Origin of the sequence: Pseudoalteromonas sp. BZB3 (assembly GCF_040104455.1) — a bacterium.
Lineage (GTDB): Bacteria > Pseudomonadota > Gammaproteobacteria > Enterobacterales > Alteromonadaceae > Pseudoalteromonas.
Genome location: NZ_JBECOS010000003.1, coordinates 57,672 through 115,342, shown reverse-complemented (window position 1 = coordinate 115,342; position 57,671 = coordinate 57,672). Strand labels below are relative to the sequence as shown.

Sequence of the window (57,671 nt, the reverse complement as noted above, 5' to 3'; positions counted from 1 at the left end):
TTTAAGTAGTTCTGCACGGGCAGGAATAGGGTCTATCTCGTGTTGCCATAGCACAGATTCAGGCCCTCGATAGCCGTGACGCATGTCATAATCATGCAGATTGTTAATGAGTGCTTGTTGTGCGGCAAGCTGAATTTCAGATTCAACACTCGTATAAACTCTAAAGCCATTGTTATAGGCTTTGTCAGCACCATAGCGCTCTACCATATATGCACGGACCATTTCAGAAATATAAGGTGCATAAAGCTCTATTTCTGCACCGTGTCGCTTTGCAGTAATAGGGGCTTGTGTTGCCTCATTATATTCACTGCGAGTGATGTACTTTTCTGTCAGCATTCGACCTAAAACCACATTCCTGCGAGATTTGGCACGAGTCGGGTTACTGATAGGGTTTAGCGCTGAAGGTGCCTTTGGTAATCCAGCGATCATGGCCATCTGCGCTAATGTGAGCTCGTGTAACTCTTTACCATAATAAACCTGTGCTGCGGCACCAATGCCAAACGAACGGTGGCCTAATTCAATCTTATTTAAATACAGTTCTAAGATTTCATCTTTTGACAATAATTGTTCTATGTGTAGCGCAATGAAAATTTCTTTTACCTTACGAATATAAGCTTTTTCGCGGGTTAAAAAGAAATTTCTTGCCAACTGCATGGTGATTGTACTGGCACCTTGTTTCTTTTGCCCTGTACTGATCAATACAATAGCCGAACGGACGATCCCGATAGGATCTATACCAAAATGCTCATAAAAACGATTATCTTCTGTTGCTAAAAATGCATTGAGTAAAGGTTTAGGAACGTCGTCAATCTTAACGGGAATACGGCGCTTTTCACCAAATTGGTTGATTAATTTTCCATCTTTGGTAAAAACTTGCATAGGTGTTTGAAGTTGAACTTCTTTAAGTATCTCAACACTAGGGATATCTGATTTTACGTAGTAATATAGTGCTAGTAACGTGAGTACGCCTAAAAACCCGCAGACGATAATAAACTGTAAAAATCTTTTTAATAAAGTCACGTAATATTCCCTAGTTAGACTCCCAATTGTGGGTAGAGGCTGCTAGTATAGCTTGAACAAAATTCGATTAGTATTTTTTGTTCATAAATAATAACCTGTTTAAATTAAAATAAAGGATAAAAACACAGGGTATGTTAAGTAAATTGTTCAAAGCACACGCCCCACTCATGGTTGGCATAGATATAGGCTCTCACTGTGTTAAAGCTGTTTTGCTTTCGCAAACTCACAGCGGTTATCGCGTTGAAGCTGTTGCTATTGAACCTGTCCCTAAAGGTGCAATTACTGAACGAGCCGTACAAGATATTGAGGCGGTCGGTCGTGCAATCAGTAAACTAAAAAAACGCTTTCCAAAACATGCCCCTTTCGCAGCAGTTGCTGTATCAGGTCAAACGGTTATAACCAAAGTGATCTTTATGGATGTTTCATTAACCGATGCTGAACTAGAGTCGCAAATCGCCATTGAAGCCGACAGCTTAATTCCATACCCATTAGACGAAGTTAGTCTAGATTTTGAGAAAATATCAGTCAATGAAGCCGATCCGTCGAAAGTGAATGTACTGCTTTCTGCAGCTAGAACAGAGAGTGTACTAGCAAGAGTGAGTGCATTAGAAGAGGCAGGCTACAAAGCTAAAGTGGTTGACGTTGAGAGTTATGCCTTGAGTCGTTCACTTGATACTTTATATGGTCAGCTTCCTTCCGATGCATTTGATAAAATCGTTGCGATTGTTGATATCGGTGCGGTGATTTCATTGATGAGCGTGGTTCAATCAGGTAAGACTATTTATACCCGAGATCAGGTCTTTGGTGGTGAGCAATATACCAATAGCATTGTTGCTTACTACAACAAAACGTTCGATGAAGCCGAGTTGGCAAAAACAACCGGAGACTTACCGCCAAATTATACTTTTGAAGTACTAGCGCCATTCCAAACTGCTTTATTGCAACAGATCCGCCGAGCAGTACAAATGTTTATGACCACCAGTGGTAAAGACCATGTCGATTATCTAGTGCTATCAGGTGGAACAGCTTTGGTTGAAGGTCTCGATAGACTACTGGTCGATGAATTGGGGATCCACACGATTATTGCCGATCCGTTTTCAGATATGGAAATTGCACCTAAAGTAGACCGAAACGTACTGTTAAGGCACAAACCTCAGTTTACCCTTGCCACAGGTCTAGCGCTTAGGAGTTTCACCACATGCCACATATAAACCTCCTACCTTGGCGCGAGCAACAAAGACAAGCTTCACAACAAAAGTTCCTAATTTTGATTGGCAGTATTGTGGGTGTTTCTTTATTTGTGATGTATTTGATCGGTAGCTTTTACGATAGCCTTCGCACAGGGCAAGAAATAAAAAATAACTACCTACAGTCTGAAATCCGAAAATTAGATACACGGATCCGAGAAATCAATGATCTAAATAAGCAAAAGGGTAATTTACAACGTCGTATTCGCCTAATTGAAGAGTTACAAGGTAATCGTAATCTTGGCACACAAATTATAGATGAAGTGGCGCGTGTTGTTCCATCGGGTGTTTACCTCACCAGTCTCCAGCGTGATGGCAACATGATAAAAGTGGTAGGTCGTAGTGAATCAAATAATCGTTTGTCGCAAATGCTAAGGCAGGTTGAGTCTTCTTATCTATTAGAAAAGCCTACGATTCAGGGGATTATTGCAGGTGAACAAACTAATCGCTTGTTGAGCGATTTCACCATGCACTTTTACGTTAAGTCCTATCAAGAACTTGAAGATGCCAAAGAGAAAAAGTGAGGGAATGGTTAGATGAACTTTGATCTTAAAGCGTTACAAGATATCGATTGGAATGAGATTGAGCTAGATAATATTGGTGAATGGCCAAAGCCTGTCAAAGCCATGTGCGTCGTTCTGGTTACTGTGATCATGTTGTTTATTGGCTATTCAATCTTAGTATCTTCAGCAATTGATGAGTATGACTTTGCAGTAAATAAAGAGCAAGAGCTGAGAAATTCGTATCGCTTCAAGTATGCAAGGGCGAACAATTTAGATTTATACAAGCAGCAAATGCAAGATATGGAAGCGCAATTTTCTCAACTCTTACAACGACTCCCTACATCTAACGAAACACCTGGATTATTAGATGACTTGACCTATGTGGGCACTTCAAGTGGTCTAACATTTTTAAAGATTGGTTGGATGCCAGAGATAAAGAAAGAGTTTTATACAGAATTACCGATTAATCTTGAGGTGGTCGGCACTTACCATGAGTTTGGTGAGTTTGTTGGCAAGGTTGCACAATTACCACGAATTGTCAGTTTGCATGATTTTAGAATAGAACGAGCTAATGACCGTGACTTAGTATTTAGTGTTATTGCAAGAACGTATCGCTATGAACAAGGAGCTAAATAAATGCACCTTAAAAGTGTAGCTATCAGTTTAAGCCTAATTTTTTTGGCTGCTTGCAATGATGATACGGCGCAGCAGAAAGAGTTTATTGATCAAGTGCAAGCCAGTGCAACACCGAAAGTTGAGCCGATCCCTAATATGAAAGAATTTGAATACTTTCCATATAGTGCCGGTTCACTGCGTAGTCCATTTGATGCGCCTCAACCTGAAGTGATTGAAAACAGGTTAGTTCAGGTCAAAAACTGTTTACAGCCAGATCAAAATCGTGCTCGAGATCCTCTAGAAAAGTATCCTATTGATAATCTTGTGATGAAAGGCACAATAGCCTTATCTGGCGTTACTTGGGCGTTGATCCGAGCTGCTGATCAGGGACTTTTCCGAGTTAAGCAGGGGGAATATATGGGCCTGTATCATGGTGAAGTAGTTGGTATTTATGATGACCATGTAGAATTATTAGAGCTGATCCCCGATGGAACAGGTTGTTGGAAAGAACGATTAACGAAAGTTGAGATTATTGAATCTACTCAACTTTCAGCAAGCGAATAACAATAAAGGTACACTACTATGACTCGCATGGTTGCGAATTTGCTTAAAACTACCATTTTCTCAAGCCTTTTACTTGTGTTATCTGGCTCAGTTAATGCCTTACCCATGTTATATGATGTGCGCTATAACCCGATTTCTAATTCAGAGACAGAATTGCAGTTGGTGTTTGATGAGCAATTAAATTTGGAGCCCAAAGTCTCAGTGCTGAATGATCCTGCACGTTTAGAGTTGTTCTTCTCGGGCGCTGAGTTTGAAGAGAGCTTGCAGCAACTGAAAGTGAATAAAGCGGGAATTAAACAGATCAAAAGTACCATGGTCAAAGATGGCTTTATTGTTACAATCGAAATGGACCAACTGAAACTTTATAAAATTAAAGTTAAAAACAATTTGGTATATCTGCAAATTTCTGAAAATCCAATTTATGACGATTCAGAGTCTTCAAAGTCTTCAGAGCAAAGAACAGGTCAGCTCACTCAACACATAAACCGCATTCAATCAATTGACTTCCGCCGTGGTGAAAAAGGCGAAGCAAAAGTATTAGTGTTTCTAGAGACTTCACAAGCTGCAATTGATGTGCAGGAACGCGGTGGAAAAATCATTGCAGACTTCCATCATATTGATATTTTGGATGAATTACTTTATGAATTAGATGTAGTTGACTTTGGTACTGTGGTCAGCAAAATCGAGACCTTTTCAGAAGGTAACAAAAGCCGTTTGGTGATTGAGCCAAACAGCGCATTTGCGTTTAAATATGAGCAACTCGACAATATCTTCACACTGACTATAGAAAAAGATAATAAGACTAAAAAGTTTGGTGAAGAGAAAGTATATCAAGGTGAGCCAATTACCTTAAACTTCCAAGATATTCCAATTCGATCGGTATTACAGATCATTGCCGATACCAACAATTTTAATTTGGTCACCAGTGACTCCGTATCAGGCAATATCACTTTGCGTTTAGAAGGCACGCCGTGGGATCAAGCGCTAGATGTTGTACTGCGAGTTAAAGGTTTAGATAAGCGCACCGAAGGCTCAATTTTAATGGTTGCACCTGCAGAAGAGCTAGCTGCAAGGGAAGCGAAAGAATTGCAAGCAATGCGTCAGGTAGAAGAGCTAGAGCCATTATATAGCGAGTATATGCAATTAAACTATGCTAAAGCGGAAGAGTTTGCAGATTTACTAAAAACAGAAATTAACAGCATTATCAGTAATCGCGGTAATGTCTCAGTGGATATTAGAACCAATACTTTGATCATCAAAGATACTGCGAAAAGTATTGAAAATGTGCGTCGTATGGTCGAAACACTGGATGTACCGGTTAAGCAAGTTCGCATTGAATCTCGTATGGTAACAGTAAGCGATAACGTTTCAGATGACCTAGGTATTCGTTGGGGCTTTAGTGATCAGCAAGGATCAGATGCAATCTCTGGTAAATTGTCGAGTGCTGATCAATTATCAGGTGGTGTTATTCCTGCCTTTACAGATCGTTTAAATGTCAATTTACCGGTCACTAACCCAGCTGGCAGCATTGGGGTTCATCTTGCTAAATTAGCGGATGGTACGCTAATTGACTTAGAGCTCTCGGCGTTAGAGCAAGAAAACAAAGGCGAAATTATTGCTACACCAAGCATTACGACTGCTAACCAGAAAAAAGCACGTATTGAGCAAGGTACAGAAATCCCTTATGTTGAATCGGCTGGCGCGAGCGGTGCGACCTCTGTTACGTTCAAAAAGGCGGTGTTAAGCATGGAAGTCACGCCACAGATCACACCTGACAACAAAATTATCTTGGACCTCGTTATCACACAAGATACGCGTGGTGATAATGTACAAACGCCGACCGGGCCAGCTGTTGCTATCAATACCCAGCAAATAGAAACACAGGTATTGGTCGAAAATGGTCAAACCATCGTACTGGGTGGTATCTATCAGCAAGAAATCACCAGTGCTGTGACTAAAGTGCCGCTTTTAGGTGATGTACCTTACCTAGGTGCTTTATTTAGGAACACGCGTCACATTAATGAAAAGAGAGAGTTGCTGATATTCGTGACCCCGAAAATCATGTTAGACGGCCAGTAACAGCGCATTAATGATTATATTCTGCGTGGTTTACGGTAAATTAAATGATTTGACTTGAAATTGCGCACGAATTACTGAGATAATCCCCTCCTTAATTTTTGGGGCCAGGTCGTGAGGCGGGGTTTATTTTCAAATTTTAGAGTTCGTTAGTACTAAATAGATATGGCTGAGAAACGTAATATATTTCTAGTAGGCCCAATGGGGGCTGGTAAAAGCACAATTGGTCGTCATTTGGCAGACCAATTACACCTTGAATTCTTCGACTCAGATCAAGAAATCGAACGTCGTACTGGCGCAGACATTGCGTGGGTGTTTGATCTTGAAGGTGAAGAAGGTTTTCGTCGTCGTGAAGAAGGCGTAATTTCTGACCTAACTGAGATGCAAGGTATTGTATTAGCTACTGGCGGTGGTTCAGTTATGAGCAAAGAAGTTCGTAACAAACTGTCAGCGCGTGGCATTGTTGTTTACCTAGAAACACCAATTGAAAAACAAGTTGCTCGCACTCAAAGAGATAAGCGTCGTCCACTTCTACAAACTGAAGAAGCACCGCGTGATGTACTAGAGCGCTTAGCTGAAGAGCGTGAGCCTTTATACCAAGAAGTTGCTGATTTTGTTGTTCGCACTGATGAGCAGAGCGCAAAAGTAGTAGCAAATCAAATTATTGAGAAGTTAGATTTCTAAATTATAAAAGGAGTAGCCAATGCTTGAACTTAATGTAGATTTAAACGAGCGTAGCTACCCCATTTATATTGGTGAAAACCTTCTTACCGACAGTGGGCGATTGTTATCATATATAGGTAAATGTCGCCCAGTGATCATCAGCAACGAAACGGTTGCCCCTCTGTACTTAGACTCACTGTTAACTCAACTCAACGAGTTAGAGCCTCTGCATTTTATTCTCCCTGATGGTGAGCAATTTAAAACCCTTGAGTGGTTTGAAAAAGTTTCAGCATTTTTACTTGAACATAATTGTGGTCGAGATACCTGTTTAATCGCGCTTGGCGGTGGGGTAATTGGGGACTTAACAGGCTTTGTGGCGGCGTGCTATCAACGCGGTGTACCATTCATTCAAATTCCAACGACTTTGCTATCACAAGTTGATTCTTCTGTAGGCGGTAAAACAGCAGTAAACCACCCGCTAGGTAAAAACATGATCGGGGCTTTTTATCAGCCCAAAGCAGTTTTCATCGATATCAATAGCTTGAAAACTCTACCCAGTAGAGAGTTTGCAGCGGGCATGGCTGAAGTTATCAAGTACGGTTTAATTTACGACCTAGCACTTCTGAACTTTTTAGAAGAGCAACATGAAGAACTCAGCAATCTACAAAACGATGTGTTACAAAAAGTGATTTACCGTTGCTGTGAAATCAAAGCTGAAATTGTTTCTCAAGACGAGAAAGAAGCAGGCTTGAGGGCACTTCTTAATTTGGGTCACACATTTGGCCATGCCATCGAAGCACAAATGGGCTATGGCAACTGGTTACATGGTGAAGCGGTTGCTGCGGGTATGATGTTAGCAATGACGCTTGCGCACATGCGAGGCTCTGTTAGTGAGTCTGACGTTTCTCGAGTTGAAGCGCTGATTGCAAGTTACAACCTACCAGTAAGTGCTCCAGAAACCATGACTAGTGAGCAGTTTATTGGTCATATGCGTAAAGATAAAAAGAACCAACAAGGCAAGATCAGATTCATTGTTCCTACACAACTAGGGCAATGTGCACTCGTTGATGATGTGTCTGATGAAGCCGTGAGTCAGCTAATAGGGCGCTAATGCAATCGCAAATATTGCCGAGTCGAGCTGCCTTGGTTGATAGAATTGCGATGCAATTCGAATATGGGCAAAATCTCATTGCTTTGGTTGGTCCTTCAGGGTTAGGAAAAAGCTATTTAGCAGAGACCATAATCACTGAAAAGTATCCTGAATTTAATAAAGCCTATATTCAAGTAACAGCACAGATGAAAGATACTGAGTTGATGACTCAGTTGCTACAAAATAGCTTTAGAGCGCCGTTGGTCGATCAAACGCAAACGCTTTCAGACAACTTTTTTCAACTTTATCAAACACAACCTTGTGGCCCATGCTTTTGGGTTTTAGATGGTGCAAGGCATCTATCAGATGAAATCATTGAACAACTGAGAATATTGTCAGCAAAAAGTCCTGTTGAGCTGTTTATTTTGGTAACAGCACAAGCGCCTAGAATGTTGCCAAGTGCACTTGATATTCACTTAGAACGTTTGTCACTGTCTGAGTCTAAACAACTGATGGCGATGTTCTTCAAAGACTTACCAATGGAAGAAGATCCTATTTTTCAGGCGTACTTGCAAGAGTCACATGGCAACCCCGCGTTACTGCTGAATTGGCAGGCATCGCAACAGAGCCAGTTGAGAACACAGCTACCTAAAAAGCGCTATCGTTGGCATTTAATTGCTTTGACAGTGCTCTTGGCTTTGTTGCTTGTCGCATTTATGTATCAAAAGCAAATTCAGTTCTATTTTAGTGACCAAGTGGATGATGCTGAGCCTCTCGCAACTGTGCTACCTGCAGAGCAGGTGTTAAATATAGATAGCACCGAAACAAAAACGGATAAGTCATTGCAGCAACAAGGCACTATAGCAGCTCAGCCTTCGATACAAACTAACGAAGCTATGGATGAAGTGCCGAAAGAAACTTTAGAAGAAGCATCTAAAGGTTCAACTTCAGATACCGTCTCTGCTGTTTTAACTGCACTTGAAACTCCAAGGGCAAGTAAAGATGCTGAGGTTGTTAGACCACAAAATAACTCACAGTCAGTTAAAAGTGGAGAAGCTGATACGGTTGCTGAAACATTAAATTCAGCAAGTAATGATATTGAACAAGATGTAGCAACCACTGAATCGACAAATTTGCCTCTTAAATCAGGGCCTGTAAAAGAATCGTTGGAAACAAAAAATCACGAATTAGATTTATCACCAACAGAATGGTTATTGACGCAAAATGACAGCGTATGGGCTATTCAGTTACTTGCAGTGAAAGACAAAGCGATAGCAAATAGCTTTGTCTTAACAAATGAGTTAAAAGACGTGTATGTCTATCAAACGGTGAGAAACAGTACGTCTTGGTGGGTTGTTATTCAAGCGCCGTTTGCAAATATTGATGAAGCAAGAAGTGCGCGTCAGCAGTTGCCTGAAAATGTACTGGCAGGGCAGCCTTTTTTTAAAAAATTCGAGCGTATCAAGCAGGAAATTCAGCTTGTTACTCGGTAATTAGCGTGAATTAGTGTAGAATCGCCCAACTTTAAATGCATCACAACAAAAATGGTTTTTATGTCGCTATCTGTGGTTAAATATGACGTTACTTTATTTACAGTGTCGCATCGCTGTGAATGTTTTAAGCTGTCGATTTTTACTAGTGGCGCTGTGTATGCAAAGAATAAAAAGAATGTAAGGGTCTAAAGTGGCAAACGGCTCATCTGTCATTAATCGTCGTTCTCCATTGAAGTGGGCGGGCGGAAAAAAGCGGATAATAGAAGAAATTAAAGCGAATTTACCTTTAAAGGGTAAACAGCGTTTAATTGAACCTTTTGTCGGTGGTGGCTCTGTATTTTTAAATATTGATTTTGAAGAATATTTGCTACTTGATGTAAATAAAGACCTAATTAACCTATTTAATATTCTTAAAGACTCACCAAAAGAATTTATTCGTGAAGCCGAGTATTTGTTCATTGGTGATCATAACGAAGAAGCCCGTTATTATCAGCTCAGAGAAGAGTTTAACGATACCTTAGATCCATACAAGCGTTCATTATTGTTCATTTATCTTAATCGCCATGGTTACAACGGCCTATGTCGTTACAATCAAAAAGGTGGCTTTAATGTACCTTTTGGTCGTTACAAACACCCTTATTACCCGCGAGAAGAGCTACTGCAATTTGCTAATGTGGCTAAGCGCGCGACATTTTTATGTAATGATTTTGAGCATGCTTTTAGCAAAGCGAATAAACACGACGTCGTCTATTGCGATCCACCTTATTCTCCGATAAATCTCACTTCAAGCTTTACGGCTTATGCCGGCAATAAATTCACGGACGAAGATCAAACTCGTTTAGTTGAATGTGCCATTGCAGCTAAACAGCGGGGGGTATCGACACTTATCTCAAACCATTATGTTGATTTTACGAAACAGCTTTACCGAAGTGCTGATAAAATAAGTACCTTACAAGTTCAACGTAATATAAGCTGTAAAGGTAGTGTGCGCAGTAAGATAGAAGAAGTCATGGCGTTGTATAAAGCGTAAAACTTAGAACAACGTTCAACCGCGAGAATTATTTTCAAGGACTCGGGCTACCGGCTGAATTGAAATTTCCACTCTGAGAAAATCACCTTCGCTCATCTATAAAAAATATTAAATATTTAGTTGGTGATAATACCTACCAGCCAAACAAGTAAAAGCACTAAAAGAAATACAAATACAATTGAAATCAGTATGAATGAGATAAAGAGGTGCTTGTTTGAAAAGTCTTGATAACGCTTGGCTTTGCTCTGGACACCAAACATAGCTGCTAAAACACTTTGGATCATGCTTAGCAGCTGCACTTTAATTAAAAGTGTGAAGTGAAACTTTCAGTGTTACTTTCGGTTTCATCAGACCCTAAAAGTAACTCAAGTAAATCTAAATAATGAAACTGTGCACTGCTACTCTCGCCAGTTAACCAAGCGTACCAGCTTGTATGTGCTTCAAGTTTGCATTGTTCAAGCAAATTGATATTAACTTGAATTGTATTTGTACTACATGAACATGTGCTACTGGCAACTTCTTCACTGTAATCAACAGAGTAAACTCCTGCTGATAATGTAACAACAGCTGTCACCGCAAGCATCCGTGTTTTAAGCCGACTAAACATGTGTAACTCCACCAAACAGTTATCTCAATATAATACACCGCCACTGTTCAGAAAACAAACATAGATAACGTAAAAATTTGTGCGTTAATCGCCATAAAGGGAAGTAATGTGATTGGAGTTTTTAGTCTATTTTCCATGTAGGAAGGAGTAGAATAAAACTTGGGTACAAGGCATGAATTGCGGTAAAGTAACGCTGACAACTGATGTATCATTTAAAGAGAGTTTACCGTGCAAAAACAACCTCAATACCTTATTGCTCCTTCTATTTTATCTGCTGATTTCGCAAGACTCGGCGAAGACGTTGAGCGTGTCATAAAATCAGGCGCTGATGTTGTACATTTTGATGTGATGGACAATCATTATGTACCAAACCTGACATTTGGTCCTATGGTATGTAAGGCATTACGTGATTATGGTATTGAGGCGCCGATTGATGTGCATTTAATGGTAAAACCGGTTGATGCACTCATTCCAGAGTTTGCTAAAGCAGGTGCGAGTATCATCACTTTTCATCCAGAAGCCAGCGAGCACATTGATAGAACCATTTCATTAATCAAAGAGCACGGCTGTCAGGCGGGTTTAGTATTTAACCCTGCAACACCATTACATTATCTAGATTATGTGATGGATAAATTGGATGTCATTTTATTGATGTCGGTTAACCCTGGTTTTGGTGGACAAAGCTTTATTCCTCAGACTTTAGATAAATTAAAGCAAGTCCGTGAGCGAATTGACGCATCGGGTCGAGATATCCGCTTAGAAATCGACGGCGGTGTGAAGGTCGATAACATTGCAGAAATAGCAGCAGCAGGCGCTGATATGTTTGTGGCGGGCTCAGCTATTTTTAATCAACCTGATTATGCGCAAGTCATTACGCAAATGCGTGAAGAGCTAGCGAAGGTTTCACGATGAAATATCAAGGTGTGCTATTTGATTTAGATGGCACTTTAGTCGACAGCGCCCAAGATATGTATATGGCGCTGAATTTAACCTTGACTGAATTAGCGTTTCCAATAGTAAGTTATGCGCAAGTAACGACTTGGGTTGGTAATGGTATTGAAATGCTCGTGAAGCGAGCATTGAGTGGTGAAATGGTAGTCAATCCTGAGCTACCTACACATCTAGTCGCCGATGCGGTCGCGAGATTTAAAAATCATTACCAGCAACTTTCGGGTGACTATGTTGCGCTTTATCAACATGTTGAAACCGGCTTAGCGGCAACAGCGCACTTACCAAAAGCCATTGTGACTAATAAAGATCGTGTTTTTACCGAGCAACTTTTAGAAAAGTTAAACCTAACGTCACATTTTAAAGTATTAGTGTGTGGTGATGATGGTGAGAAAAAACCGTCACCTTCGCCACTTTTAAAAGCCTGTGAGGCACTTAATATTTCGCCAGAAAAGGCAATCATGATTGGAGACTCAAAGAGCGATATTGTCGCGGCTAAAAGCGCAGAAATTGATGTACTCGCGTTGACTTATGGTTACAATCAAGGATTCGACTTAAAAGAGCTTGAACCTGAGTACCTATGCGACGGGTTCTTAGATATAATCCCAATCATTAATCAGCAATAAATCAGTAAATTTAATAAAGGAACAACATGACTAAACCAGTAGTGTTAAGTGGCATTCAGCCAACCGGTGGTATGACGATAGGCAATTATGTAGGCGCCATAAACCAGTGGCTTAAGTTACAACAAGATCATGATTGTTTCTTTATGCTAGTTGATTTACACGCGATCACAGTTCGCCAAGATCCTAAAATGCTACGCGAGCGCGTGTTAGATGGCGTTGCATTGTACGCTGCTTGTGGTATTGACCCTGAGAAATCAGCATTATTTGTTCAGTCTCAAGTGCCTGAACATGCACAGTTGTCATGGGTACTTAACTGTTACGCGCAAATGGGCGAACTAAACCGCATGACGCAGTTTAAAGATAAGTCTTCAAAGCATTCGAACAATGTGAATGTGGGTCTATTCTCATACCCAGTTTTACAAGCTGCAGATATCCTATTGTATCAAGCAGACCAAGTACCAGTCGGTGAAGATCAAAAGCAACACCTTGAGTTAACCCGTGATATCGCAACACGCTTTAATAATTTATACGGTGATGTTTTCAAAGTACCAGAACCTTATATCCCAGAACTTGGCGCGCGCGTGATGAGCTTGCAAGATCCACTGAAGAAAATGTCTAAGTCGGATGAAAACCCAAATGCGTACATCATGCTGTTAGACGAGCCAAAGAAAATCGAGAAGAAGTTAAAAAAAGCCGTCACTGATTCAGATGAGCAAGCACGTATTTATTTCGACCGCGATGAAAAGCCGGGTGTATCAAATCTTCTTACTTTATTGTCAGTGGCGACAAAACGCTCAGTAGAAGATTTAGTACCAGAATATGCTGACAAAATGTATGGTCATTTGAAGAAAGATACCGCTGCGGCAGTGGTGAATATGATCGAACCAATTCAAGCGCGTTTCAAAGAAATTCGTGAAGATCAAACGCTGTTAGATAACATCATGCGTAATGGTGCAGAAAAAGCGGGCGCACGCGCTGAGCAGACGCTTAAAGCGGTTTATGATGCAGTTGGCTTCATACCTCGTCCATAATTTGGTTTTATAATTTAGGCCAGGCTTTATCGCCTGGCTTTTTTATGGAAATTTCTATGTTATTAATGATCGATAATTACGACTCGTTTACCTATAACCTAGTGCAGTATTTCCAACGCTTAGATCAAGACGTTGTTGTAAAACGGAACGATGAGTTAAGTATTGCTGATATACGAGCGCTTAACCCTGAGCATATTGTGATCTCTCCTGGACCTTGTAGTCCTAATGAGGCGGGCATTTCTTTGTCTGTTGTTGAGCAATTAAAAGGGCAATTTCCAATACTGGGGATTTGCCTTGGTCACCAGACGATTGCACAAGCTCTGGGCGCACAAGTGATAAGAGCCAGAGAAGTGATGCATGGGAAAACGTCGCAAATTCGCCATATAAATAAAGGCGTGTTTCAAGGTTTACCAGATCCACTCACCGTATGTCGCTATCATTCTTTGATTGTTGCCAAAGAGTGTCTGCCTGAAGACCTTGAGATTACAGCATGGACAGAGAATGGCATGCAACAAGTGGATGAAATTATGGGCTTATGCCATACTGAAATGGCTTTAGAAGGTGTGCAATTTCATCCTGAAGCGATACTCACAGAACAAGGGTTAGCTTTATTAAATAATTTTATTCGCCGCTTTTCTAAGTAAAAGCAACGCTTTAATAGGAACATTAGAACGTTCAATGACTGACTTATCTCGGCAACTCAGGACTTCAATCGCACTCAATGAACGTGCGCATGATCTGTTTATTAGTCATAACTTTGCGCAGCAACAGTTAGGGTATATTCACACCCTAGATCTAAATTATGGTGAGAAAATACCACAACGTACTATGCTTGAGGTTGAGATTGCTGCGGCAGCAAAACGTAAAGAGAGCAGTACCAGTCACCATAAGTATATTGCGAAAGCCAGTAATCATCTGCACCAAATTATTGAGTCATCAATTCAAAAGCAAATAGATGATATCGATAATATCTATCATGAGATTGTTGGCATTCAGGATGCGGTACCGACTATTTTAGATATATTGGGCGTTAAGTCAGCGTCGGTTGGACGCCTTGAACCTTTGGTTAATGAATTAACCTGGTTAGGCAGAGATCTGGTCTCCTTAGTAAATTTACCGCAGTATCGTAAGCAAAGCTCAAAAGGTGTCACAGTCAAAGTTGACACGCCAGCACTTGCACTACGTTATCTTGGGCTTGAGAATTTACAAATGGTCATTCCGACTTTTGCAATGCGTCACTGGATGCCTCACGATACATCGCCATTTCCTTTATTAAAGCGCAAACTCCGTGATCATAGTATGACAACGGGAATTGCAGCAAAGCATTTAGCTGAATTGAACGGTGTAAAAGAGCAGCATGCTTTTACGCTAGGTATGTTATTAGATGTGGGTAAAGTCGCTTTAACGCGCTTGTATCTAAGAACGTTTGAAAAGGTCTGGCAGGAAAAGGTGCGCATCGCGCGTGATAAAAACCATAAAGACCTTCACTCTGCACTTTTAGAGCTATCACCTGATCCACTCTTTTTAAGAGGCCTTTTGCTCAATCACTCAGCAAATCTCTCGGCTAAATTGATAGAAAAAATGGCGTTTAGATATTTGCCATTTATGGCGCCGATGGAAGAGTTCGCTGCTAATTATTTACCTCAGTCGCATAGTCAGTCAGCCGATTATTTACCTCTTAGTCAGGTACTGCGAAAGGCACATGGCTACAGTCTGTATATGATCCTCAAAGACAATCAGTTTATCGAAAAGGATGAAGCAGCTCATTGGTTTGCTCACCTGGGGTTATCAAAAGAGGAACTCACTACGCTAGCAAAATGTAACTTTAATAGTTTACAGCTAACAATTTTGTAAAATTTAAGATTTTTTTTGCGACTATTCATTCAAGCCACTAATTAACTCGATTAGTGGCTTTTCCTTTTCTTAACAGTCAAATCTATCGAGTGCACCTAAATAGTTATTCACTCACTATGAAAAACTATCCCAAACCCTTGAATATCAAGGGCTCTATGAAAGTTTTAAATGAGACTTTAAGGTTTTTTTCTGAAATAATGGGTGAATGAAATTTGTGCCATACGGCTATTTTTAGCCGTGAACTAGCTACACTCAATACTAGTTTTAGCGCACCTAACTCAACTTTATGGGGATAGAAAATGACTATTAATCGTGAATTATTCGATCAGGTAATGGTACCTAATTATGCACCTTCAGCAGTTATTCCAGTTCGAGGTGAAGGTTCTCGCGTTTGGGATCAAGAAGGCCGCGAGTTTATCGACTTTGCAGGTGGTATCGCTGTTAACTGTTTAGGTCACTGTCACCCAGCATTAGTTAATGCGCTGAAAGAGCAAGGTGAAAAAATCTGGCACCTATCAAATGTAATGACAAACGAGCCTGCATTGCGTTTAGCGAAAAAATTAACAGACGCAACATTTGCAGAAAAAGTTTACTTTGCAAATTCAGGTGCAGAAGCGAACGAAGCAGCACTTAAACTGGCACGTCGTTTTGCACTTGATAAGTTCGGCGCTGACAAATCACAAATCATTTCGTTCAACAAAGGCTTCCACGGCCGTACTTTCTTCACTGTAACTGTGGGCGGCCAAGCTGCGTATTCTGATGGTTTCGGTCCTAAGCCAGGTGATGTAGTTCACTGTGACTATAACGACCTAGCTGCATTTGAAGCGCTAATCTCTGACAACACATGTGCTGTGATGATGGAGCCACTGCAAGGTGAAGGTGGTATCGTATCTCCAGAAGCTGACTTTGTTAAAGGTGTTCGCGAGTTATGTACTAAGCACAATGCGCTGCTTATTTTTGATGAAGTACAAACAGGTGTTGGTCGTACTGGTGACCTATACGCTTACCAAGGTTTAGATGTTATTCCTGACATTTTAACAACTGCGAAAGCGCTAGGCGGTGGTTTCCCAATCGGTGCGATGATCACAACGACTGAAATCGCAAAGCACTTAAAAATTGGTACACACGGTTCAACCTACGGTGGTAACCCGCTAGCTTGTGCTGTTGCAGAAGCGGCGTTCAATACAGTAAATGATGAAGCTGTTTTAAACGGTGTTAAAGAGAAAGAAGCACTATTCCGTGAACTGCTTACTGCGATTAATGACAAGTACAACGTATTCAGCGAAATTCGTGGTAAAGGTCTATTATTAGGTGGTGTTGTAAACGAAACATACAAAGGCCGCGCGAAAGAGTTTTTAGTTGCAGGCGTAAAAGAAGGTGTGATGTCACTTGTAGCTGGTGCAGACGTTGTTCGTTTCACGCCTTCACTGGTTATTCCTGAAGCGGATATCCGTGAAGGTATGGCGCGTTTCGAAAAAGCAGTTGCTGCAGTTGTAGCTGCAAACGCTTAATTCCTTGAGTGGCCAAGCTTGCTTGGCCTTGTCTACCGTCAAGTTAACTTTTTAGGAGTAAGCGGACTCATGATGATCCTTCGCCCAATCCAGCAAAGCGACTATCCAGCGCTTTTAAAAATTGCCCATGAATCAGGTCATGGCTTTACTTCATTACCTAATAATGAAGAACTATTACAAAGCAAAATCGAACGCTCTGAAGCGTCTTTCAAGAAAGAAACGGATGTCCCTTTTGATGAAGGCTATTTGTTCGTTTTAGAAGACACTGAAACTGGCGAAGTAGTGGGTACCAGCGCGATTGAAGCAGCAGTTGGTTTAGATGATGCGTTTTATCATTACCACCTTAGTAAGGTGATCCATTCATCACGCACCTTAAATGTTTATAAAGCGGTTGATATTCTGACTCTGTGTAACGACTACACGGGAGCCACTGAGTTATGCACCTTGTTCTTGAAAGAGGGACATCGCAGAGGTCTTAATGGCAAGTTGCTATCAAAGTCGCGTTTTATGTTTATTAAACAACATCAGCAGCGCTTTGCAGATACGGTTATCGCTGAAATGCGTGGTGTATCAGATGAAAATGGTCAAAGCCCATTCTGGCAATGGCTTGAAGAGCACTTCTTCTCAATGGATTTCCCAACGGCAGATTACCTAACAGGTATCGGTCAGAAAGTGTTCATTGCTGAGCTTATGCCAAAATACCCAATTTATGTGAATTTGTTGAGTGAAGAAGCGCAAGAAGTGATTGGCCAAGTACACGATAATACGCGCCCAGCGATTGAGCTACTTAAGAGTGAAGGCTTCACTTTTAACGGCTATGTTGATATTTTCGACGCAGGTCCGACAGTTGAAGCAAAAGTAGATAATATTCGTACAGTACGTTCATCAAGCTTCAAAACAGTGTCAATTGGTGATAATCCAGGTGGTTCCCCTGTGATGATTGCAAATGATAAACTTCAAGGGTATCGTGCAACCGTTGCTGAGCTTCAGATTGATGACAATACTGATAATGTCGTTATCTCAGCAGAGTTGGCAAACGCATTGAATTTAGTGGATGGTGACAAAGTCAGCATCGCAACTATATAAATATAGAGATTTATTATGACAACACATGCCGCACAATTTATTAATGGTGAATGGTTAGCAGGTCAAGGTGAGGCATTCTCATCACTGAACCCAGCAAACAACGAAGTTATTTGGCAAGCAAACTCAGCAACGGCTGAGCAAGTTGATACTGCAGTTAAGTCAGCGCGTGAAGCTTTTTATAGCTGGAGCGACATGGCATTTGAAGCACGTTTAGAGGTTGTTAAACGTTTTGCTGAGCAGTTAAAAGAAAACAGTGAAGAGCTGGCAATTGCGATTGCGAAAGAAACAGGTAAGCCACTGTGGGAAACGCGTACTGAAGCGGGTGCTATGGTTGGTAAAATTGCCATTTCAGAAAAAGCTTACCATGAGCGTACAGGTGTTGTTGAAAACGCAATGCCAGTTGGCCGCGCGGTTATTCGCCACAAAGCACATGGTGTCGTAGCTGTATTTGGCCCATATAACTTCCCTGGTCACTTACCAAACGGCCACATCGTGCCTGCTTTGTTAGCGGGTAATACGGTTATCTTTAAGCCGTCAGAACTAACCCCTTATGTTGCTGAGCTTACACTTAAGCTTTGGGAAAAAGCAGGCCTTCCAGCAGGCGTTATCAACCTAGTACAAGGTGAAGTAGAAACAGGTAAAGCACTTGCTTCTCACCGTGGTATCGATGGCTTATTCTTCACCGGTTCTTCTCGTACAGGTCATATCCTTCATGAGCAGTTTGCTGGTCAGCCAGGTAAAATTCTTGCGCTAGAAATGGGTGGTAATAACCCATTAATCGTAAAAGATGCGTCTGATACGAAAGCGGTCGTTCACGACATCATTCAATCTGCATTTATCTCAAGCGGTCAACGTTGTACGTGTGCCCGTAAGTTATTCTTACCTGCAGGCGAGCAGGGTGATGCGATCCTTGAGCACCTAGTACGTGCAACAAAAGCAATCAAAGTGGGTAACTTTGATGATGAAGAACAGCCATTCATGGGTTCTATGATTTCAAATCAAGCGGCGGCAGGTATGGTTGCAGCACAGCAGCAACTGATTGACTTAGGCGCTGAGACTATCATCGAACTTACACATAAAGAAGGCACAGGCTTTGTAACACCAGGTATCCTTGAGTGTTCAAATGTCACTGACTTCCCAGATGATGAGCACTTCGGTCCATTATTAAAAGTATTCCGTTACACAGACTTTGATGCAGCAATCGAAAAAGCAAACGATACAAGCTTTGGTCTTTCTGCTGGTCTATTAAGTGACAATGCTGAAGATTACGACCACTTCTTACGTCGTATTCGTGCAGGTATTGTAAACTTTAACCGTCCTATCACCGGTGCATCAAGTGCAGCACCATTCGGTGGTATTGGCGCATCAGGTAACCACAGAGCAAGTGCATATTATGCAGCAGATTACTGTGCTTACCCAGTAGCGTCTGTTGAGTTAGAAAAGGTGACATTGCCAGGTGCATTAAGCCCAGGTTTATCAATCGACTAATTCACAGTTTCTATCTATTTAGGTAGAATAAAAGTATTAAAAAAGCAGCTTAGGCTGCTTTTTTTTCATCCGTTAGCTGTAAAAGTAGCAATGCATGTGAGTTTCTGCTTAAATCAATAGGAGATGCTTTGAGAGTTTCAGGTGGACAAACTATGGTATTAGATAAACAGGGCTATGATGAGTTAGTAATGTACTTAACCCACAATTTAACCTTGTTTGAAAAGCCTGGTGAGATTGAGCCAGGTGCACCAAGGGTGATGGAGTTAATTGAAGATGTCATCGCTGAGTACGTAATTAAAATCTGTGAGCAAAACACAGAGTTATCAACTGAGCAACGCAGCTTAATTGTGCGTGAAGTTGATGGTATCGTCTATGACTTGCAAGAAGTGCTGTCTAGTGTAACAGAGCAACGAGTGACCAAAGAGCAACGCGAGTTTATTGAAGAGTTTGCAGGTTTGGTTAAAAACCTATTCGACGCCGCAATCTAAAATAATTGCAGTCTCAAACAGTTTATAGCATTTTATAACACCGCCGCTTTCAGGCGGTGTTTGTATTTATAGAGGTAAAAAATGGAAGCGAATATTAAGTGGGTTGATGGCGATACTTTTATTGGCCGCTCACAGTCTGGCCATAATGTGGTATTTGATACAGGCGCTGATGGTGCTGCGCCAAGCCCAATGGAAATGGTCTTAATGTCGACGGGTTGTTGTTCATCTGTGGATGTGGTGAGCATTCTAAAAAAAGCAAAACAACAGGTTGAGAATGTTGAAGTTAAGCTAACAGCAGAGCGTGCAGAAAGTGCGCCTAGAGTATTTACCAAAATGAATCTACACTTTGTAGTTACCGGTAAAAATGTTTCTGAAAAGCACCTTGCACGCGCGGTTCAGCTGTCTGCTGAGAAGTACTGTTCTGTGGCCTTAATGCTTGATAAAACAGTAGAAATAACTCACAGTCATGAGGTTGTTGAAAGCGTTGCAAAATAACGCTTTTTCAGTGCGGATTTTTCGTATAAAATCCGCCCTCTTTGAGTTCTGCGTTGCAGATTTATTGTTTAAAGGTTGAGTATAGTGAACAAGCCCTTTGATAAAATTAAGCTCCATGGCTTTAATAACTTAACGAAAAGTTTAAGCTTTAGTATCTATGACATTTGTTACGCTAAAACGGAGCAACAGCGTAAAGAATATTTAGAATACATTGATGAGCAATATAGCGCTGATCGTCTAACGGATATTCTTAAAGAAGTTGTCGATATCATTGGTGCAAATGTGCTGAACATTGCTCGCCAAGACTATGATCCGCAAGGTGCAAGTGTAACGATTCTTGTGTCTGAAGAGCCTGTAGAGCAGCAGACATTTGATAGTAACGAGACACCAGGACCACTTCCTGAGTCAGTGGTTGCACATTTAGATAAGAGTCACATCTGTGTTCACACTTATCCTGAAGCGCACCCTAACGATGGTATTTGCACATTCCGTGCAGATATCGAAGTATCAACCTGTGGTGTGATCTCTCCGCTCAAAGCGTTGAATTTCTTAATTCACTCTTTAGAGTCGGATGTGGTGACAATCGATTACCGTGTACGTGGCTTTACTCGTGATATCACAGGGGTAAAACACTACATTGATCATGCAATTCATTCAATCCAGAATTACATGACAGAAGATACCAAAGAAGCGTATCACATGGTGGATGTAAATGTTTTCCAAGAAAACTTATTCCACACTAAGATGATGTTAAAAGAGACAGATCTAAATACTTATCTATTCGGCTTAAGTACCGATGATTTAAGTGCAGAAGAAGAAAAAGAAATCCGCGCGAAAGTAGAGCGTGAGATCCAAGAAGTATTCTATGGTCGTAACCTGCCTGAATTAGGTTAATCTCTCAGAAAAAGAAAAGCGCGCATTTTAATTGCGCGCTTTTTTGTGCCTAAAATTTTATTAGCGAGATAAAAGTACCCCGTGCTTTATGCCACAGGGTATTTCATTTATAACTCGTATTTAAACGTCAAACCGACAAGGCGAGGCTCGCCATATTGGTAGTAATTTTCAGTCGCGTACTCTTTAAGTGGATTATTACCGAACTCAAAGCCGCGAACAGGCACGTCTCTATCAGCCAGGTTTCTTCCCCAAGCAGTCAGTGACCAGTTATCTCTATGATAGCTTATACTTGCATTAATCAGATTTTGATTAGGCGCTTGGTCGTTATGACTGTCTGAGAAGTAATAACTATCTTTACCTTCAAAGCCAAGGTGTGCTTCTAGCTTATCTGTTAGTGCATAGTTAAAGCTGAACGCATATTGATATTTAGGTGCTTGTGCTTGATCTCTGCCGTGCTGATTGATGCCATCAGAAGTTGTGAAACCTTTAATTTTTGAGCGTAAGTAGCCAAAGCTATAGTTAAGAGCAAGGCGTTCTGTATATTGTTTTGTACCTTCTACTTCAAAACCATAGTTCTTGCCTGAGCTAGCATTATCTAAATATCCAGCGAATTGTTGGTCTTGAACTTGCCATTGCTTTAATTGCATATCATCACGTTTCATGTAGAAAGCAGTGACACGCAAAGTATGGCTCTTATCTTCAGATTGGCCTTTCACACCAAATTCGGCATTCCATAAATATTCAGGGTCGAAGGTGTAGTTCTCTGGCTGAATATTTAGGTTTTTATCTTTCGCTTTCGCAAGCGCTTCGCCGTTTACACCACCGATTTTGTAGCCACGAGAGAGGCTGGTGTAGACCATTGTACGTGGGACAACTTGATACTCTAGCGCAACCTTACCACCTAGCATGGTTTTATCGGTTGTTTCTGAAAAGCCATTATTGTCTTTGTAGTCAGCTTCATAGCTTTCTGCACGTAATCCGGTGATTAGCTCAACATCTTTTGCGATTGATGTTACTTTTTGGCCATACACAGCGGTGTTAGTGATATCAAAACTAGAATTGAAAGGATTGCTTGGGTCATTATAGATACGAGTTAAGTCTACATCACGACGCTCAGAATAAAGGCCAACAACCCAGTCATTTTGTTTAGCGCTTACTTGCAGGTCGAAAGTGCCTTTTTCAGTATCACGTGAATAAATATCAGTAGAGCTGTAACCCCAAGGGTGAAGACCTGCTGCACATAAACTTGCTTGGTTGGCGTTTTTACATACCCAGTCTTCATCATAGCTATACAGTGAGTCTGCTTGCAGTCCAGTTACCGTTGTTGTGATATTGACTGTTTCAAAGCCGGTGTAATTTGCAGTTAAAGAGAAAGCATCACTTTCTAAGTTATCTTGGCCCGGTTCATCAGCAACACTGTTGCGGCTATTATCAAGTGAAAATGCATCATAACCGTTTTCGATATTGATGTGATGTACAGCAATTGAAGTATTAAAGCTGTCGCTCCATTCATTATTAAGCTTCAATCGTAAAGCTTGCTCATCTTGTTCTTGGGTTGGGCGATCCAGATATAGGTTATCGGTATAGCCATCTGATTTACGTTGGAACGCGCTCACTCTGATTGCAGAGCTATCAGTTAAGCCAGTGCCTGCAGCAATACCTGCTTCATAACTATTATAGTTGCCAACACCTAACTTCACCTTCAATGCTTTATCTTGGCTAGGCTTAGTGGTTTGCATATCAATCATACCTGCCATGGCATCTGCACCATAGCGAGTTCCCTGCGGGCCGCGATAAACCGCCACTTGCTCAACATCAAATAACAATGCACTGCCACCAAGACCAGAGTAGTTAATACCATCGATGAGTAAGCCCACACTAGGCTGGATTGGGTCTTGGAATTGAGAGCGAAGACCAACGCCACGGATCTGTACAAAGCGACCGCGAGATGCACCAGCTGTGAAGTTGACGTTAGCCGCTGAATTTAAAATCTCATCTAGGTAGCTGGCACCACGTTGTGTAATTTCTAGCTCGCCTAATACACTGGCACTGGCGCTTAAGGTTTGAATGCTTTCTTTTTTGAAGTCACCGGTGACTTCAATCACTTCAAGGCTATTTTGCTGAGCAACCGCATTAGCGGCAAATAAAGGCAGCATGGCTGCGCATAACAGAGAGATTTTTGCTTTCATTTTCAGGCTATTCCGTTTTGATAGTGAGGTGTGCATACGTTCTGAATGTCAGTTTTGTTCAATTCAAAATAAGCAGTTAAGTTCGGCACGCGCTGGCTATTCTAACAAATCAGACCATACAGAGAAGTGAAACTATGTTTAATTGTGTTATAACTGCTGCAAAGACTACCGAGTTAATGAGGGTTAAATGAGTTTCAGAGTTGAGTTTAAAGTGCGCGACTACGAGTGCGACTTACAAGGTATCGTCAACAACAGCGTCTATTTCAATTATCTAGAGCATGCACGACATGAGTTTTTGGCAGCTAAAAATATCGATTTTGCGCAACTTGCCCGTGATAAGGTCAATTTAGTGGTGATCCGCTCAGAAATGAACTACAAAGACTCATTAAAGCCAGGCGATGCATTTTACGTTGAAGTCGAAGTGGAGCGTTTAAGCCGTTTGAAATTCGCCTTTAATCAAAAGGTGATCCGCGTAGCAGACAATAAACTGATGCTGGATGCAGTTGTGACAGGCACATCGGTAAATGCAAAAGGTCGTCCGTTTGTGCCTGAGCAACTTGAGCAGTTATTTACATAAAAAATTAAGCTCTAAACATAGGAAACCTTGTATGAAAAATAAGTTATCTATTTTAGCCATTGTTTTGGGCTTATCGGGCTCTGCTGTTTTATCTGGTTGCACCATGGTGTGGGATGATCCAAATAGCCTTAACCCTTTCTCTGAAAAGACGCTACCGCAAGGACATTGGCAATTAAGTCAGATTGATGAGGTTGCGCAGACTAGTAGTGAAATGCGTCTACAGCTCGTTGAAGACAATCAGATAATGGGCCACACAGGATGCAACCGCTTCTTTGGTAAAACCCGTATTGAAGACAATCAGCTGTATGTTGAGCAAATCGGTATGACAAAAATGCTCTGCTCCGATGAGCTCGATAAACAAGAGCGTATGCTACTGAATATGTTAGAAATCGGTGTGCCTTTTACGGTGTCAGATAAGGCGCTAATACTAAATGGTAAGCCAATCCTGACCTTTAAACGTTTAGATGGTCTTGAATAAGCCATTGTTTATGAAGTAGACTGCACTCAATTCGTTACTTGTCGGAGTGCCTTCGGGCTGAGATCGCATTATTTGCGGGATCCGTGAACCTGATCAGGTTAAAACCTGCGTAGGGAACAAGCTGCCTTGCAAGCAAATATCTTTGCTGGCTGCAAAAAGCTAAGATGCGTCGTGCATGCATTTAGCTCGGACCAATTGGGCTAACACCCATCTCTCTCCATCTGGAGATCTGACAAGACACCTTAACTAACCATGAGGCAAGTCATGTCAAACAATAGTAGCAAGCCAAGCCGTCGCGAAACCCGTGCCGCGGCATCAGAATATATTTATAACCTTACTGGTCAACCGTTTCCGAACTCACAAAAAGTGTATGTAGAAGGTGAGCAGGCGGGTGTACGTGTGGGTATGCGTGAAATCACTCTAAGCGACAGCTTTATTGGTGGCACAGAAGAAAACCCTGTGTTTGAGAAAAATGACCCAATCCGTGTTTACGATACATCAGGCCCTTACACAGAGCCGGGCTTTGAACTAAATGTTCGCAAAGGCTTACCTAAATATCGTGAGCAGTGGATCTTAGATCGTGATGACACAGAAGAGCTCGAGTCAGTAACCTCACAGTTCTCTCAACAACGTATGGCTGATGAAGGCCTAGATCACATCCGTTTTGAGCACTTACCTAAAATTCGTCGTGCTAAAAAAGGTAAAAACGTGACGCAAATGCACTATGCGCGTCAGGGTATTATCACCCCAGAAATGGAGTTCGCCGCGATTCGTGAAAACATGGGGCGTGAAAAAATTCGTGGAGAGTTATTAGCGCAACAGCACAAAGGCGAGTCGTTTGGTGCAGAAATTCCAGAGTTCATCACACCAGAATTCGTTCGCTCAGAAGTGGCACGTGGTCGAGCTATCATTCCTAACAACATCAACCACCCAGAATCAGAGCCAATGATTGTTGGCCGTAACTTCTTAGTAAAAGTGAACGCCAACATTGGTAATTCATCAGTCACTTCTTCAATTGAAGAAGAAGTTGAGAAGCTAGTATGGTCAACGCGTTGGGGTGCAGATACGGTAATGGACCTGTCTACAGGCCGTTATATCCACGAAACGCGTGAATGGGTTGTACGTAACTCACCAGTACCAATCGGCACCGTACCAATTTACCAAGCACTTGAAAAAGTAAATGGTGTTGCTGAAGACCTAACATGGGAAATTTTCCGCGATACGCTGATTGAACAAGCAGAGCAGGGTGTGGATTACTTCACGATCCACGCCGGTGTATTACTTCGCTACGTACCAATGACGGCAAAACGTGTCACCGGTATTGTATCGCGTGGTGGTTCAATTATGGCGAAGTGGTGCTTAGCGCACCATAAAGAAAACTTCCTATACACACACTTCGAAGACATCTGTGAGATCATGAAGCAGTATGACGTGTGTTTCTCACTGGGTGATGGTTTACGTCCGGGCTCAATTGCAGATGCCAACGATGAAGCACAATTATCTGAGTTACGCACTTTAGGTGAACTGACGAAGATTGCTTGGGAGCATGACGTTCAGGTGTTTATCGAAGGTCCAGGTCACGTGCCAATGCATATGATCAAAGAAAACATGGACGAGCAATTAGAGCACTGCCATGAAGCGCCTTTCTATACACTTGGTCCATTAACGACAGATATCGCACCGGGTTATGACCATATTACTTCTGGTATCGGTGCTGCGCAGATCGCTTGGTATGGTACGGCTATGCTGTGTTATGTAACACCAAAAGAGCACTTAGGTCTACCAAACAAAGAAGACGTGAAAGAAGGCCTTATCACATACAAAATCGCCGCTCACGCAGCTGATTTAGCAAAAGGTCACCCAGGTGCACAAATTCGTGATAACGCGTTATCAAAAGCGCGTTTCGAGTTCCGTTGGCACGACCAATTCAATCTAGGTCTAGATCCTGAACGTGCACTTGAATATCACGACGAGACACTACCGCAAGAGTCGGGCAAAGTGGCGCACTTCTGCTCTATGTGTGGTCCTAAGTTCTGCTCAATGAAGATCACTCAAGAAGTACGTGACTACGCGAAAGACCTAGAAGCACAAGGTGTTGATATTTCTGATAACAACGCAATTAAGATCAAGATGATCGATGTTGAAGCTGAAATGAAAGCCAAGTCTGAAGAGTTTAAACAAACAGGCTCTGAGCTTTATCACAAAGCTATCTAGTCACACTAGATGATTATGCCATGCGGACAACATGGCATTGTTTTATAACCTTCGGGTTTTTAGGGGCAGAAATGAGTAAACCAAGAGTTGCTGTATTAGGGTTTGGTTTGTTGGGGCGTGTTGCAGCATTGATGCTGATGGAGCGCTATCAACTGAGTATCTTCGAAAAAGACGACGCACAAGCAAATAACAGCGCCGGTGTATTAGCGGCAGCCATGTTAGCGCCGTTGGCAGAGTCGGTAATTTGTGAAGCGGATTTAGCCGAAGATGGCTTAACAGCCATGGCACTTTGGCCCGAACTTTTGGCAAAACTTTCTTCCCCGGTATTTTTTCAACAAGCAGGTACCCTCGTTGTTGCACATCAGCAAGACAAGGGCGACTTACAAAGTTTTTCACAGCGCTTAAAACCACTCGCTGGGCACCAAGCACATATAGCCAATAGCCAAGACATTGCTCAGTTAGAACCAGAACTAGCTGGGCGTTTTCATCAAGGCATATTTTTACCTTGTGAAGGTCAGCTCGATAACTTGGCTTTTTTTCGCGCCAGTTTTGAGACGCTACAACAGCAAGATGTTGAGTTTCATTTTGGGCAGTCTGTGTATTGCGAGCAAGGGCAAGTAAACGGTGAAGCATTCGATTGGGTCATCGATTGTCGTGGCTTAGGCGCCAAAGATGAAGTGACAGGGCTTCGAGGTGTACGTGGTGAAGTAGCCCGCGTTTACGCACCAGAAGTGACGTTAACTCGTCCTGTGCGTTTAATGCATCCTCGCTACCCAATTTACATCGCGCCGAAACCAAATCATGAGTTTGTCATTGGTGCGACTGAAATTGAGTCACAAGATAATGGCCCGATCACGGTGCGCTCTACGCTTGAGTTGTTGTCAGCTGCCTACACGGTACACAGCGGCTTTAGTGAGGGGCGTGTGATGTCGATTAATTCTGGGCTAAGACCTGCGTTTGTTGATAATCGTCCAAATATTGAGGTGAAAGACAACCTCATCCAAATTAATGGCTTATATCGCCATGGTTATTTACTTGCACCTTTTGTGGTGCAGCAAGCACTGAGCAAGGGGTTACTTTGAACGTCGTATTCAATGGTCAACAAGTCGCGCTAACCGACACTAATTTACAAGCATTTATTGAATCGCAAGGCGCAGTGCCGCCATTTGCTGTGGCTGTGAATGGGCAGTTTGTACCGCGCAGCCAATGTGCTGTGGCTGAATTAAAAGAGGGCGATCAAATCGAGTTATTGTCGCCTATTCAAGGGGGCTAAACATGCATAAACCACTTACCATTTATGGCGAAACCTTTGATAGCCGTTTATTGATAGGTTCTGCGCTTTATCCATCTCCGCAAATTATGCAGCAATCGCTGGTGGCATCGCAGTCGCAAATTGTGACTGTGTCGTTGCGACGTCAAAATTCAGTTGAAGCAGGGCAAGACTTTTGGCAATTAATCAAAGATACAGGGCTGCGCGTATTGCCTAACACAGCAGGTTGCCACAGTGTCAAAGAAGTAGTGACCTTGGCGAAAATGTGTCGCGAAGTCTTCGATACAGACTGGATCAAGTTAGAGCTGATTGGTGATGAGTATAATTTGCAGCCTGATCCCGTGGCTTTATTAGAAGCGACTGATATTTTGATCAAAGATGGCTTTAAAGTACTGCCTTATTGCACCGATGACTTAGTGCTCTGTCAGCGACTGGCTGATTTAGGCTGCGAAGTATTGATGCCTTGGGGCGCGCCAATTGGTACAGGCAAAGGGCTAATTAACCCTTATAATTTAAAAACCATCCGTGAGCGCCTGCCAGATCATACTCTCATTGTGGACGCAGGCTTAGGCTTACCATCACATGCTTGCCAAGCGCTTGAGCTAGGTTATGATGCGGTACTATTAAACTCGGCCATTGCTGGTGCGGGTTGTCCGGTGACTATGGCCAAAGCGTTTAAATCTGCAGTAGAAGCAGGGCGCTTTAGTTATGAAGCCAAAGCCATGCCTGAAAAAGAAGTAGCGGCACCTTCTACGCCGACCATGGGCATGCCGTTTTGGCACCAAGATTAAAATAGATAAAGAATTTAGGAGTCTGACATGTCAGAAGTTGTTTGGAGTATTGCAGGCTCAGACAGTGGTGGTGGCGCAGGTATTCAAGCCGACCTGAAAGCCATGCACAGTTTTGGTGTACACGGCTGTACGGTGATCACGGCACTTACCGCACAAAACAGCCTTGGAGTTGAAGCCATAAACCCTGTCAGTAATGCTGTGATTGAGTCTCAACTTAATGCTCTGGCGCAAGATATGCCTGCCAAAGTGATTAAAATAGGCTTGCTTGCCAATATTGCTCAAGTTCAGTTAATTGCTGAGCACATTGCCCACTTCAAAAAAACATGGGCGGTGCCACCTGTTGTGGTGTACGACCCGGTTGCGATTGCAACCAGTGGTGACACATTAACTGAAGAAGACACAGTTGATGCGTTAAAGAAATATCTTTTCCCGCTGGTAGATGTGATCACCCCAAATACGCATGAGACACAGTTACTTACAGGCATTTATCTTATTGGTCCAAGCTCAGTGGTTGCAGCTGCCGAAAAGTTACAGGCCTTTGGTGCGGGTTCTGCGGTGATCAAAGGCGGTCATTGGGATTACCCGAAAGGCTACTGTATAGATTACTGTCGCAGTGACAGCCAAGAAGAATATTGGTTAGGTAACGAAGCAGTAGTTACACCTCATACCCATGGCACGGGCTGTAGCTTATCATCATGCATCGCGGCTTGTCTTGCCAAAGGTTACCCGCTAAAAGACGCATTTATTTTAGGTAAAGCGTATATCAATCAAGGTTTAGTAACTGCCGTTCGATATGGTGAAGGCATTGGCCCTGTAGCCCATACTGGCTTCCCAGAAGACCTAAATCACTTTCCGCAAGTGATAGAGCCGGGAAGTTGGCTAGCCGATGAATTAGAACTGCCCGCACCGGATGATTTTAATTTTGCTGCAGGTTTTGCCGACACTGACGGTGAGCTAGAACTTTATGCGGTCGTTGATACTGCCGATTGGATTGAAAAATGTTTAGCCGCAGGCGTACCGACCGTTCAGCTGCGCATTAAAGATCCAAACGATCCGAATCTAGAAGAAGAGATCAAAACGGCCATTATGTTGGGTGAGAAATATCAGGGACGCGTATTTATTAACGATTACTGGCAGCTAGCCATCGAGCATGGTGCGTATGGCGTGCATCTTGGTCAAGAAGATTTAGGCGAAGCTAACCTATCGGCAATTCAAAATGCAGGCTTACGTTTAGGCGTATCGACGCACGGTTTTTATGAAATGGTGCGAGCGCATAACTACCGTCCAAGTTACTTAGCTTTCGGCGCGATATATCCAACCACAACCAAAGACATGACAGGGCAAATTCAGGGGCTTGAAAAGCTCAAGCATTTTGTGCCGTTAATGAAGACGCATTATCCGACCGTGGCCATAGGCGGTATTGATATTGCTCGTACTGAGCAAGTTGCCAGTACGGGGGTGGGCAGTGTCGCAGTGGTGCGTGCGATTACCCTTGCGGATGATCACCAAAATGCCGTACTTGAGCTCAAAGCTGCAATTCGTAAAGGACGAGGTGAGGCTTAATGGCATTGGATGACAAAGAGCGGCTTCGTTACAGTCGCCACTTGTTACTCAAAGAAGTCGGTGAAGCAGGGCAAAATAAACTGAAAAGTGCCAAAGTTGCCGTGGTCGGCTGTGGCGGTTTGGGCAGCCCTGCTTTGCTATATTTGACGGCGTCAGGTATCGGGCAAGTAACATTCATTGACGATGACGCAGTTGAGCTGTCTAACCTTCAACGTCAGATCATGTATAAGGTAAACCACCTTGGTCAAAGCAAAGCTAAAGCTGCAGGTAAAGTACTGACTAGTCTAAATAATCAAATTTCACTGAACCCAGTGCACGCACGTTTAAGTGCAGAAAATTTAGATGCATTATTGGCTGATGCCGACTTTATCCTCGATTGTAGTGATAACTTTAAAACCCGTTATCTACTGAATGAATACTGCCTTGCGAAGCAAAAAGTACTAATTTCAGGTGCAGCCATCGCAACCCAAGGTCAAGTAATGGTATTTGATTTTAGAATCGAAAGTCCTTGTTATGCCTGCTTATTCCCAGAAGGGAGCGAGCAAGTATCGCAAAACTGCGATAACTTTGGAGTGATCAGCCCGCTGCTCGGCGTTATTGGCTCAATGCAGGCGCTTTATACCGTAAACATGATTTTAGGTCATTATAGCGGCAGTGTGTTTAAACAAGTTGATGGTTTAACGTTAGAGCAAAAGTCCTTTGGGTTATTTAAAGATCCAGAGTGTGAACAGTGTGCAAGTGGTTAGAGAGTCAGAGCATGTCATGAATTACAAAGCCTTGCACATCACCTTGAATAGGCTTGAGCTCAGCAAATAAAATTGCAGTTTGTGCTGAATTAACATGGAACTGGTTGATGAAATGTTGATTACTCGCCATGACTTTTTCGGTTTCTTCTGTTGTTAAGTTATAGCACCAGATGCCAGAGCCTTTGCGATAAAAGTAAACCTTGTCTTTAATCAGTTGGAAGTTGAGCCAGTTTATGTTGCTAAAATCTTTAATAAGCAGGGTTTCTTCTCCCTCAAATAAGCGCCAAAGTCCAGATTGGTTTCTTTTTGAGAAAATCAGTCCATCTTGATATTGGTAGCCACTATAGCCACCATACTGTGTTAATTGGGTATGGGTTAACGTTATTTTATTAAACAGCCACAATTGCCATTGACCGCTTTTCTGACTGCTATAAATGACACTTTGATCGTCTTGACTATAGTTAGCAACATAGGCCTTATGCTCAGCAGTTATGAGTTTATTGACTTCATTGGTGAGTAAATTAAGCTCAAATAAAGCGCCTTGTTGTTCAAAAAGCACATGCTCTTTTTGGTTATCAATTTGAAAGCGTCGAAAGCCAAACTCAAATGGCAGCGGGTACCTGTATAGCTCTTCGCCTCTAAGCTGCCATAAATCATGCGTGCCCATCATATCTGAGAGAAACAACAGTGACTGATTAACAGTTTGCCTTGGCAAACGGTTGAGCGCGGCATTGTTAAGCATGGTTTGGCTTTTCTGTGTGTTGAGGTCATATCTTTTTATACGACTGCTAGGGTGATATTGAGTCGCGAGTAATACCTTGCCATTAGGTGAGAAGGTACTGGTAATTGACTCAACCGGATAGCTTAGTTGTTTGATGACGTGTTCAGAACCGCTTTGAGTATCAATTTGAAGTAAGGTCTTTTCTACAGTAAAAAACAGCACATCATTTTCTGCGTCCCAGGCTAAAGCACCAACCACATTCGGTACAGGATAAGTTGCCAGCTTTTCTCGTGTATGGGTGTTTAGTACATGAATTTCACTGCGATCAGACTCAAGATATCGAGCAAATGCTAAACGGGGTTGAGTGGGGTGGGCGGACAATCGAAAGTCACCATTTAAAGCCGCGTGTTTTTGTGGCAAAGAGATCTGCTCTAGCACCTGAGTTGCTATCTTAAATTGATATATTTGATAGGGCATGGCGTTATTTGTTCTGGCTTGAATAAAGAGCCTCTGCATATCGTAGTGCCATGCAATTTTTACATCTGAAAACTGACTACAATCGAGCAACGTCTTTTTATTAAAAGAAACGAGAGATATTTGCTCTATGAAGCAGCTTTCCCTATTTTGAGACACCACTCCGATGACTTGCCCATTTGGAGCAAGTCGAATATCTCGAACGTCAGTCAGGTTTATGGGCAATACTTTTGGGATGTCTTTATTTACCCTCAAGTACAGTGATGCTTGACCGTTTACATCAGTATTAATAAATAACACTTGCCCGTTTTTTGAACTGCTTAGCTTGGTTTCTACCCCATCGAGCGCGGTAAATCTAAACTGGTTAAACTCAATTTTTTTGGTTTTCTCTACCATGCTTTGCCCAGTGCTATCTATGTATAAGAAAAATAGCGAGACAAGCAAGATGGCGCTAATGACGATGATTACCCATCTATTTTGAGGTCTTATAGACGGTTTTAAGGTTGCGGAGCCCAGTGTGTTATTAGGCTCTGACAGTATTTTTACAGGTGCGCAAAATTGATAGCCAAACTTTGGCTTGGTGACAATAAATTCAACATCTGGTGATAGCTGTTCTAGATGACTTCTAAGTTTAGAAATCGCTTTGTTTACCGCACCGTCAGAGACGACTTGTTGTGGCCAGGCCAACTCAATTAATTTATCTCTCGATAGAACTGGTTCGTTACTGTGAATAAAGGCTAATAATAGGTGATAAGACTTGGCTTCCAATAAAACGCTTTCTCCATTATGAAAAAGCGCTTTTTCTTGAGTATCAAAGATGATGTCGTGGATTTGATATTTCATACCTAGCCTAATGTTTTTTATACTTATTTTTTAGGTAAGCAAAAGGTAACGATAAATTCGATTAAAGGTTGTGACAATAATGTAGCAGCAAATTTAGTCTCTTGGCAAAACAGGAGAGACAAATGAAAAAGTTATTATTAGCCCTTGTATTGTCTGGTACGCTACAAGCTTGTGGAAGCCAGAGTCACCCCACAGAAAACGTTGAACTCAATGAAACACCAGAGGAAACCTCAAGTGGTTTACACTTAAGTTTGGGAGATCGTTTTTATACCTTGGCCTTCCCTGAAGGTGGACTTAAAGAAGGAAAAGCATACAAACTATTATTTGCTTTTCATGGTTCAGGAGGAACAGAAAAGCGTATGCAACGCATGACGCGATTTGAGCTATTAAGCGATGACTATCTTGTAATTTATCCTAAATCTAAGGAGGTAGAGTGGGATGAAGGGTGTGAGTGCAATATTGCACATCGTTTGGGTGCTAAAGATGTCGAATTTATCGTTCAATTGATTGATAAAATGCATGCCGAATATAATTTGTTGGAAGGTGAAAACTACGCGGTCGGTTTTTCTCAAGGTGGGCTGTTCAGCCAAAACATGCTGTGTAAGTTCAGTGAAAAGTTTCAAGCTATCGCAAGTGTGGCATCGCCTATGTCAGATAGGTTATCGAGTATGTGTAGTATCTCAGATCCAACAAGTTATATGTTAGTGCAAGGCACTGCAGATAGAGTCTTACCTTATCAAGGTCTGGTACATCATAACTTTGGGCTTATTTCGGCGCCTAAAGCCGTCGAATTAATTACTAGCCAGACCATACCTGATGCCATAGTGTCTGAAAGTACGCCCAGTGAGCGCGTTACTGAGAAATTATATCGTTCTTCAACCGACACTAAATTATTAAGCAAATTAGTCAGCATTGATGGAGGCGGTCATGCTTGGTCTTTTGAAAACTACTCAACCTCAAACCAGCTATTAGACTTTTTTAATCAAAGCAGCGCGTATGCTTTACCTGAATACTCAGCGCTTTATACGGTGAATACTAAAAACTACCATGTTAGAAGTATGGGTAAACAAACTGAAAAGGGAGATGTGGTGATCCTCTCTGGTGCGAACAAGTTTTTTCACAGCGACTCCGCCTGGGCCTCACTTGTACAACCATTACTTGCGGAGCATGCAAGAGTGCATGTAATAGATAGGCTGGGGAATGCTTGGAGCTCCGATGCAGAAGAACCTTCATTCAAACAACTGGCGGCAGATTTGCCTGAACTACTGAGCTTATTAGATATTAAAAAAGTAACATTCTTGAGTTTCGCCAACAGCAACTTAGCGACTCTCATGTACTTACATAATCCCAACCCTGAAATTCAGGTGAATGGTATTGTGTGGGCTGATCCCGATATTTTACTGCCTCACTCGATTGCTCAATATCAAAGTGGCGTGGTTGCGGGCCTGCGAAAATATAAAAGTGAATATGTTGAGCATGTACGTGGCGGAAATTGGACAGAAAAGAGTCGTGAGCGTATTGCCATTGAACGTGAAGAGATCGTCAAGCTCATTCCTTCAAACCATCAAGAGAAAATGGATTGGGTCTACTATAACCAAGTAACTGAGCTGCGGTTGCAAGTCGAAAATCAAGTAACACGTATAAAAGAAATGATGAACTATCATGATGATCTGAATATTGCAGAGCCATTACAGCACAATATAAATGTGCCTATTAGTGTAATTGACGGCGACTTTGAGCGTTTAGATATTGCTAATGCGACTGAAGAAGAAAAGCCGGGTCTTATAAAGTGGCAGCAAGAGGGGACGCAATGGAGTAAAGGGATTGCTAATAAAACCCAAGGAAAATATTACGTACTTGAAAACGCCAGTCATCAAGTGTTTTTTGAACATCCAGATACTGTTGTCAAAGCAACACTAGAGATATTAGAGCGTAATGATTAATTAATTTTCTAAATCTTGATGGCCTGCGAGCTTACTAGGAGTTGCGTGGGCTAATTTGACATTTTTGTCAGTACAGTACTTTACCTCCTCGTGATTACTCCTAAACTTAAAGGTGAGTAAATCGGGCTTACATAGCATGGAATTAAGATGCACAGTCATTTTCATAAACGAAATAGAGGAAAAGGGTCGTTTGTAAAATACCGTGCTTTTTTATTTTCATTGTGCTTTTCTCATATTACTCACGCCCTAAACCTAGTCACCAGCGAAGGGCCGCCTCATACCATAAATCATCAACTCTACAGCGGCATAGATTTAGATTTGACCAAAGCCGTGCTCAGGCAGCTCGGCTATTCTGTTAATTTGCATTTTGTCGCGCTCGGCCGTGCTGAAAAATTAGTTCGCTCGGGCCAGTACGATCTAATGGCACCGATATTCTTTGCAAAAGATAGCGATAACTTTTATATCAGTGAGCCTATTGTTACCTATAAACCTATGGTGTTTTCTTTATCTGAGCGTAATTTATCGCCCGACTCTATCAGCGATCTTGCAAAGTATGCTGTGATTACTTTTCAAGGTGCGCCGGGCTATTTTGGCGATGAGTTTAAAACCATGTCGAAGCAAGCGCGATATAAAGAGTCGGCAGATATGCCGATGATCCTCGGGATGCTGGTTAAATCCCGTTATGATTATCTTCGCCTTGACGCTTTTTAGAGTATTCCCTTAAACTTATTCCAAACTGCTTTTTAAAGGTGCGACTCAAATGCGCGCTGTCTGAGAAACCTGCAATATACGCCGCTTCTGTGGCGGTTTTTCCTTGTTGTAATGTATGTACTGCACAGATCAAACGTCGCCATAATAAATAAGGTCGCCACGGTATTTGCATGGTGTCTTTAAACAGATGCAAAAAGCGACTTTCAGATAAGTTGAGCTCTGCGGCAATGTCTGCTGCGCGCCACCGTTGTGGTTTTACACACTCCTTGCCAATGCAGAGATTAAGCTTATCGAGTAAGCGAGCTATACGTGCATCAAGTATGGTTTGAAGTGCATGGGTTAAACCACACAAACCGAGCAACTCACTGAGGCTTTGAGTGCTGTCTACGTTTTTATTAATTTCGATTTCAATAAAGGCTTTGTTAGCCAGTTTTGCTGTAAGTTGCTTGCCAAAATTGCAGCTTGGCTCGATTAAAATCACCCAACCAGATTGCATGGTGAGCTGATGGCTAATTGTTTGATTAATGATGTTTGCACCAGTGAGCTGTATTTCATCTTGATTTGGCAGAGTAAGGCGCATATCTGCGTCACCCATAGGCAAGGTGATCTGAATAAGCGTGTGCTGATGGGCTGCGGTTTTTGGCACTGTGCCAAAAATAGCTAGTACACCGGGCTCGATGTGTAGTGGGCTAGATACATGTTGCTGCATAGATTATTGGCAATAAAAAACCGAAGACATTGCTTCGGTTTTATCAGCTATTCACATAACTTGCTAGTTATTGCTTATGCAAACGCATCTTGTAGTGGTGGTACGACTTGCTTTTTACGGCTTAGTACACCATCTAACCATACGCGGCTTTGCTCAGGCGCAACACCGTATGCTGTTTCAACAATGCCTTCGTCATTAGATGCGATAAGCATTTGTGAACCTTCTTTCATGATGTCTGTAAGTAGTAAGAACACAGAGTGACGGCCACCTTCCTCTTTAAGCTTTGCAATGTCAGCTTCAAGATCGGCTTTGATGTCGTCAAATACAGATAGGTCGATTACTTCTAACTGACCGATACCGACTAGGTTACCGTTCATGTTGAAGTCTTTAAAGTCACGCATAACTAGGTCGCGAGCAGGTGTGCCTTCAACCGCTGATTTAACTTTAAACATTTCCATGCCGAATGCTTTGAAGTCTTCAATACCTGCGATTTCAGCAAGCACTTCAACACACTTGATGTCAGCAGTCGTACAAGTTGGTGACTTGAAGATTACAGTATCAGATAGGATTGCACCTAACATCAGACCTGCGATGTTCTTTGGAATTTCAACACCGTAGAAGTCATACATCATCTTGATGATGGTGTTTGAACAACCCACAGGGCGGATCCAACACTCAAGCGGTGTCGACGTCGTTAAGTCGCCTAGTTTGTGGTGGTCAACAACACCCACAACCGTTGCTTCATCAATGTCATCTGGTGCTTGTGTTTTTTCTGTATGGTCTACGATGTAAACCTCTTCACCTGCGTAGCTCATTTTAAGCTCAGGTGCGTCAAAACCAAACGTGTCTAGAATGAACTGAGTTTCAGGTGAGACATCGCCTAAACGCGTTGCGATTGCGGCTTCACCAATTTGATTTTTTAAATATGCAAGTGCAATTGCACCACAAATAGAATCTGAATCAGGGATCTTATGACCCACTACATACATTGCCATGGACGGAACTCCTTAAATTTTGCGCGATATTCTAGCAAACAATCACGACAGTTTAATAGCAAGTCGATGCATTTTTAGACCTAAATCTAAGCCTAACAGGCGCAAAACAGGTTATTAGCATGCTCCACAGTGAAGATGTTTTCCGATACACTGCAAAACTAATATTTATTGATACCAATTATATTCAATATATGATCAATTATTGAAGCACTTGATCCGGTCCAGTATTCGGAAATCGTCAAGTTATGAAGTCATAAACAAGCAGGCAGTAAGTATGTTAGTACTGTCAATTATATCCATCAATGAATAAAATTGGTGCAAAATAAAGTCTTAGAGGCAAACGCATGGGATTGAGTCGTAAAGCATGGAATAACGTGGTGATTTTCGCCATGCTGATCATGATCTTCTTTTTAAATGGCTTACATAATAAGCTTAACCCGAATCAGCAAGCGTCTGGCTCTCAGCGTCTCTTACCTGAACAAACGTTTGTACTGACATTGGCTTTTCCCGGCTTCAAAATTGAACGCATTGGCACAGCTTGGCGCAGTGAAGGGCCATGGCAAATAAGTCCGAATCAACTGCCTTTGTTGATCGATGCATGGCAACAAGTTGAGTTAGAGCTGACAGATATTTCTTTGCCGAGCAGCCAAGCCGTCAGTGTGGCACAGTTTTGGTTAGCAGGTGAGGAGTTACCTTGGAGCTTTCAACTCTATCGAGATGCTGAGCAATACTATATTTTTGATAAGCAACAGCAATCTTGGTTGATCTTAGAGTCAGAGCTGGCGTATCAACTGTTTGAGCCGCTCAACTTAGCGCAAGCAACAGCACAGTAATACCAATCCGCAATAACACTTAATCATTTTGAGGGATTAAACCTGATGATAGCTGCGTTAAAGATTTCCCATTTAGAACAACTAAATAACGAAATATTTGCCTTGCCTACATGGATGTAGGTACCTCAGCGTTAGCAGGACGCGTGAGCGGTGCTACCAACAAGGTTTTCTTGCCTAAAAATAGACCACTTAGTTAAGTGGATTGGTATAATCTCAACATATTAAAAGAAATAGACATTAGAGAACTACATGCCTGAATTACCAGAAGTCGAAGTCAGCCGTTTAGGTATTAGCCCACACATTGAAAAACAAACAGTCAGCAAAGTATTGGTACACAATGCAAGCCTCCGTTGGCCAGTGCCAGATGAAGTGAAAGACATCGAAGGGCTGGCGATCAACAGTGTGCGCCGTCGAGCGAAATATTTAATGCTCGATACGGATATTGGCAGTGTGATTTTACACTTGGGTATGTCGGGGCACCTACGCATTGTGCCAATCAGTGAGCCGCTAAAAAAACATGATCATATTGAGATCCACTTCGATAATGGCAAAGCGTTACGTTTAAATGATGCCCGTCGTTTTGGTGCGTGTTTATGGCAAGCACCGAATGAATCTCATGTGTTGTTCGCAAAGCTAGGGCCTGAGCCACTAACCGATGATTTCACTGCCGAGCATTTGTTTGACTGTTCTCGCAACAAGAAGGTGCCTATAAAGCAATTTATTATGGATAACCATATGGTTGTGGGGGTCGGTAATATTTACGCCAACGAATCGCTGTTCAAAGCGGGCATTCATCCAAAACGCGAAGCGGGCAAGGTCTCGTTAAAGCGCTATAAATTACTCACGCCAATCATCAAAGACACACTTGCTGCGGCAATCACCCAAGGCGGTACCACACTGAAAGACTTCGCGCAGTCTGACGGTAAACCGGGTTATTTTGCCCAGCAATTACTGGTTTATGGACGTAAAGGCGAAGAGTGCGTGACCTGTAAAACTGTGCTGAAAGAAATTCGCTTAGGCCAGCGAAGTACCGTGTATTGCCCTAAGTGTCAGAATTAAATCTAAGAACAGTCGGTTTATAATTATGTTTAGCGAGGAAGCGTTTGCCTCCTCTCTAAAAATGGGCTCAAATAAAATTAAACTACTTCAGAGTCGAGTTGCTTCTCTTGGCTTTGCGAGCTAAAACACCATGCAGACAGTATTTGTGTCACTTGTTTAATACGTAACTCAAAACTGCTTTTTAAAGCGCGCTCGTGAATGGTATGGTCGCCATCGCCGTATGGGCCAAATCCATCTAAGGTAGGTATGCCGGCTGCACTGACTACGTTCGCATCTGAGACGCCACCACGTTGTTCGGTTTTCAATGGTTTATCTAAGATCATGGCAATCTCGTCGAGTAATTGCTGTTGCATTGAATCTGGGCTCATCACACCACGTTGTAAGCCACCGTTTACGTTAATTTGCACACCGGTGATTTCCATAGCAAAGCAGATATTTTCTATGCCTTTGAGTAAACGTTGTTGCTCTTTAAGCGTTTTGAAGCGAGCTTCGACCATCATGCTGGCTTTAGGCGAAATGGTATTAGTGCTTAAACCGCCTGAAATTTTACCAACATTCACGGTACTGCCTTTTTTTAGATCGGTCAGGGCAGTCATTTCTGTGAGCATATTTGCCAGTGCATAGTTTGCATCGATGCCATCGGCGTAGTGATTGCCAGCATGGGCGGCTTTACCAATGATCTCAATATCGAATGTTGCTATACCTTTTCTGCCAATAACGACTTCATGATCTTTACCCGCTGCTTCAAATACCAAACACGCGTCATAGTCTTTGGCGAGTTTTGCGGTTAAATATTTACTGTCATCGCTGCCAGTTTCTTCATCACTGACCAATAAAAAATCGATGTTGTAGAGTGGGCCAAATTCCGCTTTTAAATTACGAAGTGCATTTAGTGCGACAAAGTTACCGCCTTTCATATCGCAAACACCTGGACCATATACCCAGTCTTCATCTTGTTTAAACTCGGTAAAGGTATTGGGCGGATAAACAGTATCTAGGTGGCCGAGCAATAAGATCTTTTTACCCGCTCTCCCGGGCGTATGGAAAAGCAAATGATCACCAATATTTTCTCTTTGGTAACGTGTTATAGCAAAGCCTAAAGGCGCAAGCAGCGCTATCATTTGCTCGCCGTGTTCATCGATCCCTGCTTTGTTTTTACTATGAGAATTACAACGAATAAGGGTTGCTAATTCTTCAAAATCGATCTGTGTCATAACGGATTTCCCTGTATTTATTTGCCGCCAGTTTCTCGACACTATGTTTCAAGGAGGTGAATGTTTTATGAACAAATTTTGTTCGCTGCAATTGGTCAAAAAAGTGTCATCTTGATCCGTTTAAATTGCGGCCAACAGCGCAAAGAACCCTTTTGTGCTACACCCGTTTTGAAAACAAGGAGCATATTGTGACAGCACCTCATGTAGGCATTTGGATGTACGAAAATGGTGGCGGTAAAGCCATCGAGCAAAAACTAGTTCACGCTTTGGCTGAGCGAGGCATTCAAACCTCAACAGGATTAAATTTAAGAGATGCCAGAGCGCAAGGCGGCTCAATTATTTGCAATGGCATTGCCATGGAAAAGCTAGATACGTTTTTAAGCTACAACGCCGGACAGCAAACTCAGTATCAGCTTTATTTGTATCAAACATTGAGCGAAACCATTCCAACGCTGAATAATTACAATGCTTTCTCAATTGCTGAAGATAAATTCCGTACCTCTCACTTACTAAGCTCACAAGGCATCGTGACACCAGATTACCGCTTATGCCACAAGAACGACATGGACGGCTTAAAGTCAGCGATCCGCGACTTCGGCGGCAAGCTGGTTTACAAACCAACCGACGGCTGGGGCGGCGTTGGCATAGTAAAAATTGACTCTGAGCAGGCGCTTGACATGTTAATGCCCTTTTTAAGCCGCACCGACTTACGTTATTTCTACGTAGAGCGCTTTATCAACTATGACAACACTGACTATCGTATTGATATTGTAGATGGTAAATGTGTGGGCTGTTATGGCCGTAAGGCTCCAAAAGACGATTGGAAAACCAACATCACCAGCGGCGGCTCTGTATTCGTGCGCGAGCCAAATGATGAAGTGGTCGATATTGCAGTAAAAGCCACAGAAACTCTCGGTTTAGAAATCGCAGGAGTTGACCTTATTTACGACCGTGAGCGAGAAGAATACGTGGTGCTCGAAGTCAATACTATCCCTGCTTTTGCAACACCAGAGCAAGAAGCGCTGGGGATTAACTTTAATCAAAGCAAAATCTCGGCCATGGTCGAGTTGATAGACAAAACTGTACAACGCAAACTTTCACTGCAATCTGCCAAGGTGGCTTAAATCATGACGAAGAAAACCTCACTGCCTAAAATCGGTCTACTTTACTTAGACTATGTACTGCGCTTTTTTGATAAATCGAACTTTAAAGGTTGGCCCGATAAAATTGAGCAAGTGACTTATCATTGGGGCAATGACAAAGCCCGCTTTATTGCAGAAGTGAAGCGTAAAAAAATCGACGTGTTGATTGGGAATATTCCAGCTACGGCTTACGAGACATTTCGTGACATTGCCCGTGCTCTACCCAATGTGCGTTTTTTACCGTCGCTAGATAGTCAGTTTTCTAATAAATCAAAAGAAAATGTCACCCACTTTTGTCGCAAGTACGATTTACCTATTCCACATACAGAAATTTTCTATATTCCTGAAAAAGCACAGTCCTATCTTGCCTCAGCGACTTACCCGAAGATTATTAAACGTTCTTACGGCCCATCGAATTATGGTGGTTACTTCGTCCATAAGGTAGATAGCTTCGAAGAGGCGCAGAGCCTGTTGAGTGAAAAGCGTTATTACCCCGTGTATGTTCAAGATTTTGTACCTATGGAAGCTGATATCCGCGTTATGCTAATCGGTCACAAGCCCGTTTGTGCATTCTGGCGTCGTCCGCCTGAGGGGGAGTGGCTAACTAACACCAGTCAGGGCGGTAGCATGGACTACCAAGGTATTCCAAAGTCAGTACTTGATTTAGCGACTAAAACTTCAAAAGCAGCGAATGCAGAATATTGGGCCTGTGATATTGCGCTAGGCAAAGATGGTAAGCTACGTATTTTAGAGTGTGCTACTGCCTTTGCAGCCTTTCCTTATATTCGTGATTGGATTGGCCAGTACTTGATGTGGCTATTGGGCGAAGGACGTTTTCGCAAGCCAAATATTCCTATTTATAACTGGGAAGAGCTGGGCAAAATTGATGCACGCTTCCTTCGCACTATGCGCCATATTGGCTTCTCTAAATATACCCCGAGCCAAGACTGCGGCGAATTATTTACTGATATGACAGAGCAAAGATATCCAATCTTTGATACTCAATACCGCGCAGGTGAAGAGTGGCCAAGTGAGATCTGGAATCTACAAGATAACTTTAAACTGCCAGCCAAAGAGGTCGCGGCGTCAGCCATGCAACCAGTGCCGGGCAGTGATGAAGTCATGTCTGAAACCGATTTACCGAATGTGGCATTTGATGAGTCACAAATTCGCGCCATGCTGGGTGAAGTCAAAGGCGTGGGTGACAAAATGATTGATGACATCTTGGCGACGTTTGGTGCAACTGGCGTGGTTGAGGCTTTAAATACTGAGCCTGAACAGCTGTGTGTTGTAAAAAACCTCAAAGCGAAAAAGCTAGAGAAAATCGTTGATCACTGGCACGCCTTTACAAAAGCATAACGGGAAGTAGGCATGAAAATACAATACGCGTCGTATCAAGACACCATCGATTTTTTACAAAAAGCGATGAGTGAACATCCGCATTTAATTCGTTTGCAAAGTATCGGTGAAACCTGGGAGGGCAGGCCCATTATGCTGGTTACTTTGTCATTGGATGTCACCTATGCGGATGACAAACCCGCGTTATTGTATACGGGCACCATTCACGCACGGGAATGGATAGGGAATGAGTTAGCGATCAAGTTTATTCAGTATGTTATAGACAACTATCGCTTTAACCCTAAGTTACAAACAGCGTTAACACGAAACACGCTGTATATGGTGCCCTGCCTAAACCCCGATGGTTTTGAATACTCGCGGAATCACTTTTCATTTTGGCGTAAGAACCGCCGCAATAATGGTGATGGCACTTTTGGGGTTGATCTTAACCGCAACTTTGACGCTAAATTCATGCGTAACAGCAATACGCAGTCGAACACTTATGGTGGTCCACATGCATTTTCAGAGCCTGAAACCTGTGCCATCCGTGACTTCGTCGAAAAGCGCAGCAATATTTGTATTGCCCTTGATTACCATTCACAGGGGAATGTGTTCTTTCCGGCCCATAAGTTTAATCACGAAGTTGAGATTGAAGGCACAGATTTAAATGTGTTGTGTGCCAACATGAATAACGAGATTAAAAAAGTCACGGGGCGCCAGTATGGTATTCATCGTGGCAAGCCGCCTGCACAGCTGATCCAGGGTAGCGGCCGCGAGTATTATTATCGCAAAGGGATTATCGCCACAGTTGTTGAGGTAGGTACCCGTAACATACCTGATTATATGAAGAATATGGCGCAGAGTGTGGCCGAGAATATTCCAGCGGTTGCCTATGCGTTGGGTGAGGCGATTAACTATTCAAACCTTGCGCCTGCAAGAGTACCTGACTTCACCATAAAGCAAGTGGGTCACGATAGCGTGGAGCTTGAGTGGGAATATGAACAGCGCGAAGATATTTATTTTGAATTGTATCGTGCTGAACACAATAAAAGCCCCTGTAATGAAGCTAACTTAGTGGCAATTACCAAGTCATTGTCATTCACCGATACACAACTTGAAAGCGGACAGTTTTATTTTTACAACATCCGTGCTGTCGATAAAGTCACTAAAATTAAATCGCCGTTTAGCCCTGAGCTGCGTTTAAAAACCTTATTGGCAGAGCATCAATGTAGCCGCACATTGTTCCCAGCCAAAGAGCAAGTTGGGTATTTAAGTGCTAACTATCAACAAAAGGCACGTGAACGCTTTGGTTATAATTCGATGTTTATTGGTGTCGATAAAAAGCGTGGCACGAGCGTGGGGGTCGTGGTATTCGATTTGGCGAATATTCCAGAAGGCTCACATATCGATCGGGCAGAGTTTTTCTTATATCCGATGAATCGGGTGAATGCGAAAATAGAGAAGTATGGTGAATGGTCGATATCGGTGCTCGATCCAAATCAAATCGATAATATCTATGACTACAATGCCATTTGTGAAGCACCTGCTTTGCATACGCTGGGGGAGACTATTGAGTCTGATAAAATGACCCAAGGTATTTGGCTAAAATGGTCGTTTAATGGTGTCGAGCGAGATTTGATCTCTCAACTTTTAGACGATCAAAAACTGATCTTACGCTTACAAGGGCCAACCAGTTTGCCACTAGGTAATGACTCGCAAGTCATGCAATTCGACATTGGTTATGGGCCATTTGGCAGCGGCTTACACTATCGTCCTAATTTAGAGTTGGTCTATCAATTACCAGAGCAAAGCTTAAAACTGACGCCAAACAGCTGTAATACTATTTATCAAGAGAAAGTGATTGCGGATAGCTTATGTTCAGGTTTCGACGACCAAGGTGAAATCGTCTACGGGCAAATGGCGTTTGAGCATCAACACGAGTTAGAGCCAGAAAAAACCGTGTTCACCCAAGCTTGCTTAACCTTGTACAGCCAAAACTCAATGCCATCGAGCAAAGACGTACGCTTTACCGTGGAGCTGGTGGAGTTAAAAGACGTCGACTTTAAACACGTTAAGCAGCGTCAGAAAATCGAATATATCGGCTACGAAGTGAGTAACGCCCAGCTTAAAGAGCGCACTGCCCATGATTTTATGTTCGACAGCTATAGCTTGAAAGAGCTGGCGCGTTTGCATAAAACACAAACCCCATATTACTTTGTGATCCGCGCTACCGCTGAATCTCAAGCTAAAAATGCGTTAATTGAGTGGAGTAATGCAGAGCTGAATATTCGCTACATAAAGCGTCGTAATCAAGCTTTACCCGCACCGACTGAGTTACAAGCACAGGTTGAAAATGGAGTGGTCAAACTGACTTGGCAAAATCCAGATAGTGATGATTTTGTTGGCTGTTTTGTGGTGCGAAATTGCTTCCACCCACCGCGTTCTCCGTTTGATGGCGTAAAGCTTTACGGTGGCCCAGATGAATATACGCTCGATAATTTCGGTAACCCTGATATTGCTAAATATTATGCGGTGTTTAGTTACGACCATGCGCCAAACTATTCAGAGCCCGCGGCAGTGTATTATTTGGTTAAGCAGCTTTAGACTAATTTCATAAACCTGTTGCAAGCTTTTAATTAAAGCTTGCAACAGGCTTTATTTTAAGGGCAGAGTCTACCAGCTCTGAAACAATCATCATATGGTGGATCTATAGGTGTTGAACCACCACCATTACCACCACCGCTTTTATTTGGTGCTACTAAAATCCACGCATGATTATATGCATATGGATATGAACCTGCAGTTATAGAAGGTAAAAGAGCACCTATTTCAACAGCCGCCGTATCTCGCTTGTTTCTCCCTAAACCAATATAACATCTATTGTGGCTTGGGATGTATTTACCCAAAACTCTATATCTGTATCGGCCAGCATATTCACTTTCTGCGATACAATGGTAAGAATAATTCCCGGCATCCCAACCACCAGCTGTGACTTCATCTCCTTTTAGCTTGTAATTCTTGCCTATCTTTCTCCATGAATAATCATAGTCTTGTTGTAAAACCAGATATTCACTATTTCGCCAGTTTTTACCTTTCCATTCTACATAGCAGTAACCATCAGCATCTAATTTCCCTGGCACTTTTCTAGATGTGTTGTCTACACAAACACCATACTCGCCAGCGCGATCAGGGTGGTTTAAATTACCCATCTCAAAAGGGTAGAAGTCTGGCCATGTAAGAGGAGAATTCCATACGTCTTTTTGGCCTGGAGCTAATTGAACAGAATGTCTAGCGTGATAAAGGTCGAACTCTGCCTGAGATGATTTTACATAACTCCCAAAGACAGCAGAATTAGCGTTCAAAGAAATGAAGCTAGCTGCAGCGAAAGCTGCAAATGTTATTGTTTTTTTCATTAAATATTATCCTTATATGTTTATGGCTTTGGAAAAAGCCATAAACAGTCTACTCTCTTGTCCCTAAAATGTAAATTTCAAGTTAAAGCTCAAAAGGTGCCACACCCACTGCTTGCATGGTGTAACCGGTTTGCGCTAATTCGCCACTCCAAGTTTCGACTTTGATAATCCCAGTGACTGTGATGGCATCATATAGGCTTTCGATTGGTACACCATTTTTGATCTTTACATGAACGATTTGATTTGGTGGCGGTGGTGGCACGTGAATACATGCGCCGAAATATGGCACCAATAAAAACTCGGTGATCACTTCACTGTCACCTTCAAGGGGCACTACAAAGCCCGGTAAACTCACCGACTGACCATCTAATGCTTTTACCACCGGGGCGTCTAAATCTGGTTGCACCCAGTTTTGATCTGCGCCATCGTGGCTGGCTGCATCTTGGTTGCTAATTTGCACATGACCTTGTGGGATTAAGTCTTCCCAAAAAATTTCTTTCGGGGCTTGGGCAAAACTCAGTGCACTAAAGCACAAAGCAAAGCAGAGCGAAAATAATTTCATACTTAAAATGACCTTTTAAATTTTAATACTCATGCCGTCGCTGAGTGAATAATAATAGGCGCGCAGTGCAGGGAAGAGTCCCATCACAGTGCCAGCGAGCATAATAGCGCCCAATAGAGTAACTTCATAGCTACTGAGCATAGAAAGCGACAAGCTAATACCAAATTGAGCCTGTAATACAGGTTGCGCTAGCAAGATTGCCACAAAGAATAATGTCGTGCCGAGTAGGCAACCGAGTAGCGTGATGATCACCGCTTCACTGGTTAGCAAACTAAAAATATGCCAAGGGCGAGCGCCAACTGAGCGTAGAATGGCCAGCTCACGACGTCTTTGATTGAGCGTCGCGAGTAAAGTCGTCAGCATACCGAGCAAGCTGATGATGACCACCACGATTGAAAACAGCAATAAGATCTTTTCAACAATATCTAACATGCCCCACAGTTCGCGCAAGGTGACGCCGGGCATAATGGCCAGCAGTGGCTCGCCTTTATATTGGTTGATATTACGACGAACTTGCAAAGTATAAAGAGGTGAATCAAAACCCATTAGAAACGCAGTGATTTGCTTTGGCTCACCAATTAAATCGCCTGGCTCACTCTCAACTGGCTGGTGGGTCTTATGCCCATGCTCGCCATGACTATGGTCGTCATGCTCATGGTCGTCATGTGAGTGATGATCTTCATGTTTATGCTCATCATGAGAAAGAGCGGTTTTATTTGATGGTTTACTTAGTGGCTTTCTAATCATGCGCGGCGAAGCGTTATGACCAGAACCATGCATTTCATCAATGGCGATAAGTGGCACATGTACGGTGCGGTCTACGGGCGTGCCGGTTGGCTTTAAAATACCGACTATGGTCATTGGATTATCATCATGATGGTGAAAGCTGGTGTTACCCATACCATGAGAAATCACGATTTGTTCTCCGAGATGGTAGTTGAGCCTTTTCGCCACATCGCTGCCGAGAACCACTTCGCGGCCATTATGAAATGCGCGACCATGTTGAAACGCCAGTGTTTGTTTTTTTCCGTAACGGAAATGGGTGAAGTAGCTGCTATCTGTGCCTAATACCGCATGTCCTTTGTGACTGTCGCCAAGACTTATCGGGATGGTCCATGCCACACCACGTTGCTGTTTAATGTACTCATAGCTTTGCCACTGCACAGCATTATTTGCATGACCTATACGAAAGACACTTGAGAGCAACAGCTGTATGTCGCCCGTGCGTGCTCCGACAATTAAATCTGTACCAGAAATGGTATTGGCGAAGCTGCTTTTTGCTTCTTGTCTCACTCGTTCAATTGAGAGTAGCAGCATCACACTGATGGCGATGGTGAATAGAGTGAGGAAAACGCTCGATTTACGATTCCAACTACTTTTTAAGGCCAGAGATGCTAAGTTCATTGTGCCGCTCCGTTAATCTCATTCAAACTTACTTTTCTATCGAATAGCTGCGCCAAGCTGAGATCGTGACTGACGAATAAAATGGTGGCTTGGTATTTTTCTGCTTGGTTAAACAGGGTTTCAATAAAGGCTTCACGGCTGTCGGCATCAAGTGCTGAAGTTGGCTCATCGGCAATGATAAGCTCTGGCTGACCAATAAATGCCCGTGCAGCAGCCACTCGCTGTTGCTGACCGATACTTAATTCACTGACAGATTTAGCTTGTAGAGTGTGGTCTATCCCTAAATTTTCTAGCAAGCTAATAGCGCTTTGCTGTAAAGACTGGGTGAGTTTGCTTTTTCGCATTTTAGAGTATTGGCAGCCAAGCATGACGTTCTCAATGGGGTCTAAAAATGGCAGCAAATTAAAGTTTTGAAAAATAGTCCCAATATGATCTGCCCTAAATTGATCTCGTTTTGCAGCTGAAAGTTGACGCATTTGCGTATCTAAAATTTTAATATCACCCGCTTGAATGGCATTAATACCTGCTAATAATCCGAGCAGGGTCGATTTACCACTGCCACTTGGGCCGTGTAAAAATATTCGCTCGCCTTGGCTAATTGTTAACTTAGCAATATCTAGGGTAGGTGCGGGGTGTTTAGGCCAGCTAAATACGAGGTTGTTTATCTCAATCATAATGGGCTCAATAAACTAAAAACACTGTGATGGTATAACAGTTTTCTCATCGGCTAAACTCTGCTCGGTTTAATTACCAAAATTCAACGATAAACCCCACATTTAACAACATAAGAGTTCGGGTTTAGTTTGTGATTTAAGGGTCTTGCGATTATTATATGCACTTCTAACCCCCTCATATTTTTTGCACCCCTTAGCAAGGTGCATCCGGCCTTGGAGTAATAATGAGTAGCTACAAAGTTTTAGAAGTGAATGATGATCTACCGATCCGCACAAAAGGTGCCGTTCACAGTGGTAAAGTTCGTTCAGTTTATTGGTTAACCGACGAAGACAGTGCGCGTTTAATCGAAGAAAAAGGCTACGATGTACCTAAAGGTACAGAGTTGGCGATCATGGTAATCTCTGATCGTATTTCTGCGTTTGACTGCATTTGGCAGGGCGAAAATGGCTTAAATGGCGTACCTGGTAAGGGTATTGCACTTAACAGCGTGGCATCACACTGGTTTAAGTTATTCGATCAAGCAGGCCTTGCGGGTAACCACATTGTAGACATTCCACACCCTTATGTGTGGATCGTGCGTAAAGCAAGCACAGTGCGTGTTGAAGCGATTGCGCGTCAGTACATTACAGGCAGCATGTGGCGTGATTACAGTAAAGGCGTGCGCAACTTCTGTGGTATTGAGTTACCAGAAGGGCTTGAAGCGAACCAGAAGTTAGACGAAGTACTGATCACTCCGTCTACAAAAGGCATTATCACTGACGTACCAGAAGTACCACCAGTGGATGATGTAAACATCACTCGTAAAAACATCACAGATAATCTAGCTGCATTTAACTTCAAATCAGAAGCTGATGTGGCTCAGTACGAAAAGCTATTAACTGAAGGTTTTGCATTGATCAGCAAAGAACTTGCTGATCTTGATCAGATATTTGTTGATACCAAGTTTGAGTTTGGCTATGTAGAGCAAACTGATGGCACTGAGCAGCTTATCTACATTGATGAAGTTGGTACGCCTGATTCATCTCGTATTTGGGATGGTCCATCATTTCGTGATGGTAAGGTAATTGAAAACTCGAAAGAAGGTTTCCGTCAGTTACTAATCAATAACGTGCCAGACAGTGATGTATTGCTTAACAAAGGCAGAATGCCAGAGCGTGAGCAACTGGCGCAAGATTACAAGCTACCAGTCGATGTGATGATGTCAGTATCAGACACTTATGTAGGTATCGCGAGTAAGATTGTAGGTCAAGAGCTAATCATTCCTACAGATCCTCGTGCAGAAGTAATTGCTATCCTTGATAGTGAATATGGCCTTATCGATTAAAAAGTGAGTTGAAGCCCCTTAAAGGCTAAGACCTAAAGCTATAAAATCTTCAGTCTGATAATACTAAAAACTTGTATTATCAGGCTTTATTCTCAAAATCCTTGCAATTAACAAGGTTATCCCTTTATCTTTACTAAGATCTCGGTCAATGAATTTAAGGCAATATTGGTCTATATTCATAACCAACTCTGAATTCTAATTTTCACTGCGTAAATTGTTGTGGCTAATGTTTAGTAAGCACCGTGCAAAAGGAACATCATGAGCACCACTTTAAAACAACGTATTATTTTACTGTGTGTCGGGCTTGTATTGCTTACGGCAATCACAAGCTTAGCGAGCTTTTGGTGGTCGACCAATCAATATAATGACAAACAAGTACAACAGGGTATTAAAGTTGCGCAAAATGTTTATCAACAATACCTGAAAGCCAAAGAGCGTTTATTAGTAACCGCATCTACGGTACTGACTGCAGACTTCGGCTTCAAGCAAGCTGTGGCGAGTCGAGATCAAGAAACCATTCAAAGCGCGTTGTTTAATCATAGTAACCGAATAGACGCCGATATCATGCTGTTGATGGATCTAAAAGGCAATGTCATTGCGTCTAACAAAGAGGGCTTGGTATTACCTAAAAACAGCCAACAACTCATGAAACAATTACTAGGTAATGGTAAAGAGTCGACCTTCATAGTGATTGATAACCAACTTTACCAAGCAATCATTCTGCCAGTAAAAGCACCACGCACCATTGCATTGAGTGTGGTTGGTTTTGCTGTCGATGAGGCGATAGCAACAGAGCTTAAAGAATTAACGGGTGTTGAGATGAGTTTTATTTCTCACGCTACGGGTCTAAAAGCGAGTTCAATAGAGCTACCAAATGGACAAAGCGATCTACTAGCCTTCATTCATGGGCAGACAACAACACGCTGGCTTTCTGATTACCCTGTTTTTATTAGTGCAGAAGTGCCTTTACCTGCTTTATCGAGCAATCCTATTAGCGTTATCCTCAGTGCAAACCTAACAGAGCAATATGATGAATTTGATCAGCTAGTATTAAGCATCATTTTATTGTCGTGCGGTACTATAGTGCTTGGTTTCTTAACCAGCGGCTTTTTAGCAAATAACTTGACGACCCCACTTCAGCATTTGACTGAGATGGCAAAGCGCTTCTCAAAAGGGGACTATAGTGCGGGTTTAACGGATCATAGTCCAAGTAAGGAGATCTGTGAGTTAGTAGATGCTTTCCAAGAAATGGGTGAAGACATTCAAGCTCGTGAGAAGCAAATTCGCTTTCAAGCTCAGCACGATCACTTAACAGGTTTTTACAATCGCACAGCTGCGTTAGAGCGTTTAACTGAAAAGCTTTCTAGTAATCCAACCTTATACCTTGTTGCAATAGATATTCGTGGTTTAAGGCATATTAATGACAAATTAGGTCCCAGAGTAGGGGATGACTGTATTCGTGCAGTTGCTAAGCGAATTGAAGAAGTTACTGAAGACTTTAATGGTTTGCATGCACGTATTGGTGGTGATGAGTTTTTAGTAGTGATGAACCCCGCCGAAGGGAGTACGGTTGAGCAATGTATCGCTAAGCTTAATAAAGCCCTAGTTAGAAGTTACATGATCAGAAACTTAGACATAGCGCTGCGCTTTAGCATGGGGGTGGTGATCTATCCTCAGCAAGCGGGCAACCCTGAAGATCTTGTACGTAGGGCACTGATCGCTGTTGATACTGCCGCACAGGATGGTCATGAAATTTATTATTATCGTGATGGCGAAGATGAAGAGCACCTTGCAAGACTTAAACTAATAGATGAATTAAAACAAGCGCTGAGTAATGACGATGGGCAATTATTTATGGCCTATCAACCTAAGTTAAACTTAAAAACACAGCAAATTGATAAAGTTGAAGCGCTGATCCGTTGGCATAAGCCTGATGGGCAATGGGTCTCTCCAGAGTTATTTATCGACCTCGCTGAGCAGTCTGGCTTGATTGTCGAATTAACCCAGTGGGTTGTGTCTACTGTTGTTAAGCAGGTTGCCGAGTGGCAGCAGCAAGGCGTCACAATGAAAGCGGCGATTAATGTGTCAGCGCAGGATATTGCCCATGATGATTTTTTCCCACATTTAGAGTCTCAATTAGCGCTTTCTAAAGTGCCTCCTGCATTAATCACCATTGAGCTCACTGAGCGAGACATGATAGAAAATGAAGAGAAAGGTATCGCCGCGCTTAAGGCTCTGAAAGCATTGGGTGTGATGATTTCTTTAGATGACTATGGGGTTGGGCAAACCTCACTCGGGCGCCTTAAAATGCTACCTATCGATGAGTTAAAGCTTGATAAGGTATTTATCTTAAAACTCGACGAGTCTCAGCAAGATCAACACATTGTACAATCAACGATTACACTTGGGCATCAGCTTGGCTTTTCAGTCGTTGCTGAAGGGGTAGAAAACCTAGCGTCTCTAAAATTACTTGACCAAATGCAGTGTGATTATGCGCAAGGATACTACTTAAGCAAACCGCTTCCATCGACTGAGTTTTTAAATTGGTTGGTGGATTATCATAAGGCAGGTTAAATTTTTGAGTGATGTTTAAAATAAAAAACGAGCTGAGGCTCGTTTTTTATTTTGGAGCGATGCTTTTAATATCGGCAGATATTTTCTTACGCTGAAAATACATGTCTTTACGATGGCGGAAGTTTCGCCAAAAAGTACTTCTATTCGAATGACGACCGTTATTACTTGTTGCAATATCACTAACAAATGATAAATCTTCATCAATAGGATAGGGCTTAACGCCGGTAATGTTTAAAGCCACTTCGCTATGAAATTGAATGTCTACATCAACCGCTCTAAAAAAGGGTCTTCTTTTCAGTAGTTTGTTCGCACCATCAAGACTAATAGCGTAACCATGAGTGCAGTTAGGTACTTTTAAATAGTTACCTAGTGTTAATGTATCACTAAGTTTTACTTCATCAATAAATGGGTTTGCACAGTTATCAGACAGTTTCACTAAATCCCAATTTCTTAGTTTACCGATTTGTTCAATAACATCGACGAGATGTGGTTCGATTTTAAGATCGTCTTCTAGCACGATGCAAAAAGGGATTTGCTCATCGCGCATTTTTTCCCAAATACGCATATGACTAATGTAGCAACCAATTTCACCCGGTGTCATATTTCTATGATGGCGTTTTAAGTTTAGCTCTGAGCTGTACCAAGAAGCGACTTCTTGCTCTGAGAGTGCTTTCCCAACAGTGGCTTCGAAACGTGTGCCTTCAAGACCGATAGCTTGCAATCGAGTTGATGTGGTGTGCCATCTTTCGATGCTACTGGCCATGTTGATGATGAAAATAGGAGGCTGCATAGTGAATTTTCTTATTTATTTCTGTGCTCAGATAATATCAATGCTTCTTTGTCTATGGAAGTTATATGATTTGGAAACAAAGCTGGACAATATTTTCTGGGTTAATATCTTGAACTAGAAGACTGTCGTTGAGTTGTAAGCTGTGTTCAGCCGTTGCTGCGATCACATTAGGCGTTTTTGGTACAACCAAAGACCAAGGGCTAGTGCCTTGCCCAACAATGGCTACGCATGGTGTTTGTACTGCCGCTGCCATATGCATTGGGCCAGAATCAATGCTTATTAGTAAATCTAACGCAGCAATATGATCGACTAAATCCGTCAGCGAAGTTTTCCCTGTTAAATCTGTGCAAGTCATATTCAAGCTATTTGCGTATTCAAACAGCTTTAGGTTGTCAGCTTGTTCCGATTTATCGCCAATCAGAATTAAGTTAGGCAAGTACTTTTCATTAAGCAACGTGACCACTTGTTTTGCTTGTTCAACTGGGTAGTGGCGTGCACCTTTGTTTTTTCCACCAAAATACAAACCAATAATTGGCTTGTCGTTATTAACGGTGGTGCTTTCAATCTCTCGATAAGTTAATTTGGGAATATTAAACTGCTCAAAACCGTTACCATGTGTTTCGTTAATTAAACGGCAATATCTTAGCAAATAATGGTGGTTCACATTTAAATTTAGTGGGTGGCTTAGTAGTGGCTTTCGGCCATTTTGAGCGTAGCCAATGACTGTTTTAATGCCTGCAAGTTTAGCCAGTAGTGCTTCAGAAAATGAACCTCTAAACAACACAGCCATTGAAAATTGAGTTCGTTTTAGCTTTTTGGCAAGTGAAAATACCGAAAGTTTGGCTTCACTATAACGTTCATCTGTAACTACTTTGATGTTGTAAAACTCATCGCGCACAAATAGCTCAGCCATATAAGGCCGAGCTAAAAGATAAATTTCATTGTCAGGGTAGAGTTTTCTGATTAGCTCGATAGCAGATAGAGTATTGATTGCATCGCCAATAAACTTTGGTAGTACGACTAAAATAGGACCTGAAATAGCTTCTTTTTTAATAGCGTTAACCATAGCGATTGTATTGTACTTGTGAAAATTGCCGTCTAGTATAGCCTGATTGATAGGTCCTTTGGGAGGGTAAGGATGAAAAACATCAAGTCTTGTGAGTGGTTACAAGAAAACCTTGAACGCGTCCATGTCTTCGATGCGGGTATAGTGAATGCCGGTGAAAAGGGAGCATATTGCCCTCAAGCAATCATTCAGGGTGCTAAACGATTTGATATTAAAGGTGCGCTATGTGAACCAGAAGCAAAGCTTTCAAGCACCATGTGTGGTGCGCAGCAGTTTCAGGCAGAAATGCGCCAGCTAGGTGTAAATAACACTGACACTGTGATTGTTTATGATGACAAAGGCCTATTTAGTGCTGCACGTGCTTGGTGGATGTTCAAAAGCATGGGCTTTGACGAGGTGTATGTACTCGATGGTGGCTTAGTGCGTTGGCTTGAATTGGGTTTGCCTACTCAGGCTGAGTACAGTCAAGCTAAAACCATCGGTGATTTTGTCGCTAACCCAAGAGCTGGTTACTTTATCGATAAGCAAGTGGTTCTCAATGCCATGGACGATCCTAATACCTTATTGCTTGATGCACGCAGTTACAAACGTTTTACAGGCGACGAGCCAGAGCCAAGAGCGGGTATGGTTTCTGGGCATATTCCGAACAGCAAAAGTATGCACTATGCGAGTGTGCTCGATGAAAGCAAATGCCTGAAACCAATCTCTGAATTACATGAAAGGTTGAAAACTTTGGGCGTCGAAGGTAAGTCTCTGCAGTTTAGCTGCGGCTCGGGCATAACAGCTTGTATTTTGGCCATGATAGCAGAAGAATGTGGTTATCAAGATTTAGCTGTGTACGATGGCTCATGGTCAGAGTGGGGCAATGCCGAAAATAGCCTACCCATAGAAACCGGCGAAGTATAAGTGACTACTTAACCTGAGCTCAGGTCTATTTATAAGGGCAATGGCGACAGCCGTTGCCACAGCACTTACCTCGTTTTAAGTGTGCCCAACGACTCATCACGAGCAAGCCATTTTCCATATCATAATCAATGCCTTCAATAAAATTAGTGTCGTTTTGATAAGGTCGTGCGAGCGCAAGCTGCTCTTTAATAGATTTGCTTTTAATACCTTGTATGTAAGTCCTAATATTTTTTATTAAACAAGGTCGGCACACGCAGCCAGATGACTTGGAAATAGGTAGAATATTTGGCAGTGTCATACACCAGCAATTAGTATCGGCACTACATTTTAGAGTTTGCTGGCATTGCTCGCAGTTCATGAATACATTCGAATAAGAGAAATTTACATGAATAATAACATGACTCACCTTGAGTCCGTTAAAGCCATCGTGCACTTTAGTGAAAAGCGTTCAGAGGCCTTTTCAGTCTTACTTGCTGCCTCGCAGTCAGAGGTTGTCTACTTCGTTAGTAACCAAGATGTTTTAGCTGTATTAGATAAAGTGCTGAGTAAGCAGTTAGATATTGATGAATTAGAAATGTGGGCACAGTTACTCGATATGCGAGAAGACATCGATACACAACAAGTGGAAGGCGTGTTGTATGCATTGAGTAACCCCGAACAGATGGGAGAGATTACTATGGAAAAGACTCAGCAATTGAGCAAATTGTTGAAAGCTAGAAGCTAGAAGCTAGAATTGTGAAAAAGTAAAAAAGCAGCCTAAGCTGCTTTTTTAATACGTAACACTTGAAGCAAGTTTATTTATGGTAAGCCAAACATGCTTCAACTTCATTCTTAGAACCAAGAATTACCGCAACACGCTGGTGGATGTCATTTGGTTGAATATCCATAATGCGCTCTTCACCTGTGTGCGCTAAACCGCCCGCTTGCTCGACCAGCATCGCCATAGGGTTTGCTTCGTACATTAAGCGAAGCTTATATGGTTTTTCTGGGTTTTTGGTGTCAGCAGGGTAAGTAAATAAACCACCACGGCATAGTACACGGTGTACGTCACCGACCATGGCTGCAATCCAGCGCATGTTAAAGTTTTTACCGCGAGGACCAGTATCGCCAGCTAACAAATCTTGAATGTAGTTCTTCATTGCTGGTTGCCAGTGACGCTGGTTAGACGCATTAATAGCGAACTCTTTGGTATCTTCTGGAATTTTCGCAAAGTCTTCAGTTAATAAGAAGCTGCCGTGCGTTTTATCAAGGGTGAAAATACGTGTGCCTTTACCAGTAGAAAGCGCAAGCGTTGTTGATGGGCCATATAGTACGTAACCTGCTGCAACTTGCTTGTGACCTGGTTGCATGAAGATAGCAGGATCAGCTGGATCTGAATCTTTAGGCGCTTCCATGATTGAGAAAATTGTACCAACCAGTGAGTTGATATCAGTGTTTGAAGAGCCATCAAGTGGGTCAAACGCGACGATAAAATCAGCGTCAGGGTTGCCCGCCACCGTGTAGTCTTCTTCTTCAGATGCAATCGCTTTTACATAGCCAGACTCTAATAAGATGTCTTTTAAAAGCTGGTTAGACAGTACATCAAGCTTCTTTTGAGTTTCACCTTGAATGTTCTCGTCTAATGTTGAACCTAATACGCCAGAAAGTGCGCCTTGGCCAACACGGAATGAAATTTCTTTACAAGCCGCAAGGATAGTGCGGATCAATGAAACTAACTCTCTAGAACAACCGTCTTCAATTAACACCGGAGGAAGTCTACGCATAGTAAATAGTCCTGATAACGTTATGGTCGCAGCCAAGTATAGTGTGAGAGGAGGC

55 protein-coding genes and 1 riboswitch (1 of these 56 only partly in view) are annotated in these 57,671 nt (G+C 42.3%); of the genes, 39 read left to right on the top strand and 16 right to left on the bottom strand.

Annotated elements, in window-relative coordinates; all coding sequences use genetic code 11:
- Positions 1 to 1,020: the 5' end (the start) of a PBP1A family penicillin-binding protein gene (locus ABMY35_RS03930; RefSeq protein WP_349285102.1), read on the bottom strand. The gene continues 1,431 nt to the left of window position 1, outside the view; the window shows 1,020 of its 2,451 coding nt (coding positions 1–1,020); its start codon is at positions 1,018 to 1,020; its stop codon lies beyond the left edge, outside the window.
- Positions 1,021 to 1,151: 131 nt separating this feature from the next.
- Between ABMY35_RS03930 and ABMY35_RS03925 the strand changes: the two genes are divergently transcribed.
- The 9 genes from ABMY35_RS03925 to ABMY35_RS03885 all read left to right on the top strand — a co-directional run bounded on the left by ABMY35_RS03925 (position 1,152) and on the right by ABMY35_RS03885 (position 10,301).
- The gene (locus tag ABMY35_RS03925) at positions 1,152 to 2,231 is read left to right on the top strand and encodes a pilus assembly protein PilM (protein WP_349285101.1); all 1,080 of its coding nucleotides are present in this window, start codon (positions 1,152 to 1,154) and stop codon (positions 2,229 to 2,231) included.
- A complete protein-coding gene (locus ABMY35_RS03920) occupies positions 2,219 to 2,791 on the top strand; it encodes a PilN domain-containing protein (protein ID WP_138478277.1) in 573 nt (190 codons plus the stop codon). The genes ABMY35_RS03925 and ABMY35_RS03920 overlap by 13 nt, the downstream gene beginning before the upstream one ends.
- A 12-nt stretch (positions 2,792 to 2,803) precedes the next feature.
- Positions 2,804 to 3,406 carry a type 4a pilus biogenesis protein PilO gene (locus ABMY35_RS03915; protein ID WP_349285100.1) on the top strand — a complete coding sequence of 201 codons (603 nt, stop codon included), beginning with the start codon at positions 2,804 to 2,806 and terminating at the stop codon, positions 3,404 to 3,406.
- Positions 3,407 to 3,949, top strand: a complete 543-nt coding sequence (locus ABMY35_RS03910) for a pilus assembly protein PilP (RefSeq protein ID WP_349285099.1) — start codon at positions 3,407 to 3,409, stop codon at positions 3,947 to 3,949.
- 18 nt (positions 3,950 to 3,967) lie between these two features.
- Positions 3,968 to 6,028, top strand: a complete 2,061-nt coding sequence (locus ABMY35_RS03905; RefSeq protein ID WP_349285098.1) for a type IV pilus secretin PilQ family protein — start codon at positions 3,968 to 3,970, stop codon at positions 6,026 to 6,028.
- A gap of 162 nt (positions 6,029 to 6,190) precedes the next feature.
- The gene (gene aroK / locus ABMY35_RS03900) at positions 6,191 to 6,709 is read left to right on the top strand and encodes a shikimate kinase AroK (RefSeq protein WP_138478285.1); all 519 of its coding nucleotides are present in this window, start codon (positions 6,191 to 6,193) and stop codon (positions 6,707 to 6,709) included.
- A 19-nt stretch (positions 6,710 to 6,728) separates the two neighbouring features.
- Positions 6,729 to 7,799, top strand: coding sequence for a 3-dehydroquinate synthase (aroB, locus tag ABMY35_RS03895; protein WP_349285097.1), 1,071 nt, complete (start codon positions 6,729 to 6,731; stop codon positions 7,797 to 7,799).
- Positions 7,799 to 9,271, top strand: a complete 1,473-nt coding sequence (locus ABMY35_RS03890) for an AAA family ATPase (protein ID WP_349285096.1) — start codon at positions 7,799 to 7,801, stop codon at positions 9,269 to 9,271. The genes aroB and ABMY35_RS03890 overlap by 1 nt, the downstream gene beginning before the upstream one ends.
- 190 nt (positions 9,272 to 9,461) lie before the next feature.
- Positions 9,462 to 10,301 carry a Dam family site-specific DNA-(adenine-N6)-methyltransferase gene (locus ABMY35_RS03885; RefSeq protein ID WP_349285095.1) on the top strand — a complete coding sequence of 280 codons (840 nt, stop codon included), beginning with the start codon at positions 9,462 to 9,464 and terminating at the stop codon, positions 10,299 to 10,301.
- A gap of 116 nt (positions 10,302 to 10,417) precedes the next feature.
- Here ABMY35_RS03885 and ABMY35_RS03880 read toward each other — a convergent pair whose 3' ends face one another.
- Positions 10,418 to 10,585 (bottom strand): DUF2970 domain-containing protein, encoded by a 168-nt coding sequence (locus ABMY35_RS03880; RefSeq protein WP_349285094.1) that lies wholly within the window; start codon positions 10,583 to 10,585, stop codon positions 10,418 to 10,420.
- Positions 10,586 to 10,605: 20 nt separating this feature from the next.
- Positions 10,606 to 10,908: a hypothetical protein gene (locus ABMY35_RS03875; protein ID WP_349285093.1), complete on the bottom strand. Its 303-nt coding sequence runs from the start codon at positions 10,906 to 10,908 to the stop codon at positions 10,606 to 10,608.
- Positions 10,909 to 11,136: 228 nt separating this feature from the next.
- Between ABMY35_RS03875 and rpe the strand changes: the two genes are divergently transcribed.
- The 11 genes from rpe (at position 11,137) to speD (ending at position 21,329) form a co-directional block, all read left to right on the top strand.
- Positions 11,137 to 11,820: a ribulose-phosphate 3-epimerase gene (rpe, locus tag ABMY35_RS03870; protein ID WP_138567286.1), complete on the top strand. Its 684-nt coding sequence runs from the start codon at positions 11,137 to 11,139 to the stop codon at positions 11,818 to 11,820.
- Positions 11,817 to 12,482, top strand: coding sequence for a phosphoglycolate phosphatase (gene gph / locus ABMY35_RS03865; RefSeq protein WP_349285092.1), 666 nt, complete (start codon positions 11,817 to 11,819; stop codon positions 12,480 to 12,482). Before rpe ends, gph begins: the two co-directional genes overlap by 4 nt.
- Before the next feature lie 26 nt (positions 12,483 to 12,508).
- A complete protein-coding gene (gene trpS, locus ABMY35_RS03860) occupies positions 12,509 to 13,513 on the top strand; it encodes a tryptophan--tRNA ligase (RefSeq protein ID WP_349285091.1) in 1,005 nt (334 codons plus the stop codon).
- A 56-nt stretch (positions 13,514 to 13,569) separates the two neighbouring features.
- Positions 13,570 to 14,157, top strand: a complete 588-nt coding sequence (locus tag ABMY35_RS03855) for an aminodeoxychorismate/anthranilate synthase component II (RefSeq protein WP_349285090.1) — start codon at positions 13,570 to 13,572, stop codon at positions 14,155 to 14,157.
- A gap of 34 nt (positions 14,158 to 14,191) precedes the next feature.
- Positions 14,192 to 15,367: an HDOD domain-containing protein gene (locus ABMY35_RS03850; RefSeq protein ID WP_138478305.1), complete on the top strand. Its 1,176-nt coding sequence runs from the start codon at positions 14,192 to 14,194 to the stop codon at positions 15,365 to 15,367.
- Between the two features lie 299 nt (positions 15,368 to 15,666).
- Positions 15,667 to 16,878: an aspartate aminotransferase family protein gene (locus ABMY35_RS03845; RefSeq protein WP_349285089.1), complete on the top strand. Its 1,212-nt coding sequence runs from the start codon at positions 15,667 to 15,669 to the stop codon at positions 16,876 to 16,878.
- 69 nt (positions 16,879 to 16,947) lie between these two features.
- Positions 16,948 to 17,964: an arginine N-succinyltransferase gene (gene astA / locus ABMY35_RS03840; RefSeq protein ID WP_349285088.1), complete on the top strand. Its 1,017-nt coding sequence runs from the start codon at positions 16,948 to 16,950 to the stop codon at positions 17,962 to 17,964.
- 15 nt (positions 17,965 to 17,979) lie between these two features.
- Complete coding sequence (gene astD, locus ABMY35_RS03835; protein WP_349285087.1) at positions 17,980 to 19,452, top strand: succinylglutamate-semialdehyde dehydrogenase; 1,473 nt, start codon at positions 17,980 to 17,982, stop codon at positions 19,450 to 19,452.
- Between the two features lie 152 nt (positions 19,453 to 19,604).
- Complete coding sequence (locus ABMY35_RS03830; protein ID WP_058031121.1) at positions 19,605 to 19,940, top strand: DUF3802 family protein; 336 nt, start codon at positions 19,605 to 19,607, stop codon at positions 19,938 to 19,940.
- Positions 19,941 to 20,021: 81 nt separating this feature from the next.
- Entirely contained in the window at positions 20,022 to 20,435 is a 414-nt protein-coding gene (locus tag ABMY35_RS03825; protein ID WP_349285086.1) for an OsmC family protein, read from the top strand.
- An 84-nt stretch (positions 20,436 to 20,519) separates the two neighbouring features.
- Entirely contained in the window at positions 20,520 to 21,329 is an 810-nt protein-coding gene (gene speD / locus ABMY35_RS03820; protein WP_058031119.1) for an adenosylmethionine decarboxylase, read from the top strand.
- Positions 21,330 to 21,436: 107 nt separating this feature from the next.
- On the opposite strand, the gene ABMY35_RS03815 is transcribed toward speD, so the two are convergent.
- Positions 21,437 to 23,518, bottom strand: a complete 2,082-nt coding sequence (locus ABMY35_RS03815; RefSeq protein ID WP_349285085.1) for a TonB-dependent receptor — start codon at positions 23,516 to 23,518, stop codon at positions 21,437 to 21,439.
- 187 nt (positions 23,519 to 23,705) lie between these two features.
- Between ABMY35_RS03815 and ABMY35_RS03810 the strand changes: the two genes are divergently transcribed.
- From ABMY35_RS03810 to ABMY35_RS03775, 8 genes are all read left to right on the top strand, one after another.
- Positions 23,706 to 24,095 carry an acyl-CoA thioesterase gene (locus tag ABMY35_RS03810; RefSeq protein WP_349285084.1) on the top strand — a complete coding sequence of 130 codons (390 nt, stop codon included), beginning with the start codon at positions 23,706 to 23,708 and terminating at the stop codon, positions 24,093 to 24,095.
- Positions 24,096 to 24,126: 31 nt separating this feature from the next.
- Positions 24,127 to 24,573, top strand: coding sequence for an META domain-containing protein (locus ABMY35_RS03805; protein WP_349285083.1), 447 nt, complete (start codon positions 24,127 to 24,129; stop codon positions 24,571 to 24,573).
- Positions 24,574 to 24,605: 32 nt separating this feature from the next.
- Positions 24,606 to 24,706, top strand: a riboswitch (TPP riboswitch).
- Between the two features lie 131 nt (positions 24,707 to 24,837).
- Complete coding sequence (gene thiC, locus ABMY35_RS03800) at positions 24,838 to 26,787, top strand: phosphomethylpyrimidine synthase ThiC (RefSeq protein ID WP_349285082.1); 1,950 nt, start codon at positions 24,838 to 24,840, stop codon at positions 26,785 to 26,787.
- Between the two features lie 71 nt (positions 26,788 to 26,858).
- Entirely contained in the window at positions 26,859 to 27,869 is a 1,011-nt protein-coding gene (locus tag ABMY35_RS03795; protein ID WP_349285081.1) for an FAD-dependent oxidoreductase, read from the top strand.
- Positions 27,866 to 28,060 carry a sulfur carrier protein ThiS gene (thiS, locus tag ABMY35_RS03790; protein ID WP_058031113.1) on the top strand — a complete coding sequence of 65 codons (195 nt, stop codon included), beginning with the start codon at positions 27,866 to 27,868 and terminating at the stop codon, positions 28,058 to 28,060. The genes ABMY35_RS03795 and thiS overlap by 4 nt, the downstream gene beginning before the upstream one ends.
- Positions 28,061 to 28,062: 2 nt before the next feature.
- Positions 28,063 to 28,848, top strand: a complete 786-nt coding sequence (locus ABMY35_RS03785) for a thiazole synthase (protein ID WP_349285080.1) — start codon at positions 28,063 to 28,065, stop codon at positions 28,846 to 28,848.
- A gap of 27 nt (positions 28,849 to 28,875) precedes the next feature.
- Positions 28,876 to 30,411, top strand: coding sequence for a thiamine phosphate synthase (gene thiE, locus ABMY35_RS03780; protein ID WP_349285079.1), 1,536 nt, complete (start codon positions 28,876 to 28,878; stop codon positions 30,409 to 30,411).
- Positions 30,411 to 31,157 (top strand): HesA/MoeB/ThiF family protein, encoded by a 747-nt coding sequence (locus ABMY35_RS03775; RefSeq protein WP_349285078.1) that lies wholly within the window; start codon positions 30,411 to 30,413, stop codon positions 31,155 to 31,157. Before thiE ends, ABMY35_RS03775 begins: the two co-directional genes overlap by 1 nt.
- Before the next feature lie 4 nt (positions 31,158 to 31,161).
- Here ABMY35_RS03775 and ABMY35_RS03770 read toward each other — a convergent pair whose 3' ends face one another.
- On the bottom strand, positions 31,162 to 33,195 hold the full coding sequence (locus tag ABMY35_RS03770; RefSeq protein ID WP_349285077.1) for a winged helix-turn-helix domain-containing protein: 2,034 nt from the start codon (positions 33,193 to 33,195) through the stop codon (positions 31,162 to 31,164).
- 122 nt (positions 33,196 to 33,317) lie between these two features.
- Between ABMY35_RS03770 and ABMY35_RS03765 the strand changes: the two genes are divergently transcribed.
- Positions 33,318 to 35,138: an alpha/beta hydrolase gene (locus ABMY35_RS03765; RefSeq protein WP_349285076.1), complete on the top strand. Its 1,821-nt coding sequence runs from the start codon at positions 33,318 to 33,320 to the stop codon at positions 35,136 to 35,138.
- A 147-nt stretch (positions 35,139 to 35,285) separates the two neighbouring features.
- A complete protein-coding gene (locus ABMY35_RS03760) occupies positions 35,286 to 35,849 on the top strand; it encodes a transporter substrate-binding domain-containing protein (RefSeq protein ID WP_349285075.1) in 564 nt (187 codons plus the stop codon).
- Here ABMY35_RS03760 and ABMY35_RS03755 read toward each other — a convergent pair.
- On the bottom strand, positions 35,809 to 36,558 hold the full coding sequence (locus ABMY35_RS03755; protein WP_349285074.1) for an AraC family transcriptional regulator: 750 nt from the start codon (positions 36,556 to 36,558) through the stop codon (positions 35,809 to 35,811). The genes ABMY35_RS03760 and ABMY35_RS03755 overlap by 41 nt on opposite strands.
- Positions 36,559 to 36,632: 74 nt before the next feature.
- Positions 36,633 to 37,553, bottom strand: coding sequence for a manganese-dependent inorganic pyrophosphatase (locus ABMY35_RS03750; RefSeq protein ID WP_349285073.1), 921 nt, complete (start codon positions 37,551 to 37,553; stop codon positions 36,633 to 36,635).
- 344 nt (positions 37,554 to 37,897) lie between these two features.
- Between ABMY35_RS03750 and ABMY35_RS03745 the strand changes: the two genes are divergently transcribed.
- Together ABMY35_RS03745 and mutM are read left to right on the top strand one after the other, a co-directional pair.
- Entirely contained in the window at positions 37,898 to 38,386 is a 489-nt protein-coding gene (locus ABMY35_RS03745) for a hypothetical protein (protein WP_349285072.1), read from the top strand.
- Between the two features lie 249 nt (positions 38,387 to 38,635).
- On the top strand, positions 38,636 to 39,445 hold the full coding sequence (gene mutM / locus ABMY35_RS03740) for a bifunctional DNA-formamidopyrimidine glycosylase/DNA-(apurinic or apyrimidinic site) lyase (RefSeq protein ID WP_349285071.1): 810 nt from the start codon (positions 38,636 to 38,638) through the stop codon (positions 39,443 to 39,445).
- A gap of 77 nt (positions 39,446 to 39,522) precedes the next feature.
- Here mutM and ABMY35_RS03735 read toward each other — a convergent pair whose 3' ends face one another.
- Positions 39,523 to 40,659: a M20 family metallopeptidase gene (locus ABMY35_RS03735; RefSeq protein ID WP_349285070.1), complete on the bottom strand. Its 1,137-nt coding sequence runs from the start codon at positions 40,657 to 40,659 to the stop codon at positions 39,523 to 39,525.
- A gap of 188 nt (positions 40,660 to 40,847) precedes the next feature.
- Here ABMY35_RS03735 and ABMY35_RS03730 point away from each other — a divergent pair, with 188 nt between their 5' ends.
- The 3 genes from ABMY35_RS03730 to ABMY35_RS03720 are packed head-to-tail and all read left to right on the top strand — an operon-like array spanning position 40,848 to position 45,743.
- Positions 40,848 to 41,783 carry an ATP-grasp domain-containing protein gene (locus ABMY35_RS03730; RefSeq protein ID WP_349285069.1) on the top strand — a complete coding sequence of 312 codons (936 nt, stop codon included), beginning with the start codon at positions 40,848 to 40,850 and terminating at the stop codon, positions 41,781 to 41,783.
- 3 nt (positions 41,784 to 41,786) lie between these two features.
- A complete protein-coding gene (locus tag ABMY35_RS03725) occupies positions 41,787 to 43,160 on the top strand; it encodes a hypothetical protein (RefSeq protein ID WP_349285068.1) in 1,374 nt (457 codons plus the stop codon).
- 12 nt (positions 43,161 to 43,172) lie between these two features.
- The gene (locus ABMY35_RS03720) at positions 43,173 to 45,743 is read left to right on the top strand and encodes a M14 family zinc carboxypeptidase (RefSeq protein ID WP_349285067.1); all 2,571 of its coding nucleotides are present in this window, start codon (positions 43,173 to 43,175) and stop codon (positions 45,741 to 45,743) included.
- 56 nt (positions 45,744 to 45,799) lie between these two features.
- Here ABMY35_RS03720 and ABMY35_RS03715 read toward each other — a convergent pair whose 3' ends face one another.
- From ABMY35_RS03715 to ABMY35_RS03700, 4 genes are all read right to left on the bottom strand, one after another.
- The gene (locus ABMY35_RS03715) at positions 45,800 to 46,552 is read right to left on the bottom strand and encodes a DM9 repeat-containing protein (RefSeq protein WP_349285066.1); all 753 of its coding nucleotides are present in this window, start codon (positions 46,550 to 46,552) and stop codon (positions 45,800 to 45,802) included.
- A gap of 82 nt (positions 46,553 to 46,634) precedes the next feature.
- Entirely contained in the window at positions 46,635 to 47,114 is a 480-nt protein-coding gene (locus ABMY35_RS03710) for a DUF3299 domain-containing protein (protein WP_138628404.1), read from the bottom strand.
- Between the two features lie 15 nt (positions 47,115 to 47,129).
- Positions 47,130 to 48,518 (bottom strand): ABC transporter permease, encoded by a 1,389-nt coding sequence (locus ABMY35_RS03705; RefSeq protein WP_349285065.1) that lies wholly within the window; start codon positions 48,516 to 48,518, stop codon positions 47,130 to 47,132.
- Positions 48,515 to 49,192, bottom strand: a complete 678-nt coding sequence (locus tag ABMY35_RS03700; RefSeq protein ID WP_349285064.1) for an ABC transporter ATP-binding protein — start codon at positions 49,190 to 49,192, stop codon at positions 48,515 to 48,517. Before ABMY35_RS03700 ends, ABMY35_RS03705 begins: the two co-directional genes overlap by 4 nt.
- A gap of 224 nt (positions 49,193 to 49,416) precedes the next feature.
- Here ABMY35_RS03700 and ABMY35_RS03695 point away from each other — a divergent pair, with 224 nt between their 5' ends.
- Entirely contained in the window at positions 49,417 to 50,517 is a 1,101-nt protein-coding gene (locus tag ABMY35_RS03695) for a phosphoribosylaminoimidazolesuccinocarboxamide synthase (RefSeq protein ID WP_349285063.1), read from the top strand.
- Between the two features lie 258 nt (positions 50,518 to 50,775).
- Positions 50,776 to 53,091, top strand: coding sequence for an EAL domain-containing protein (locus tag ABMY35_RS03690; protein ID WP_349285062.1), 2,316 nt, complete (start codon positions 50,776 to 50,778; stop codon positions 53,089 to 53,091).
- Between the two features lie 46 nt (positions 53,092 to 53,137).
- Here the strand turns inward: ABMY35_RS03690 and ABMY35_RS03685 are convergent, their stop codons facing one another.
- Positions 53,138 to 53,881 carry a glycosyltransferase family 25 protein gene (locus tag ABMY35_RS03685; RefSeq protein WP_349285061.1) on the bottom strand — a complete coding sequence of 248 codons (744 nt, stop codon included), beginning with the start codon at positions 53,879 to 53,881 and terminating at the stop codon, positions 53,138 to 53,140.
- Positions 53,882 to 53,942: 61 nt separating this feature from the next.
- The gene (locus tag ABMY35_RS03680; RefSeq protein ID WP_349285060.1) at positions 53,943 to 54,947 is read right to left on the bottom strand and encodes a glycosyltransferase family 9 protein; all 1,005 of its coding nucleotides are present in this window, start codon (positions 54,945 to 54,947) and stop codon (positions 53,943 to 53,945) included.
- 72 nt (positions 54,948 to 55,019) lie between these two features.
- Here ABMY35_RS03680 and ABMY35_RS03675 point away from each other — a divergent pair, with 72 nt between their 5' ends.
- Positions 55,020 to 55,853 carry a sulfurtransferase gene (locus tag ABMY35_RS03675; protein WP_349285059.1) on the top strand — a complete coding sequence of 278 codons (834 nt, stop codon included), beginning with the start codon at positions 55,020 to 55,022 and terminating at the stop codon, positions 55,851 to 55,853.
- A gap of 25 nt (positions 55,854 to 55,878) precedes the next feature.
- On the opposite strand, the gene ABMY35_RS03670 is transcribed toward ABMY35_RS03675, so the two are convergent.
- The gene (locus ABMY35_RS03670) at positions 55,879 to 56,211 is read right to left on the bottom strand and encodes a DUF5522 domain-containing protein (protein WP_349285058.1); all 333 of its coding nucleotides are present in this window, start codon (positions 56,209 to 56,211) and stop codon (positions 55,879 to 55,881) included.
- Between the two features lie 27 nt (positions 56,212 to 56,238).
- Between ABMY35_RS03670 and ABMY35_RS03665 the strand changes: the two genes are divergently transcribed.
- On the top strand, positions 56,239 to 56,577 hold the full coding sequence (locus ABMY35_RS03665) for a hypothetical protein (RefSeq protein ID WP_349285057.1): 339 nt from the start codon (positions 56,239 to 56,241) through the stop codon (positions 56,575 to 56,577).
- Positions 56,578 to 56,647: 70 nt separating this feature from the next.
- On the opposite strand, the gene ABMY35_RS03660 is transcribed toward ABMY35_RS03665, so the two are convergent.
- Positions 56,648 to 57,616, bottom strand: coding sequence for a class 1 fructose-bisphosphatase (locus ABMY35_RS03660; protein ID WP_138560505.1), 969 nt, complete (start codon positions 57,614 to 57,616; stop codon positions 56,648 to 56,650).
- Between the last annotated feature and the right edge of the window lie 55 nt (positions 57,617 to 57,671).

Bases quoted from the DNA above. Each gene is read 5' to 3' on its own strand.
- ABMY35_RS03880 (WP_349285094.1), bottom strand. From the start codon at position 10,585: ATGATCCAAAGTGTTTTAGCAGCTATGTTTGGTGTCCAGAGCAAAGCC.
- ABMY35_RS03765 (WP_349285076.1), top strand. From the start codon at position 33,318: ATGAAAAAGTTATTATTAGCCCTTGTATTGTCTGGTACGCTACAAGCT.
- ABMY35_RS03855 (WP_349285090.1), top strand. From the start codon at position 13,570: ATGTTATTAATGATCGATAATTACGACTCGTTTACCTATAACCTAGTG.
- ABMY35_RS03825 (WP_349285086.1), top strand. From the start codon at position 20,022: ATGGAAGCGAATATTAAGTGGGTTGATGGCGATACTTTTATTGGCCGC.
- ABMY35_RS03700 (WP_349285064.1), bottom strand. From the start codon at position 49,192: ATGATTGAGATAAACAACCTCGTATTTAGCTGGCCTAAACACCCCGCA.
- trpS (WP_349285091.1), top strand. From the start codon at position 12,509: ATGACTAAACCAGTAGTGTTAAGTGGCATTCAGCCAACCGGTGGTATG.
- ABMY35_RS03660 (WP_138560505.1), bottom strand. From the start codon at position 57,616: ATGCGTAGACTTCCTCCGGTGTTAATTGAAGACGGTTGTTCTAGAGAG.
- ABMY35_RS03710 (WP_138628404.1), bottom strand. From the start codon at position 47,114: ATGAAATTATTTTCGCTCTGCTTTGCTTTGTGCTTTAGTGCACTGAGT.
- ABMY35_RS03775 (WP_349285078.1), top strand. From the start codon at position 30,411: ATGGCATTGGATGACAAAGAGCGGCTTCGTTACAGTCGCCACTTGTTA.
- ABMY35_RS03755 (WP_349285074.1), bottom strand. From the start codon at position 36,558: ATGCAGCAACATGTATCTAGCCCACTACACATCGAGCCCGGTGTACTA.
- ABMY35_RS03910 (WP_349285099.1), top strand. From the start codon at position 3,407: ATGCACCTTAAAAGTGTAGCTATCAGTTTAAGCCTAATTTTTTTGGCT.
- thiE (WP_349285079.1), top strand. From the start codon at position 28,876: ATGTCAGAAGTTGTTTGGAGTATTGCAGGCTCAGACAGTGGTGGTGGC.
- ABMY35_RS03735 (WP_349285070.1), bottom strand. From the start codon at position 40,659: ATGACACAGATCGATTTTGAAGAATTAGCAACCCTTATTCGTTGTAAT.
- ABMY35_RS03830 (WP_058031121.1), top strand. From the start codon at position 19,605: ATGGTATTAGATAAACAGGGCTATGATGAGTTAGTAATGTACTTAACC.
- ABMY35_RS03905 (WP_349285098.1), top strand. From the start codon at position 3,968: ATGACTCGCATGGTTGCGAATTTGCTTAAAACTACCATTTTCTCAAGC.
- ABMY35_RS03720 (WP_349285067.1), top strand. From the start codon at position 43,173: ATGAAAATACAATACGCGTCGTATCAAGACACCATCGATTTTTTACAA.
- ABMY35_RS03815 (WP_349285085.1), bottom strand. From the start codon at position 23,518: ATGAAAGCAAAAATCTCTCTGTTATGCGCAGCCATGCTGCCTTTATTT.
- astD (WP_349285087.1), top strand. From the start codon at position 17,980: ATGACAACACATGCCGCACAATTTATTAATGGTGAATGGTTAGCAGGT.
- ABMY35_RS03810 (WP_349285084.1), top strand. From the start codon at position 23,706: ATGAGTTTCAGAGTTGAGTTTAAAGTGCGCGACTACGAGTGCGACTTA.
- ABMY35_RS03915 (WP_349285100.1), top strand. From the start codon at position 2,804: ATGAACTTTGATCTTAAAGCGTTACAAGATATCGATTGGAATGAGATT.
- gph (WP_349285092.1), top strand. From the start codon at position 11,817: ATGAAATATCAAGGTGTGCTATTTGATTTAGATGGCACTTTAGTCGAC.
- ABMY35_RS03850 (WP_138478305.1), top strand. From the start codon at position 14,192: ATGACTGACTTATCTCGGCAACTCAGGACTTCAATCGCACTCAATGAA.
- ABMY35_RS03925 (WP_349285101.1), top strand. From the start codon at position 1,152: ATGTTAAGTAAATTGTTCAAAGCACACGCCCCACTCATGGTTGGCATA.
- ABMY35_RS03845 (WP_349285089.1), top strand. From the start codon at position 15,667: ATGACTATTAATCGTGAATTATTCGATCAGGTAATGGTACCTAATTAT.
- ABMY35_RS03770 (WP_349285077.1), bottom strand. From the start codon at position 33,195: ATGAAATATCAAATCCACGACATCATCTTTGATACTCAAGAAAAAGCG.
- aroK (WP_138478285.1), top strand. From the start codon at position 6,191: ATGGCTGAGAAACGTAATATATTTCTAGTAGGCCCAATGGGGGCTGGT.
- ABMY35_RS03750 (WP_349285073.1), bottom strand. From the start codon at position 37,553: ATGGCAATGTATGTAGTGGGTCATAAGATCCCTGATTCAGATTCTATT.
- ABMY35_RS03785 (WP_349285080.1), top strand. From the start codon at position 28,063: ATGCATAAACCACTTACCATTTATGGCGAAACCTTTGATAGCCGTTTA.
- ABMY35_RS03685 (WP_349285061.1), bottom strand. From the start codon at position 53,881: ATGCAGCCTCCTATTTTCATCATCAACATGGCCAGTAGCATCGAAAGA.
- ABMY35_RS03745 (WP_349285072.1), top strand. From the start codon at position 37,898: ATGGGATTGAGTCGTAAAGCATGGAATAACGTGGTGATTTTCGCCATG.
- ABMY35_RS03920 (WP_138478277.1), top strand. From the start codon at position 2,219: ATGCCACATATAAACCTCCTACCTTGGCGCGAGCAACAAAGACAAGCT.
- ABMY35_RS03705 (WP_349285065.1), bottom strand. From the start codon at position 48,518: ATGAACTTAGCATCTCTGGCCTTAAAAAGTAGTTGGAATCGTAAATCG.
- ABMY35_RS03675 (WP_349285059.1), top strand. From the start codon at position 55,020: ATGAAAAACATCAAGTCTTGTGAGTGGTTACAAGAAAACCTTGAACGC.
- ABMY35_RS03695 (WP_349285063.1), top strand. From the start codon at position 49,417: ATGAGTAGCTACAAAGTTTTAGAAGTGAATGATGATCTACCGATCCGC.
- ABMY35_RS03725 (WP_349285068.1), top strand. From the start codon at position 41,787: ATGACGAAGAAAACCTCACTGCCTAAAATCGGTCTACTTTACTTAGAC.
- ABMY35_RS03715 (WP_349285066.1), bottom strand. From the start codon at position 46,552: ATGAAAAAAACAATAACATTTGCAGCTTTCGCTGCAGCTAGCTTCATT.
- astA (WP_349285088.1), top strand. From the start codon at position 16,948: ATGATGATCCTTCGCCCAATCCAGCAAAGCGACTATCCAGCGCTTTTA.
- ABMY35_RS03805 (WP_349285083.1), top strand. From the start codon at position 24,127: ATGAAAAATAAGTTATCTATTTTAGCCATTGTTTTGGGCTTATCGGGC.
- ABMY35_RS03665 (WP_349285057.1), top strand. From the start codon at position 56,239: ATGAATAATAACATGACTCACCTTGAGTCCGTTAAAGCCATCGTGCAC.
- ABMY35_RS03760 (WP_349285075.1), top strand. From the start codon at position 35,286: ATGCACAGTCATTTTCATAAACGAAATAGAGGAAAAGGGTCGTTTGTA.
- thiC (WP_349285082.1), top strand. From the start codon at position 24,838: ATGTCAAACAATAGTAGCAAGCCAAGCCGTCGCGAAACCCGTGCCGCG.
- ABMY35_RS03795 (WP_349285081.1), top strand. From the start codon at position 26,859: ATGAGTAAACCAAGAGTTGCTGTATTAGGGTTTGGTTTGTTGGGGCGT.
- ABMY35_RS03875 (WP_349285093.1), bottom strand. From the start codon at position 10,908: ATGTTTAGTCGGCTTAAAACACGGATGCTTGCGGTGACAGCTGTTGTT.
- ABMY35_RS03890 (WP_349285096.1), top strand. From the start codon at position 7,799: ATGCAATCGCAAATATTGCCGAGTCGAGCTGCCTTGGTTGATAGAATT.
- ABMY35_RS03680 (WP_349285060.1), bottom strand. From the start codon at position 54,947: ATGGTTAACGCTATTAAAAAAGAAGCTATTTCAGGTCCTATTTTAGTC.
- ABMY35_RS03690 (WP_349285062.1), top strand. From the start codon at position 50,776: ATGAGCACCACTTTAAAACAACGTATTATTTTACTGTGTGTCGGGCTT.
- aroB (WP_349285097.1), top strand. From the start codon at position 6,729: ATGCTTGAACTTAATGTAGATTTAAACGAGCGTAGCTACCCCATTTAT.
- ABMY35_RS03670 (WP_349285058.1), bottom strand. From the start codon at position 56,211: ATGAACTGCGAGCAATGCCAGCAAACTCTAAAATGTAGTGCCGATACT.
- mutM (WP_349285071.1), top strand. From the start codon at position 38,636: ATGCCTGAATTACCAGAAGTCGAAGTCAGCCGTTTAGGTATTAGCCCA.